This window comes from Bacillus sp. NEAU-Y102 (assembly GCF_054788175.1).
Map to the genome: position 1 here is coordinate 57672 of NZ_JBTWFK010000005.1, position 57671 is coordinate 115342.

At 34.0% G+C, this 57671-nt stretch carries 53 protein-coding genes and 2 pseudogenes (1 of these 55 only partly in view); 10 read left to right on the plus strand and 45 right to left on the minus strand.

Annotated features, from left to right (window positions below; all coding sequences use genetic code 11):
* The first annotated feature begins 555 nt into the window (after positions 1-555).
* A complete protein-coding gene (locus ACYFX0_RS14320) occupies positions 556-1314 on the plus strand; it encodes a phytanoyl-CoA dioxygenase family protein (RefSeq protein ID WP_000543792.1) in 759 nt (252 codons plus the stop codon).
* A 517-nt stretch (positions 1315-1831) separates the two neighbouring features.
* On the opposite strand, the gene ACYFX0_RS14325 is transcribed toward ACYFX0_RS14320, so the two are convergent.
* The gene (locus ACYFX0_RS14325) at positions 1832-2380 is read right to left on the minus strand and encodes a DUF4865 family protein (RefSeq protein ID WP_000579909.1); all 549 of its coding nucleotides are present in this window, start codon (positions 2378-2380) and stop codon (positions 1832-1834) included.
* Positions 2381-2500: 120 nt separating this feature from the next.
* Between ACYFX0_RS14325 and ACYFX0_RS14330 the strand changes: the two genes are divergently transcribed.
* Entirely contained in the window at positions 2501-3289 is a 789-nt protein-coding gene (locus ACYFX0_RS14330; protein ID WP_000404993.1) for a LysR family transcriptional regulator, read from the plus strand.
* A gap of 93 nt (positions 3290-3382) precedes the next feature.
* Here the strand turns inward: ACYFX0_RS14330 and ACYFX0_RS14335 are convergent, their stop codons facing one another.
* The 7 genes from ACYFX0_RS14335 to ACYFX0_RS14365 form a co-directional block, all read right to left on the minus strand.
* On the minus strand, positions 3383-4336 hold the full coding sequence (locus ACYFX0_RS14335) for a branched-chain amino acid ABC transporter permease (RefSeq protein ID WP_074789686.1): 954 nt from the start codon (positions 4334-4336) through the stop codon (positions 3383-3385).
* A gap of 49 nt (positions 4337-4385) precedes the next feature.
* Complete coding sequence (locus ACYFX0_RS14340) at positions 4386-5246, minus strand: branched-chain amino acid ABC transporter permease (RefSeq protein WP_086389927.1); 861 nt, start codon at positions 5244-5246, stop codon at positions 4386-4388.
* 21 nt (positions 5247-5267) lie between these two features.
* Positions 5268-5969 carry an ABC transporter ATP-binding protein gene (locus tag ACYFX0_RS14345; RefSeq protein WP_001196715.1) on the minus strand — a complete coding sequence of 234 codons (702 nt, stop codon included), beginning with the start codon at positions 5967-5969 and terminating at the stop codon, positions 5268-5270.
* A complete protein-coding gene (locus ACYFX0_RS14350; protein WP_000149309.1) occupies positions 5947-6720 on the minus strand; it encodes an ABC transporter ATP-binding protein in 774 nt (257 codons plus the stop codon). The genes ACYFX0_RS14345 and ACYFX0_RS14350 overlap by 23 nt, the downstream gene beginning before the upstream one ends.
* Positions 6721-6810: 90 nt before the next feature.
* The gene (locus ACYFX0_RS14355) at positions 6811-8028 is read right to left on the minus strand and encodes a substrate-binding domain-containing protein (protein WP_000061996.1); all 1218 of its coding nucleotides are present in this window, start codon (positions 8026-8028) and stop codon (positions 6811-6813) included.
* Positions 8029-8291: 263 nt separating this feature from the next.
* A complete protein-coding gene (locus tag ACYFX0_RS14360) occupies positions 8292-9215 on the minus strand; it encodes a CobW family GTP-binding protein (protein ID WP_001044926.1) in 924 nt (307 codons plus the stop codon).
* A gap of 106 nt (positions 9216-9321) precedes the next feature.
* Positions 9322-10758: a flavin monoamine oxidase family protein gene (locus ACYFX0_RS14365; protein ID WP_460270816.1), complete on the minus strand. Its 1437-nt coding sequence runs from the start codon at positions 10756-10758 to the stop codon at positions 9322-9324.
* 200 nt (positions 10759-10958) lie between these two features.
* Between ACYFX0_RS14365 and ACYFX0_RS14370 the strand changes: the two genes are divergently transcribed.
* Positions 10959-11903 (plus strand): L-lactate dehydrogenase, encoded by a 945-nt coding sequence (locus ACYFX0_RS14370; protein ID WP_000715322.1) that lies wholly within the window; start codon positions 10959-10961, stop codon positions 11901-11903.
* Between the two features lie 88 nt (positions 11904-11991).
* On the opposite strand, the gene ACYFX0_RS14375 is transcribed toward ACYFX0_RS14370, so the two are convergent.
* From ACYFX0_RS14375 to ACYFX0_RS14405, 7 genes are all read right to left on the minus strand, one after another.
* Positions 11992-13005 (minus strand): AI-2E family transporter, encoded by a 1014-nt coding sequence (locus ACYFX0_RS14375; protein ID WP_001006602.1) that lies wholly within the window; start codon positions 13003-13005, stop codon positions 11992-11994.
* A gap of 182 nt (positions 13006-13187) precedes the next feature.
* The gene (locus tag ACYFX0_RS14380) at positions 13188-14798 is read right to left on the minus strand and encodes an amidase family protein (RefSeq protein ID WP_460270818.1); all 1611 of its coding nucleotides are present in this window, start codon (positions 14796-14798) and stop codon (positions 13188-13190) included.
* A 107-nt stretch (positions 14799-14905) separates the two neighbouring features.
* Entirely contained in the window at positions 14906-15040 is a 135-nt protein-coding gene (locus tag ACYFX0_RS14385) for a hypothetical protein (RefSeq protein ID WP_000997346.1), read from the minus strand.
* 126 nt (positions 15041-15166) lie between these two features.
* A complete protein-coding gene (locus ACYFX0_RS14390) occupies positions 15167-15769 on the minus strand; it encodes a nitroreductase family protein (RefSeq protein ID WP_001277013.1) in 603 nt (200 codons plus the stop codon).
* Between the two features lie 57 nt (positions 15770-15826).
* Positions 15827-16477: a DsbA family oxidoreductase gene (locus ACYFX0_RS14395; RefSeq protein ID WP_000216666.1), complete on the minus strand. Its 651-nt coding sequence runs from the start codon at positions 16475-16477 to the stop codon at positions 15827-15829.
* A 71-nt stretch (positions 16478-16548) separates the two neighbouring features.
* The gene (locus tag ACYFX0_RS14400) at positions 16549-16980 is read right to left on the minus strand and encodes an Rrf2 family transcriptional regulator (protein ID WP_000704085.1); all 432 of its coding nucleotides are present in this window, start codon (positions 16978-16980) and stop codon (positions 16549-16551) included.
* Positions 16981-17100: 120 nt separating this feature from the next.
* A complete protein-coding gene (locus ACYFX0_RS14405) occupies positions 17101-17970 on the minus strand; it encodes a LysR family transcriptional regulator (RefSeq protein WP_000156761.1) in 870 nt (289 codons plus the stop codon).
* Positions 17971-18067: 97 nt separating this feature from the next.
* On the opposite strand from ACYFX0_RS14405, the gene ACYFX0_RS14410 reads away from it, so the two are divergent.
* Positions 18068-18973, plus strand: coding sequence for a DMT family transporter (locus tag ACYFX0_RS14410; RefSeq protein WP_000192819.1), 906 nt, complete (start codon positions 18068-18070; stop codon positions 18971-18973).
* 42 nt (positions 18974-19015) lie between these two features.
* Here the strand turns inward: ACYFX0_RS14410 and ACYFX0_RS14415 are convergent, their stop codons facing one another.
* The 5 genes from ACYFX0_RS14415 to ACYFX0_RS14435 form a co-directional block, all read right to left on the minus strand.
* Positions 19016-19636, minus strand: coding sequence for a YcnI family copper-binding membrane protein (locus ACYFX0_RS14415; RefSeq protein ID WP_000821388.1), 621 nt, complete (start codon positions 19634-19636; stop codon positions 19016-19018).
* Positions 19637-19670: 34 nt separating this feature from the next.
* Positions 19671-21320 (minus strand): copper resistance CopC/CopD family protein, encoded by a 1650-nt coding sequence (locus tag ACYFX0_RS14420; RefSeq protein ID WP_002083252.1) that lies wholly within the window; start codon positions 21318-21320, stop codon positions 19671-19673.
* Between the two features lie 329 nt (positions 21321-21649).
* A complete protein-coding gene (locus ACYFX0_RS14425) occupies positions 21650-22069 on the minus strand; it encodes a VOC family protein (RefSeq protein ID WP_000750851.1) in 420 nt (139 codons plus the stop codon).
* Between the two features lie 83 nt (positions 22070-22152).
* On the minus strand, positions 22153-23511 hold the full coding sequence (gene brnQ, locus ACYFX0_RS14430) for a branched-chain amino acid transport system II carrier protein (protein WP_001284783.1): 1359 nt from the start codon (positions 23509-23511) through the stop codon (positions 22153-22155).
* Between the two features lie 238 nt (positions 23512-23749).
* Positions 23750-24442 carry an FMN-dependent NADH-azoreductase gene (locus ACYFX0_RS14435; protein WP_000522502.1) on the minus strand — a complete coding sequence of 231 codons (693 nt, stop codon included), beginning with the start codon at positions 24440-24442 and terminating at the stop codon, positions 23750-23752.
* A 293-nt stretch (positions 24443-24735) separates the two neighbouring features.
* On the opposite strand from ACYFX0_RS14435, the gene ACYFX0_RS14440 reads away from it, so the two are divergent.
* Positions 24736-25701 (plus strand): arsenic resistance protein, encoded by a 966-nt coding sequence (locus tag ACYFX0_RS14440; RefSeq protein ID WP_000103812.1) that lies wholly within the window; start codon positions 24736-24738, stop codon positions 25699-25701.
* Positions 25702-25905: 204 nt separating this feature from the next.
* Here ACYFX0_RS14440 and ACYFX0_RS14445 read toward each other — a convergent pair whose 3' ends face one another.
* Entirely contained in the window at positions 25906-27153 is a 1248-nt protein-coding gene (locus tag ACYFX0_RS14445) for a DUF4153 domain-containing protein (RefSeq protein ID WP_001024710.1), read from the minus strand.
* Between the two features lie 205 nt (positions 27154-27358).
* Positions 27359-29503, minus strand: coding sequence for a DNA topoisomerase III (gene topB, locus ACYFX0_RS14450; RefSeq protein WP_000766771.1), 2145 nt, complete (start codon positions 29501-29503; stop codon positions 27359-27361).
* Positions 29504-29825: 322 nt separating this feature from the next.
* Here topB and ACYFX0_RS14455 point away from each other — a divergent pair, with 322 nt between their 5' ends.
* The gene (locus ACYFX0_RS14455) at positions 29826-30377 is read left to right on the plus strand and encodes a hypothetical protein (RefSeq protein ID WP_016077856.1); all 552 of its coding nucleotides are present in this window, start codon (positions 29826-29828) and stop codon (positions 30375-30377) included.
* Positions 30378-30428: 51 nt separating this feature from the next.
* Here ACYFX0_RS14455 and ACYFX0_RS14460 read toward each other — a convergent pair whose 3' ends face one another.
* Positions 30429-32069, minus strand: a complete 1641-nt coding sequence (locus tag ACYFX0_RS14460; protein ID WP_000820011.1) for a multicopper oxidase family protein — start codon at positions 32067-32069, stop codon at positions 30429-30431.
* 356 nt (positions 32070-32425) lie between these two features.
* On the opposite strand from ACYFX0_RS14460, the gene ACYFX0_RS14465 reads away from it, so the two are divergent.
* A complete protein-coding gene (locus ACYFX0_RS14465; RefSeq protein ID WP_000687269.1) occupies positions 32426-33061 on the plus strand; it encodes a pentapeptide repeat-containing protein in 636 nt (211 codons plus the stop codon).
* Positions 33062-33156: 95 nt separating this feature from the next.
* Here ACYFX0_RS14465 and ACYFX0_RS14470 read toward each other — a convergent pair whose 3' ends face one another.
* Entirely contained in the window at positions 33157-34440 is a 1284-nt protein-coding gene (locus tag ACYFX0_RS14470) for an aminopeptidase P family protein (protein WP_000842964.1), read from the minus strand.
* Positions 34441-34629: 189 nt separating this feature from the next.
* Between ACYFX0_RS14470 and ACYFX0_RS14475 the strand changes: the two genes are divergently transcribed.
* Positions 34630-34860, plus strand: a complete 231-nt coding sequence (locus tag ACYFX0_RS14475; RefSeq protein ID WP_001179616.1) for a DUF896 domain-containing protein — start codon at positions 34630-34632, stop codon at positions 34858-34860.
* A 47-nt stretch (positions 34861-34907) separates the two neighbouring features.
* On the opposite strand, the gene ACYFX0_RS14480 is transcribed toward ACYFX0_RS14475, so the two are convergent.
* The 13 genes and pseudogenes from ACYFX0_RS14480 to ACYFX0_RS14540 form a co-directional block, all read right to left on the minus strand.
* The gene (locus ACYFX0_RS14480) at positions 34908-35387 is read right to left on the minus strand and encodes a CcdC family protein (protein WP_016077858.1); all 480 of its coding nucleotides are present in this window, start codon (positions 35385-35387) and stop codon (positions 34908-34910) included.
* A 17-nt stretch (positions 35388-35404) separates the two neighbouring features.
* On the minus strand, positions 35405-35800 hold the full coding sequence (locus ACYFX0_RS14485; RefSeq protein ID WP_016077859.1) for a DUF2871 domain-containing protein: 396 nt from the start codon (positions 35798-35800) through the stop codon (positions 35405-35407).
* A 104-nt stretch (positions 35801-35904) separates the two neighbouring features.
* Positions 35905-36048, minus strand: a pseudogene (locus ACYFX0_RS14490) (transposase); the annotation flags it as partial.
* Between the two features lie 263 nt (positions 36049-36311).
* Positions 36312-36926, minus strand: coding sequence for an immunity protein Imm33 domain-containing protein (locus ACYFX0_RS14495; RefSeq protein WP_000849724.1), 615 nt, complete (start codon positions 36924-36926; stop codon positions 36312-36314).
* Positions 36927-37689: 763 nt separating this feature from the next.
* Positions 37690-38431: pseudogene (locus ACYFX0_RS14500) on the minus strand (T7SS effector LXG polymorphic toxin); the annotation flags it as partial.
* Positions 38428-38790 carry a DUF3958 family protein gene (locus ACYFX0_RS14505; RefSeq protein ID WP_460270826.1) on the minus strand — a complete coding sequence of 121 codons (363 nt, stop codon included), beginning with the start codon at positions 38788-38790 and terminating at the stop codon, positions 38428-38430. The gene ACYFX0_RS14505 and the pseudogene ACYFX0_RS14500, both read right to left, overlap by 4 nt.
* 41 nt (positions 38791-38831) lie before the next feature.
* Positions 38832-39107: a TIGR04197 family type VII secretion effector gene (locus tag ACYFX0_RS14510; RefSeq protein ID WP_016077862.1), complete on the minus strand. Its 276-nt coding sequence runs from the start codon at positions 39105-39107 to the stop codon at positions 38832-38834.
* Positions 39108-39462: 355 nt separating this feature from the next.
* Positions 39463-39858, minus strand: a complete 396-nt coding sequence (locus ACYFX0_RS14515; protein ID WP_000358532.1) for a cytidine deaminase — start codon at positions 39856-39858, stop codon at positions 39463-39465.
* Between the two features lie 33 nt (positions 39859-39891).
* Positions 39892-41193, minus strand: a complete 1302-nt coding sequence (locus tag ACYFX0_RS14520; protein WP_001983022.1) for a pyrimidine-nucleoside phosphorylase — start codon at positions 41191-41193, stop codon at positions 39892-39894.
* 36 nt (positions 41194-41229) lie between these two features.
* Complete coding sequence (locus ACYFX0_RS14525) at positions 41230-42411, minus strand: NupC/NupG family nucleoside CNT transporter (RefSeq protein ID WP_000876177.1); 1182 nt, start codon at positions 42409-42411, stop codon at positions 41230-41232.
* 98 nt (positions 42412-42509) lie between these two features.
* The gene (deoC, locus tag ACYFX0_RS14530; RefSeq protein WP_001017441.1) at positions 42510-43181 is read right to left on the minus strand and encodes a deoxyribose-phosphate aldolase; all 672 of its coding nucleotides are present in this window, start codon (positions 43179-43181) and stop codon (positions 42510-42512) included.
* Between the two features lie 306 nt (positions 43182-43487).
* A complete protein-coding gene (locus ACYFX0_RS14535) occupies positions 43488-44435 on the minus strand; it encodes a sugar-binding transcriptional regulator (RefSeq protein WP_000409784.1) in 948 nt (315 codons plus the stop codon).
* Between the two features lie 263 nt (positions 44436-44698).
* Positions 44699-45289, minus strand: a complete 591-nt coding sequence (locus ACYFX0_RS14540) for a TetR/AcrR family transcriptional regulator (RefSeq protein WP_000169651.1) — start codon at positions 45287-45289, stop codon at positions 44699-44701.
* A 639-nt stretch (positions 45290-45928) separates the two neighbouring features.
* Here ACYFX0_RS14540 and ACYFX0_RS14545 point away from each other — a divergent pair.
* Both ACYFX0_RS14545 and ACYFX0_RS14550 read left to right on the plus strand, forming a co-directional pair.
* On the plus strand, positions 45929-46582 hold the full coding sequence (locus tag ACYFX0_RS14545) for a CPBP family intramembrane glutamic endopeptidase (RefSeq protein ID WP_001009305.1): 654 nt from the start codon (positions 45929-45931) through the stop codon (positions 46580-46582).
* A gap of 91 nt (positions 46583-46673) precedes the next feature.
* On the plus strand, positions 46674-46985 hold the full coding sequence (locus tag ACYFX0_RS14550; protein ID WP_000637518.1) for a heavy metal-binding domain-containing protein: 312 nt from the start codon (positions 46674-46676) through the stop codon (positions 46983-46985).
* Positions 46986-47291: 306 nt separating this feature from the next.
* Here ACYFX0_RS14550 and ACYFX0_RS14555 read toward each other — a convergent pair whose 3' ends face one another.
* The 8 genes from ACYFX0_RS14555 to ACYFX0_RS14590 form a co-directional block, all read right to left on the minus strand.
* Positions 47292-47915 carry a GNAT family N-acetyltransferase gene (locus tag ACYFX0_RS14555; RefSeq protein WP_001071938.1) on the minus strand — a complete coding sequence of 208 codons (624 nt, stop codon included), beginning with the start codon at positions 47913-47915 and terminating at the stop codon, positions 47292-47294.
* A gap of 62 nt (positions 47916-47977) precedes the next feature.
* Positions 47978-48562 carry a TetR/AcrR family transcriptional regulator gene (locus ACYFX0_RS14560; RefSeq protein WP_000710979.1) on the minus strand — a complete coding sequence of 195 codons (585 nt, stop codon included), beginning with the start codon at positions 48560-48562 and terminating at the stop codon, positions 47978-47980.
* Between the two features lie 405 nt (positions 48563-48967).
* Positions 48968-50338, minus strand: a complete 1371-nt coding sequence (locus tag ACYFX0_RS14565) for an alpha/beta hydrolase family protein (protein WP_001012299.1) — start codon at positions 50336-50338, stop codon at positions 48968-48970.
* Positions 50339-50484: 146 nt separating this feature from the next.
* Positions 50485-51714, minus strand: a complete 1230-nt coding sequence (locus tag ACYFX0_RS14570) for an aminopeptidase (protein WP_000141970.1) — start codon at positions 51712-51714, stop codon at positions 50485-50487.
* A gap of 623 nt (positions 51715-52337) precedes the next feature.
* Positions 52338-53417: a non-hemolytic enterotoxin NHE subunit C gene (nheC, locus tag ACYFX0_RS14575; RefSeq protein ID WP_001171999.1), complete on the minus strand. Its 1080-nt coding sequence runs from the start codon at positions 53415-53417 to the stop codon at positions 52338-52340.
* 107 nt (positions 53418-53524) lie between these two features.
* Positions 53525-54733 carry a non-hemolytic enterotoxin NHE subunit B gene (gene nheB, locus ACYFX0_RS14580; RefSeq protein ID WP_000162968.1) on the minus strand — a complete coding sequence of 403 codons (1209 nt, stop codon included), beginning with the start codon at positions 54731-54733 and terminating at the stop codon, positions 53525-53527.
* A 37-nt stretch (positions 54734-54770) separates the two neighbouring features.
* Complete coding sequence (gene nheA / locus ACYFX0_RS14585) at positions 54771-55931, minus strand: non-hemolytic enterotoxin NHE subunit A (RefSeq protein WP_000751828.1); 1161 nt, start codon at positions 55929-55931, stop codon at positions 54771-54773.
* 598 nt (positions 55932-56529) lie between these two features.
* Positions 56530-57671, minus strand: partial view of an APC family permease gene (locus ACYFX0_RS14590; RefSeq protein ID WP_000254886.1) — the 3' portion only. Its footprint extends 685 nt past the window's final position; 1142 of the gene's 1827 nt are visible here — the last part of the coding sequence; its start codon lies off the right edge, out of view; its stop codon occupies positions 56530-56532.

The window sequence follows — 57671 nt, forward strand, 5'->3', positions numbered from 1 at the left end:
ACGTTTGCACAGTTATGGATTATAAACCTATTACTATAAATTGTAAATACATTTTTTTACTATTTTTATCTAATTATGAATTATCCAACAAAACAAAACGCAACCTGATAAATAAATTAAATATTCTAATAATAATTCAATATCTACTTCTACATTAACTTCTTTACTATTATTTTTTTGTGAAAAATATACAAAAAGCTTATAAATCAAGATATTTTCATAATATTTACTGCCTGTTACTTCATCAAACATACTTTTCAAAAAAATCAAACTCGAAAAATAAACAATTGAAGTTACTACTCTTGTTTATTTTTACCAAAAATAATGTTAGACTAATTACCGAAGGTGGAATGAAAACACTTTCATCCAAGAGGCGGAGATGATAGAATATGTTTTTTCTAAATAAACCTTCCTCCCCTCCAAAATGCAATCGGTTGCATTTTTTTGTACTGTTATATTAGTTTTTATTGAACAGTAAAGTGAATTTTTTATCTAATAATTATCTTCAGCAATAGGAAATTATAAAAAACTCTAGGATTCAGGGGGAAATATTTTATGCATGATCTAAGTGATAAAGTGAAACAATTTCATAGTGATGGCTTTGTTTTTATGAGTAATGTTCTAAATGAAGACCAAATCAATTTATTGAATACCGGGGTTGAAGAAGCTTTTCGAGGTCCAAGGAATGGGTACGCTCCTATTTTTCGTGGTATGATGTTCGAACGTGGTGAAGTCTTTGAAAATTTAATCGATTTGCCTCCAGTTATTAATTTAGTCGAAGCAATTTTAGGGGATAATTGTCATTTGCGTAGTATGAATGCAATTAAGACCCCTAGAAGAACAGGAATAGATCAATGGCATATCGATTTAATTGATGATGAAATGTTTTTCCCACTTCCAAAAAATGTTGATTGGGATAATAATATTCAAATGCCAGTATTTATTGTCAACTGTCTATACTATCTCGCGGATGTTGAGGAAGATATGGGACCTACACAATTAGTTCCTGGTAGCCATAGAAGCGGTAAATTTCCAGACACTAAACAAGAACTCCCTGTTTATAATGGAAAAAAACCCGTGACTTTTAAAGCAAAAGCTGGTGATTGTCTAATTTTTAACAATCAGGTTTGGCACCGTGGCGGTTTAAACCTTAATCAAAAACCAAGAATCGTACAGCAAGTTGTTTATAGTAAATCTTATATTTCTCAGTCATTTTATCCCCTCTTAAATTATAGGGTTCCTGAGCATGTATTGGCTAGAGCAGACAATAGACGTAAACGATTAATAGGCTTCCATAAAGTGGGGTTGGTGTAAACCTTACAAAACGCCCGGAATTTTGATGTACAAATTTATAATTTTTTTAGCTTACTGGGCATGGGGATTATCACTTGTTCAGTAAGCTAAAATGTAATTTACTATTTAGAATTTACTAACAATAATAGAACTATAGTCTTCATTTTTATAAAACTAACCTTATAATATTCCATTTTCAACTCCGATTTTTGTCCATATGTTTACTCCACTTTTAGTTTTTAATTTACTATACATTATTTTATAAGATATTGAACCAATTAACACTGGTGAAAGACGTCTTATTCAAAAGAATAATTCTGTAAGTTATGATTAAAAAAATAGAAAAACCATCTCCACTGTAGATATCGCTTACTTTACGTCACATCTTCAGAGGTTTTAGCTGTAGTTACATTTATATAGGCTACATTCACTTATCTTTTTCAGCTCTTCTTTGTTTTAATTTATTTTCAGGATAATAAACCTTCACAAAAGGCATAGACTTTCATTCCTTTTCTTATTTTTAATATACAACAAAATTTCATCGTGAAATGTGCAAAATCTCATATACTGTAACACCTTTATTTGTTACCATTTCAGGCTTCTCTTCATAAAACTCAAACCTACTGTATCCCCATTTATCCGGATTATAAACGATTACATTCCCTAAACACTTTTCATTGTTTTGTACATTTTCATTTATCGTGTTTAATTGAGTCCCAATCAACGTTTTACTTTGAGAAATACTTCCTGCATATTCAACAACATATCTACTTTTCTTAAATCCATCACTTAGATTAACAACTAACGGAACACCTATATGTATTTGTTGCCACCCAAACGATTGTAAAATATTATCGTAATACCCTTCAAAGGTAAATTTATTCATCCCTTCATGACCATTCCAAATATATAAAGGTGCATAGCAGTTATAAAAATTCCCGTCTTTCTCCGTTTCCGTAATTAAATAAGCTTTAAAATTTAGTTCTTGGAAACCATCAGTTTTATAGCCATTATCCTTTACCCTTTTCTTAATAATTTCCATGTCATAATCCTTTGGAAGAATGACCTTATATTGCATTCCAATCATGTTTATCACTCGCTTTCAATCTTATATACATTATGATAAATCGATAAGCGGCTAACGTAAAATAGGTATAAATTATGTTTGGTATCATTTATAATGATAGTGCATAAGGGGCTGAGATACATGGAAATAAATGATCTTATTATATTCAAAACTGTGGCCAGTGAGGGTTCTATTAGTAAAGCTGCTAAAGAGTTAGGATATGTTCAACCGAACGTAACTGAGCGAATCAAAAAATTAGAACAAGAATTAGAAACGCCTTTACTACATAGAGATAACAAAGGTGTTTCCTTGTTACCTGCTGGTGACATTTTATTAGATTACACGAATAAAATATTAACTCTATTAGAAGAAGTAAAAGATGAAATTAAAACGAGTGGTTCTTCTTATATAATAGCGACGTCACAATCTATTTTGACAAATTATTTAAGTAAGCGTATTAAAGTAAATTTCAGAAATTATCAAATATATGTAGAAAGTAGTAGTCATTTGCAAAAATTACTGCAGCAACAAAAAGTTGATATGGTCATAACTTATGAGGATTATCCTGACGCATCGTTTAAAAAAGTGTTCACAACCTCAATTTCTGTAGGCTTATTAAAAGCGAAAGAAAAATGTACCATTGATTATTTAAAAGAAATTTTCTTCGTTAGCAATGACAAAAAGTGCCCTTTTAGGAATAAGACAATACAATTTCTAAAAGAAAACAATCTATCTCAGCGACAACTTCAACAGTTGGATTCTTATTCGCTTATGGAAGAGTTTATTGCTGATGGAAAAGGAATAGCTTTTTTACCGATTAAAAATGATACATTAGTAATAATTGAAGATGTTCCCCTTGAGAATTTAGCTGTTCATTTTTTTACGAATCAAACCTTTATAAAGCATATCCCTGATGAACTATTTGATTAATAAAATGACTTTGATTACAAACTTTTTTCAAAATAAAAATCCCTCTTTAACGAATATAAAAGAGGGATTTTTATTTTGTATACAATTGATTTTTCACACGTTTTGCTCCACTTCTGTACTTTTCTCCTTTTTATTCCTTTTAAAACTCTTCAATTTCTTAACCGTCCCAACAAATCCTTTCGGAAAAACGAGTAGCACGATAATATACAATAAACCTAGAATAATCGTCCATCTTTCAAAAATCGGATATTCCGTCGCTAGTTCTGATAAATAATATTTTAGGGATTCAATAATCCCAGATCCAGCAATAGCTCCAATTAATGTTCCGACTCCTCCAATCATTGTCATCAAGAGTGCATTTAGTGTCATTTCAATTGAAAATACAGTCGTATTGACAAAGCGTAATGTAATAACAAATAAACCACCACTAATCGAAGCTACTACTCCTGCCACAATACTAGCAATAATTTTATACTGAAGAACTTTATATCCTAGCGCTTCAACACGTTGCTCATTTTGTGAAATTGCCTTTAATACTTTTCCAATAGAAGATTTAGTGAAAAGACGTAACAGAATAAAAATGACAATTAAACATATAAGTGTTACATAATAAAAGGTAAAACGATCACGGAATATTTCTGGTACCCCAAATGTAAAACCATCTCCTCCGTGAGTAAGCCCACGCCATTTTTCAGCAAGTACGAAAAACAACTGTGAAATAGCAAGTGTTAACATTGCATAAAAATGACTTTTCAATCGTAAAGAAAGCAAACCAATTATATAACTAACGATTGCTGAAACGATAATTGCAGCTACTATTCCAATTAAAAAGTTCGTTATTGATACGCCTTGTCGATCAAATAAAAGCGCTACCCCATATGCTCCTATCCCAAAGAACATACAATGACCGAACGATACAATTCCTGTATACCCAAGCAATACATCAAAACTCATTGCAAAAATAGCAAAGATGAAGATTTGAGTGAACAAAATTAACAGGCTCCGTGAATCATTTACGAACGGAAATACACTTAAACAAATGAGCATACATACTCCGGAGTATACTTTAATTCGGTCCGATGTGTTGTTCACCATTTCACCCCTTTTCACCAACAAGTCCAGTTGGCTTCATTATTAAGAAAAATAGTAACATTAACATATTAATTGCAAGTGATAAATCTGGTATAAAATACGCTGTAAAAGCACCAGCTAATCCGACAATTAAAGAAGCCATAGCTGAACCTTGTACGCTTCCTAATCCACCGATAATTACTACTATAAATGCTAAAATTGCATACTGCATGCCCATCTCGGCGAAAATAACGCCCGAATACGGTGCTAATAAGAATCCTCCCAAAGCTGCCATCCCTGCCCCTAATAAAAAGACGAAAGAAAATATCGCTTTTACATTAATACCAAGCGCTTGAACCATTTCTTTATCCATTACACCTGCACGGATCATAAGACCTATCTTCGTCTTTTTGAGTAATAGTAGTAGTGCAATGTAAATAATTATCCCAATCAAAATAACAAATAGACGATATTTAATTAATATAATACCTCCGAATGTAAAACTTCCTTGTAACCATAACGGTAATTTTGCACTAATAGGGTTTGGCCCCCAAAATATTTTAATACACTCACTAAGAACGAGCATTCCTCCAAGCGTAACGAGCAGCTGTCGAACATGATTTCCATATACCGGTCTAATAAGAAACCTTTCTAAAATAAATCCTAGGAACATTCCCATGGCTACTGCTCCAACTAAAGCTAATATATAACTTCCTGTCATATTAAATAACCAAACACCTGTAAATGCTCCCCATGCAAATAAACCACCGTGTGCAAAGTTTAAAACGCTCATTAGACCGAAAATAAGTGAAAGACCTGATGCTAACAAAAAAATGAGCATCCCTGTTGAAATCCCATTTACAAATAAATTTATTAACACATCCATCCTTTTCACCTCGGATTCATGTTAAGAGATTCCTAAATATTTATGACACATTTCCTTATCCTTTTTTAATTCATTCATAAAACCGTTATGAACAATTCGTCCGTTATCCATAATGTAAAAATAATCGCCAATTTGACTAGCCATCATAAAATTTTGCTCAACAAGTAAAACTGTTGTTTTCTCTTTCATCTTCAAAATAGCTACCATTAATTTCTCCACCATTATCGGGGATAGCCCTTTGCTCGGTTCATCAATAAGTAATAATCCATCACTATTAATAAACGCTCTTGAAATAGCCAACATTTGCTTTTGCCCTCCGCTCAAGAGCCCACTTTTCTTATTCCAAAACTGCTTTAAATCCGGAAATAGTTCCAGCATCCACTCTATTTTCCCTTCTACTTCTTCACCTTTTCCCCTAGCAAGAGCGAATGTTTCTTCTACTGTCAAATCATGAAAAATACCTTGATTTTCTGGTACATACCCTATTCCTTTCCTTGAAATTAAATGTGTAGGTAATCCACTTACTTTTGCACTATCATAATAAATTTGACCATCTGTAATCCGGTGAAACCCCATAACTGAACGTAATGTCGTTGTTTTCCCTGCCCCGTTTCTACCAAACAGTACAGTAATCGTCCCTTTCTCAACAGTAAGAGATACTCCTTGCAAAATATGAAACTGATCTAAATACGTTTCTATATTATTCACTTGTAATAGTGCCACTATATAATCCCCCTAAATAAGCACTTTGTACACGCTCATCTTTCATAATTTCTTCTGGCAATCCTTCAGCCAATAACTCTCCATGAAATAAAACGATAAGATGATCTGACAAACCTAGTATCATATCCATTTTGTGTTCGATAAGTACAATTGTGCTCTCTGGATGTTTCTTAATATTTTCAATCACTTGTAATATAGCAGGGACTTCCTCAACCGAAATACCTGCCGTCGGCTCATCAAGTAATAACACATCCGTTTTTAAAGCTAATAACATCGCAAGTTCTAGCTTTCTTTTCTCTCCATGTGCCAAATCTTTCGCTAATACGTTCTCTTTCTCGTGAAGTAATACTGTTTTTAAGAAACGTCTCGCCTCTCCAACTTGTTGCTTTAATTTTGCTGGATTCGGGAAAAAGCTATAGTAATCTTGTACGAATGATTGAACACTTAAACGGACATTTTCAAGTACCGTTAATTCTGGGAATATGTTTGTAAGCTGAAAAGAGCGACCGATTCCTAAGCGTGTTCGATCTGAAATCGATAGTTTTGTAATATCTTGCCCTTTAAAATACACTTCACCTGTTGTGGGTGAAATCTGTCCACTTAGTAAATTAAATAATGTTGTCTTCCCCGCACCATTTGGCCCGATAATAGAAATGAGTTTTCCTTTTTGGACAGTTAAATTTACATCTTTAATAACATGATCTTCACCAAAAGATACGCTAAGATTTTTCGTCTCTAACAAATGTGTCACGAAATCCCCTCCCTTTAAAGCCGTGAGTATGAAAGAAATATGTATAAAGAGGGTCCCCCCTCTTTATACAAAAACAACAGAAAATTCAGTCTATTTATTTTGAACTGGTGGTTCTGTTTCTTTCATCGTTAATTCTCGCTCTAACACTGGCACCGGATAATCAACACCGTCTTGCTTTTTCAATGTGATAGAATACAGTGTCTGCATCGCTTGGTGATCCTTCTCTCTAAACTTCATCTTTCCTTTTGGTGTATCAAATTCCATTCCTTCCATTTTCTTAATCAAGGTATCTACATCTGTATCACCTTTTGTTTTCTTTAAGGCTTCTACAATAGAAATTGCTGCTGACATTCCTCCCGCTGTAAACAAATCTGGCACTGCACCATTAAAACGTTTTTTATGCTCTTCAACTAGCCAATCATTCACTTTATTTTTTGGAAGTGTGTGATAATATACAGAAAAACCTTGCATACCTACTAATGCATCCATTGTTTTTAATGCTGGTATATCTGGCGCACCTGTAGAAATTTTAATACCTTGCGCTTCCACATTCATATCTTTCAACTGTTTCCAAGGTGAATTTGCCCCTGCCCAAACGATAAATAAATAATCTGGTTTTGAACTAATGATATTTTGAATATTCGCTGTAAAATCTGTTGAATTTGTATCCGCGTATTGCTCATTCACAATGTTCGCACCTAATTTTTTCGCACCCGCTTTAAATGCAGCAATCCCTTCACGACCAAAAGCGTTATCTGGGGCAAATGTCGCAATCTTTACATCTTTTTTCGCAATTGCTGCTGCTCCTGCAATCGCATCTTGTGAGGAACTTCTTCCAGTTCTAAAAATATATTTATTCCAGTTCTTCCCGGTAATACTATCCGCAACTGCCGGTTCTACAACCATAATCTTTTCATATTCTTCTGCCAGTGGTAAAACCGCTAACGTATCACTTGAACTAGACGATCCAACTAAAAAATCAACTTTCTCTTCTTCTAATAACTTCGTAGCTTTCTTCACTGCTACATCCGCTTTCGTTTCTGTATCTTCTACAACAAACTTAATCTTTTTCCCATCTACTTTCCCAGTCCCACCAGTTGCATAGTCTAACCCTAATTCAAATCCGTTCACTGTTTGTTTTCCATACGATTCTAGCGGTCCTGTTAAAGAAGCAAGGACTCCTACCTTAATCGTTTTTTCATCTTCTGTACTTGTTTTCTTTCCTGAACAAGCTGCCGTTATTAATAACGAACCTAAAACACAACCAGTAAACATTGTCTTTAGCCACTTACGTTTTTTCATCGACATTGTGATCCTCCCCATACTTTACTTTCTGATAGAATCAAACACGCCAAAATCCCCTGTCCGTAATCATGACTAACTAATACGATAGATAATGGAAAACTCTTGTAGTACCCTCTACATTCGGCACAAATATATAATCACCTTCCTATGTAATGGAAACGGACATACAATCAATATATATTCTGCAATCCAATTGAAAATACTGTTTCATTTTAGTAATGGCCATACAAAAAGACTAACTTATTTTTTAAGTTAGTCTTTTCACCTTAATTAGAGTTAAGTTCTACTTTCTCTAACCCTTCAGCCAATCGTTTCTTATCTATTCCTTCTCCAATTACTACTAAGTTTGTTGGGAAACCGAAATCTTGTTCCAGTAAAGTCGGTACTCCGAACGAATATTGGAATAGGTGAGGGTATTTATCTCCATGGAATTTCACAAAGCCTTTCACTCGATAAATACTATCTGGTAAATTCGAAAGCCATTCATATAATTTGTCTTGATCAATCGGTTTCGTAAATTGATACGTCATCGTTTGTATATGTAAATGCTGTTTAACGTGTAGTGTCTCATGTTCCTCATCATTTGGAAATTCTGCTTCTTCTATATCTTTTAAAGATATATTACAATACTTTGTCTCATACATTTTCGCATGATCATTTATTGTCTTTACTTCTTCAAGTACTATGTTCTTATCTTCATCTGTTAGTAAATCTGCTTTATTAACAAGAATGTGACTACCAAATTTCAGTTGCTCATGCAATAGCTGTTGTACATTTGCACTTAATATACTTTTGTTTAACCACCTTACTGCATCTAAAACGACTACAATTGATTTCACTTCCAGGAAAGGAGCTAAAATTGGCGAGACACACGCGTCTAACACTTCAATTGGATGCGCAACACCTGTCGTTTCTATATAAATGACATCTGGTCTTTCTTGTTGGTATAACGAATGTAATTGTATTTCAAGCTCTTCTTTTAACGTACAACAAATACAGCCTTTAAGAAGTTCTCTTAAAACATTCTCTTTTCCAATAATATCTGTATCTACCGAGTATTCACCAATTTCATTCATTAATACTGCAACTTTTCTATTCTTCTTTTTCTCTGCTAACAATAAATTTTGTAATAATGTTGATTTTCCACTACCTAAAAAACCACCTAATATATGAATCTCCACTTTATTCATTCAACCGACCATCCATTTCTTTATTTCAAATGTATTCAAAGCGTAATAATTACGATTTATATTTATCATTTTATTAAAAGAATGACCATTTGTAAATATAAGAGATTCACTGCTCATTTACTTCATATGCAACTCTAACTCCAGACTCAATTGCTCCTTGCATCCATCCATGTGTTAATGTCGTATGCTCTCCTGCAAAGTGTACTTTTCCAGATGGTGGTGTAATATACGGAAATAACTCGAGCTCTTGGCCTGGTTCAAAAGCTGTAAATGCACCGCAAGAATACGGATTTTTACTCCAGCTAAAAGATGTTCCAGTGACAAACTCACTATAGACGATGTCACCGTATATTTCCGCTAAATTTTTTAATGCGTAACGAATACGCTCTCTCTGGGGGAGACTATCCCATGTTAACGCCTCATCTGCCCACGTATAACTAGCCAACACAACAGCTGGTCCTGGAGTATGAATGCCATAACTCGGATAGTATGTAAACCGTATCGGTAAATCAGTAATAGATTTCCCACCACACTGTCCCGCTTTCTCCCAAAATCTACTTTTAAACTCTATTGCAATTTTAGTTGCAGCAATATAATTTAATTCACGAATTGCTCTTCTTTTAAAATAAGAGAATAAATAGTATGGCTGAACTTCTACAAATCTTAACGCTGAAAACGGAATTGTAATAATAGCAAAATCACTTGTTATTGTAAATTGCTCTAACGTTTGCTCATGGTTTCCTTGTAACATTACTTTATTATCTTCTTGTATGATTTTATCAACCTTATACGGCATTAAAATATGCTCTCTTAATTGTGGTAAGAATGCATTCGATAACTTATCCATTCCACCAGTTATTTCATAATATTTCGTTGTTGAAGTAAAGAAGATCATTTCACGTAATACTTCAATTAAGGACATTCCCATATAAGCTTCCATATCAAGAAGTACCCCGATTATATCTATTGCAACATCTGAATAATACTCCATTAAAAATGAACCAAGCGAATACGTTTTATACTTTTTTTCAACAATAAGCCAGTTTTTATCAGGTTCCTTCTTAATATAATTTAGTATTGGTTCTAATACCTCAATCATTAACTCTTCTGCCGTTTTTCCTCTTTCTTTATCCAAAACCGGATATTCAAGTACACTTGGATCATTTTCAAACACATTCAATCTCGTTTGAATGTTATTCGTGTAAATGATATCTGCAAAAGTTTTATTTATAAAAAGGTTTAAAGGTAGTTTAAATTTATAAATATACGCTAAGGTTAACTTATGGGTATCAGGGATTCTCATCGGTCCCGCATTAAAATATAAACCCACACTAAATGGTTCCCGAATCGTATACACCCTGCCACCTATTCTGTTATTTGCTTCTATAATCGTTACTTCGTGCCCAGCCTCTTTTAATAAAGAACCTGCAACTAATCCAGAAATCCCTGCACCGGCAATCGTAATCCGTTTTGGGTTATTCTTTTTAACAAGCCCTGCATGAATAATATGAAGCATTTCTTCCATTGTTAATGGGTTCCCCATGCCATTTCCCCTTTTACAAAGGATTTTACTGAATTATATTCAGTTACCTTCATTCCTATGTTTTGGGCAAGGAATTACACGGATACATTTTCAAATACTTGAATATCTTTTATAAAATGTAATAAACTAGATATGATTCTATAGAAGTAAGACGTATTATCTTACATAACAAAACCAATGAAATTGCGAGGAATTTTGAAATGAAAAAAGGTATTAACCGTGTTGTATTAGTAGGAACAGGAGCAGTTGGATGTAGTTATGCTTACTGCATGATTAACCAAGCCGTAGCTGAAGAATTTGTTTTAGTCGATGTAAATGAGGCAAAAGCTGAAGGAGAAGCAATGGATTTAAGTCATGCTGTTCCATTCGCACCAGCTCCAACTAGAGTATGGAAAGGCAGCTACGAAGATTGTAAAGATGCTGACCTTGTAGTTATTACAGCTGGATTACCACAAAAACCAGGCGAAACACGTTTAGATTTAGTTGAGAAAAACGCTAAAATCTTTAAACAAATCGTTCGCAGTATTATGGATAGCGGATTTGATGGCATCTTCTTAATCGCAACAAACCCTGTAGATATTTTAACTTACGTAACTTGGAAAGAATCTGGTTTACCGAAAGAACGTGTAATCGGTTCTGGTACAACGCTTGATTCTGCTCGTTTCCGCTATATGTTAGGTGAGTACTTCGATATTGGTCCACACAACATTCACGCTTATATTATCGGAGAACACGGCGATACTGAACTTCCTGTTTGGAGTCATGTTTCCGTTGGTATCCAAAAACTACAAACACTGCTTGAAAAAGACAACACGTATAATCAAGAAGATTTAGACAAAATTTTCATAAACGTCCGTGATGCAGCTTACCATATTATTGAGCGTAAAGGCGCAACTTATTATGGTATCGGTATGTCACTTCTACGTGTTACAAAAGCAATTTTAAACGACGAAAATAGTGTATTAACTGTATCAGCTTACTTAGAAGGTCAATATGGTCAAAAAGATGTTTATATCGGGGTGCCTGCTGTTTTAAATCGCGGCGGTGTTCGTGAAATTTTAGAGGTTGAATTAAGTGAAGAAGAAGAATTAAAATTCGATCACTCTGTTCAAGTATTAAAAGAAACAATGGCTCCGGTTCTTTAATTAAGATAAAAAAGCAATCCAATTTATTTTGGATTGCTTTTTTATCTTAATTATCCCCTATGACCTTTTAATGATTTTCTATCATTTCTTATTTTTTAGTCGCATCCTCATTATTTATATCAAGTACATCTAATAAAAAGATAAAGATTGGTATCCCGATAATAAGCCCCCATATTCCGAGGAAATGCTCTGAGAAGATGAGAATCATAAATGTATAAAAGATTGGTAAATTTGTTTTTGCAGACATAAACTTCGGATTTAAAAAATAACTTTCAAGAGCGTGGATTACTGTTATGAACACGAGTATGTATACTACGTACATAACTCCGCCTACGTTGTAAGCAATGATACAAAGTGGAAACAAAGAAATAATCACACCTGCAACAGGAATCAACCCTAGTAAGAAAACCATAACAGCTAATACAAGTAGCTGTGGAAATCCTAAAACAATTAATGCAATGACAGTAAGAATACAATTTACAACGGCAATTAAAAACTGAGCTTCAATTACTTTTCCGAACGATCTTGCAAATCTTTCACCAAAATATGCAATTTCCTCATAAAAGATTTTTAACTTACTATCTTTAAACTTAGATGTAAATGTAATAATACGCTCTTTTTCTAATAAGAAAAATAAGCTTAAAATTAGAGATAATAATATTTGTAAACTTACCTTCCCTATATTTGCTATTGATTGATATATAACATCTACACCTTGTTCTATATATTTTGATACTTCCATCCCATTAATTGTCGAAAGTACATATTTAACGATTTCATTATCAGGTGGATTTTGAAAAAATAGTTTAAATTGATAAATTAATTGTGAAATTTGTATCGTCAGCACAGGTAAATATTTATATAACGTTGTGCCTATAAAGGAAACTAGTATTATATACAAACATGCAATAACAATTTTCCGGTTTACTTTCAATTTCCTTGAAATAAAACGTTGAAATCGATCCATTAAAAACGTCAGTATAAACGTAATTAATATTAAATTGATCATACTTTTTAATGCATATAATACAAGCGCTACTATTATTAAAACGAGAAACCGTTGAAACCCTCTACTTCGAAAAAAACTCTTTACTTCATTCATTAAGAATTAACCTCCCCCTCCAATGGATGGAAATTGAATCTATTACATTTTATGAACTCCTATAGACAATCTTTCTTACTAATTGAGAAGAATCCTTTTTTTCTTTTCATATTGTTAGATTCGTTTAACTGGAATCCACCAACATATTTCGGTGGACTTCAGTTATTTTTCATATAATCTTTTTATAAACTAGGTGATTTTCTATTTTTAGACTGCTGTTCATACGCATATCCCATATTGAAAAGCTCTCTTTCACCAAACTGTTTCCCTACAAACACTACACCGATTGGTTCTCCATTTTTATCATATCCAGCAGGAACCGCTAATTCCGGATAACCAGCTACAGCTGATAGAAGAACTTCATCGTTATTAATCATAACTAGAGCATCCAAACCTTTTTCTACTAAATACCTATCTAGCTCTTTTTTTGCATTTGCTTGACTCGTTTGTACTACGTTTTCGAACTCTTCTTTCGTTATAGCAGATTTTTCAGACCCCTCAATTAATGTTTGTCCGTATTTTATTCGTCTTTTACTATCCTTTTTATTAAACGCTATAATCTCTTCTAACGATTTTACCGGTATATTTTTTTGCTGTGAAAAATAGTCGTTTACATTATGCTTGAACTCATATTCTAATGTTTGCAAATTATCTACACCCTCAGCACTTAACTGGATATTATCAGCTAATATTGCACCTGCATCTTGAAGGTCTTTTCTAATTTTTTCTGCTACTGTTTTTCTATTTTCATCTTGTTGGTCTACAGAAAAAAGAAGCCCTATCTTTTTCCCTTTTAATCCATCTATTGATAAATCCTTTGTATAATCAATTCTTTCTTTATCTTTCATTTTTTCTGTCATAACATCTTTTTCGTCATAACCTATCATTGCATTAAATAACGTTGCTGCATCTTTTACTGTTCTTGCCATAGGTCCTGCTGTATCAAGAGTTTCAGCTAATGGAATAATTCCTGTTCTACTTACCATACCTAAAGATGGACGTAACCCAACTACTGATTGCTGCGCCGCTGGTGCAACAATCGATCCCGTCGTTTCTGTTCCAATTGCAAGCGGCGCAAAATCTGCCGCAACTACTGTAGCAGATCCTGAACTTGATCCTGAAGTATCGAATGTAATCGGACCGTACGGGTTTAAATTTTGTCCTTTCTTCCCGCTATACCCACTTGGCATTGTAAAAGATAAATAGTTCGCCCACTCAGACATATTCGCTTTTCCTAAAACAAATGCTCCTTCTTCTTTCAACTGCTTCACAATTGTTGCGTCTTGATCTGCAATCCAATCTTTTAATACATAAGTTCCTGCACTAGTCGGCATCACTTTTTCCGTCTGTACATTATCTTTTACAACGACAGGAATACCATATAAATTCGAATTTTTGTTTCTACCCCGCTCTTGATCTAACTTTCTTGCTTCTTCCATCGCATTAGGATTTATCTCTGTAACAGAATTTAATGTTATTCCATTTTGATCATGTTTTTGTATTCTAAAGAGATAAATGCTCGTTAATTCTTCATATGACAACTTTCCATCATCAATCATTTTTTGAAGCTCATCTACAGTCGCATTTACGACTTCTTTTTCTTTTATTTTTACATTTTCTATATTGATTCCTTTAAGCTGATTATGTATCGGTTGTAGCACTCTTTCTTTATCATATACAATACGCTCAGGTTCCTTTGGAAAATAATTTTTATACACGTAATATCCGCCGACACACGCTAATAAGACAATGCCTCCAGCGATAGACAGCGTTACCTTTACCCATTTCTTCATGTTGCTTCCTCCACTCTATAAGGTGCTTCGTTACACGAAAAAGAGAGTTACCTTTTACTTAACTCTCTCCAATCAAAATGCTAAATGAAAAAATGAAAGATTTCAATCTAATTACTTCTTTTTTGCATTTGCTTTGCTAACATTTCTTTCACTTGATTATACGTTAACCCTGAATTTTTATTTAAACGCTTTACTTCCTCAACATCAGTACCTACCACTGTATATTTTTTCTCATCATTCATTTTTCTAATTCCCTTCTCACCGGATTATTTCTTATATTTCTTCCCTAAATGCACATAAATTAACACCACTACAAAAAAGGAAGCTGTTTTTAAGCACAGCTTCCTTCTCGTTACATATTGTATTTCTTAATAAAATTTCACTACATCTTCAGTAGGCAAGAACGTTCTTTCTGCTGGTTGTTCGTTTGGTTCACCAAATGGCATTTGACCTACTAAGCTCCACTCTGCTGGAATGTTCCAAGTTTCTTTCACTTCAGCATCTACGATTGGGTTGTAATGTTGTAATGACGCTCCAATTCCTTCAGCAGATAATAGCATCCACACAGTATGTTGTAACATCGCATTTCCTTGATGAGACCAGAATGGGAACTGATCTTTATATAATGGCGCATTTTCTTGCATTTTTTGTACAGTTGCTTGATCTTCAAAGAATAGAACTGTTCCTACACCTGCATGGAAGCCTTTTAGTCTTTCTACAGTCGCTTCAAAGTTTTCTGCTGGTACGCGAGCTCTTAGTGTTTCTTTAACAATATCCCAAAACTTTTCATGCTCTCCATCCATTAATACAACCATACGACCACTTTGCATATTGAAAGATGTTGGTGCGTGTAAAGCTGTTTTTAACACTTCTTCAATTCTTTCTTTCGTAATTGCATCGTTTTTTGCTACTTTACGAATTGAACGGCGATTCACAATTGCTTCTTTTAAGTTTGTTGTAGTTGCTGACATTTTAATTCCTCCAAATGTTTGTTTTATAATTTATTTTGTTATTTCATAACAAGCGAATTAGCAATATCCATCGGTATTACATTGCATACCTTCAAATGAATTTGTTTTATCCTTTTCAATTTCTTTATCAATGACCCTTTCTAGTGTTTCTTTACTAGCAAGCCCTTGAATGACTTCATCTCCAATCATGACAGTTGGAACAGCCATAATATTCGCTTCATCATATGCGTGTTGAATTGCTTCTTGATGCTTTTCTTTATATTTACGAATTACTAAAGCATCTTTAAATTCCGCCTCAGGAAGTCCTACTTCTACCGCTAATTTTGTTAACACATCAATATCTTCAATGTTTTGCTCTTCTTGGAAAAATGCTGTGAATACGCGGTGATGATACTCATTACCTAGTCCACGTTCTTTCGCAAATTGACATCCTTCGAAAGCTAAATGTGTATATGGATGTGGTGAAACACGTGGCAAGCGCATATCAATTCCTAACTTCTTCGCTGTCGGAAGAATGAAAGCATCCCATGAACCTAATTTTTCTGGTTCATTCCATGGATCTATTTTTGAATATGGACTTGGACGTAATTCAAATGGCATCCATTCAATCTCTACATCTTTCTCTTTCGCTACCTCATCTAATGGACCTTTTGCTAAAAAACAAAACGGACATATAAAATCTGAGTATACTTTCATTTTTACAGTCATAACTTTTACACCTTACCTTTATTGTTGTAATCAAATCAGTTACATTAATGACAAAAAAATATAAATAGGATTTAAGCATTCATTTTTTCTTGCAAAGTTTCAAACAACTGCCCCATTGTAATATTTCTCAAAACTTCTTCCATCGCGGATTGTGCTTGAATTAAAATAATTTCTAACACCGCTTGAATATTCGCCCCAATTGGACAATCTGGATTCGGTTGCTCGTGAATATGAAATAGCTTGTCTTCTTCGACTACGTTCACTGCATGATACACATCTAACAATGTGATTTCATATAAATCCTTTAGTAATCCCGCGCCACCCGGTCCACGATTTACGTAAACAAAGCCAGCTTGTTTCAAGTACGACATGATTTTACGAATGACTACTGGATTTGTATTGACACTCTCAGCCATATAGTCTGAAGTACAAAGTGAAGATGGATTGTTTTTCAAAATAGATAAAATATGAACAGCTATGGAAAAGCGGCTACTAATTTTCATCGTAATCACCACCTCGATGTAATCATTATAGTTACAACTAAAAAATAAGTCAATCCTTTTCATAGATTTTTTATAAGTAAATTAAAAAGTGTCCCATTATGATATATGAGACACCTCTTTTTATTCTGCAAATAGCGATTGAAATTCTTCAATAAATAGCTGCACAGCGATTGAAGAATCCTTTAATGAAGGAACAGCTAAAGCAATTTCTCTCCATACTTGTGGTTCCAATTCTCTCGTTTGCACATTTTTTGGTAAATTCGTTAAAGATAATTCAGCTAATATTGCAATGCCCAATCCTTCTTGAATCATATTTAAAGCTGTAGTAACTGTCGAAATTACATATTCAGCCCGAAGTGGTACGTTTGCTTGTTTAAACATATCAATAATGGGTGGTTCGTATCCACCCTTACATAATATGATCGGTTCATTCTCTAAATCACAAATTGTAAGAGCGTCCTTCTTACAGAGAGGATGATCCTCTCTTAAGATAGCAACCATTTTCCCCTTCGTTAATGGAACAATCTCCATATCTTTATTAGGCAAAATAACAATTCCTATATCAATAACCCTCGATACTAACCAATCTTCAACTTCTTTAATCGTTCCTTCACAAAGAACGACTTCTAAGTTCGGATACTTCTCCTTAAAAAGGTTTATCATTTTGGGTAAGAAATGTGCAGAAGCGCTCGGAAAACTCCCAATTCGAATCGTCCCAACTTCGTGCCCTTTCTCCATCGCAACTTCTTGTTCAATCTTCTCTACACCGTTCAAAATCTCTCTAATATGTACAAGAATTCTGTTTCCTACATCCGTAACAATTAATCCTTTTCGTTTATCACGTATAAGAATCGTAACTCCTATCTCTGACTCAATACTTGAAATCGCATGACTAACAGCTGGCTGCGTCATATTTAACACCCGAGCTGCCTTCGTAAAACTACCTAACTCAACGGTTTTTATTAATACTTGCAGTTGTGTAATGGTCATAACTAATCACTTATACTCCCCATAAAAAAGATTCATTTTATTTATTACAGTCGATATCATATCATAGTGAAATGAATAACAACAAGGAGGTCTTACCGTGACACAGCTTTCTCGAACTAAGACGGCCATAATCCTTACCTTTCTCGTTTTCATGTGGGGAATCAATTGGCCTTTATCTAAGTTTGCCCTGCATTATACACCACCCGTTTTATTTGCAGGCGTTCGAACTTTAATTGGAGGATTCATTTTACTCCTTTTCGCATTACCGAAATACAAAGAGTTACACTTAAAAGAAACTTGGCATTTATACGTTATTTCTTCTTTACTTAACATCATTATATTTTACGGATTACAAACTGTAGGCCTTCAATATATGCCAGCTGGGTTATTTTCCGCCATTGTATTTCTACAACCTGTTTTACTCGGCGTTTTCTCATGGATTTGGCTTGAAGAATCTATGTACGGCTTAAAAATTTTTGGGCTTGTTCTTGGATTTATTGGCGTGGGTGTCATTAGCTCTAGTAGTTTAACTGGACATATCTCTATTATCGGAATCCTTCTCGCGATAGGATGCGCTATTGGCTGGGCACTTGGAACAGTATTTATTAAGAAGACTGGGCACCGCGTTAATTCCATTTGGATGGTAACACTTCAGCTCATTATTGGCGGGCTTTGCTTAATTGGATTTGGTTCAGAGTTTGAAAGCTGGTCTAGTATCGCTTGGAGTATACCATTTGTTAGCGTACTTCTCTTTATTTCGTTCTTCGTTATTGCAATGGGGTGGCTTGCATACTTCACACTTGTTGGAGCTGGTGAAGCAAGTAAAGTTGGGGCTTATACATTCCTCATTCCACTAATCGCTATTATTGTAAGTTCAATTTTCTTACATGAGGCCATTACAATGAGCTTATTTATTGGGCTATTATTTATTGTTGTGAGCATTTGTTTTGTAAATATAAAACCAAAAGCACTTGCTATAAGGCAGCAAGTTGAATTGAAATAAACGTAAGAAAGAGCCTACTGTTTGTAGGCTCTTTCTTACGTCTTACTTTTTACGACGTACTACAAAAACACACGCACCAACCGACGATACAATCGCCAAAATAGATAAGACAATCGCTATTACTTGCATATTACTAGTGCCTTCATTCTTTTCTACACTAGACACTTCACCATGTTCTCCTGTTAATGACGTACCTTTTGCAATTGTAGTAAGTGAATGTGGTTTTTCAGCTTTTTCATCGCCTGTCCATTCAACAATTTCTCCATCTTTATATTGTTGATATGCGTCCCAAGCTATTTTTTGCTCTTTATCCGGATTTTTAGCGACGAAAGTAAATCGTTGGAATTGACCGGTTAAAATCCCTTCTCCTGTCGCTTCCCATACTACAGTTTTCACTTTTCCAGCACTATCTTTTTGCGCTTCCACTTTCCACCCTGGCACTGGCTCATACTGTTGAAACTCAACGCCAGACGGTATTTTTAGTGTGACTTTTGTTGTTGCTATATTTTTTTCAACTGGTACCTTTATTGTGTAAGTCTCCCATGAATTAACATCAGAAGTTTCTGGCTTTACCGTCACATGAGCACTAACAGGTAACGAAAAGATTCCCATTGCAATTATTGTTGCGATCATTGTTGTTCCTAATTTTTTTATACGTTTCATTTTCTATTAACTCCCTTTCATCTATAACGCCTCTTTATCTGCCACCTACAATAAATTTATAATCTGTATCGAAGCTATCCAGAGATTTTGTTAATCCATGAACATGTATATTCCAGTTTCCTGTCATGTTAATATACATACCTTCTGCTTCATATTCTCCCGGTGAAACTGCTGAAACTTTAAATGAACCTTTTCCCATATTCATATCTAATGATTGAGTAGTTAAAATAATTTGCTCCATATCAGTAACAGGTTGTCCGTTTTCATCCTTTAAAGTAATATGAAATGTATTTTGTCCTACTTTATTAGGACTTACATGTAAAGTAAGTTCATACCCATTATCCAGTTGCTTACTTTCTGTAAAAGGTCCCGTAGGAGGCATCGGTGGTGTTTGTACGTTTGTCATAAAAGCTACGATGACAAAAATGATAATTCCGATGATAAACTCTACTTTCACCGTAGCGCCTAATCCCTTCTGCGCTCTCATTTTCCCTTTCACATAATGTACAATTCCCAATATCCCCATGAAAATGAATAAAAGTATTTTTGCTAATAAAGCTAATCCATACTTCGTATCAAATAAAGAGTGGATTGTTGGAATAAAAAATGTACTGTTAAAAAGACCTGTTATTAAAATCACGATGACAGCACCTGTTGCCCACGGTGAAAAACGCTTAATCATATCCCAATACATACTCCACTTGTCATCCTCTTTACGTAAAAGAAGAATAATGGATGATAGACCGCCAATCCATAATGAAGCTGCAAATAAATGCAGAAAATCCATAACGACAGCAATCTCTTTAAACTTCAAACCATATGCATGACTATTAAAGGCTTTCATAACAAGTATCCCGATAAACAATACTATTGGAATACTCCATACTTTAAACGACGATAGCTTCCCACACTTCATCGCAAAATACGTAACAATTATAAGTGAACTAATAAGAACCATTTGAGTAATCCATACATATCCAAAAACAGAAAGCTGTAACGTTTCTTTTAAGAGTAAAGGATTGAATGCTTCTAGCCATGAAACATCTGCATTTATTTTTGCTTGTAGTGGTAGATTGAATAACAAGCTAATAAATATCCCAAATAAGGAAATCCATATTATGTTCTTACTCCTTGATCGAACCGAGGTTGCATTCCCTTTATACATAATAAGATTAAAGAATAGCACTCCTATAAATAGTGAGAAACTTGTATATAGAACCCCACGTTCCATAATCATATCTATTTGCGGGACATACCCCATCTCTTCTACTTGTACATCATCTGCTCCCGCTTCCGCTGACCCAATTCGGAACGGAATAACTCCTTGAATTGGATGTCCATCAGCTGAAATCACTTTCCACTGAATAGAGTAGAGTCCGTTTTTCAGATTTTCTTTTAACCCTGCTTCTAATAGTTTTTTGTTTTTTTTATCAATATGAGCATCTTTCAAATCGACCCTTTTACCTGATGTATCCCTCACGTACAATGTATTAAAACTTGAAACTTGTATGTCCTCATCGAATTCGATTTTCACAACAGATGGTGCCTTCTTCAAAGTTTCATTTTCAACAGGGTTTGATTTCACAACGTACGCATGAGCAGATGTACTTTTCGGTATCGATATGATAAGCACACATGCAATTAATAACCATGTCCCTAACTTTCTCATTACTTTCACAATCACTTCACTTCTTTCTTACTCATCGCTATACTTCCATTCCTTTAACTTTCCAAGTTTGATTATCGGGCGAAATATTAACCTTATTAAATATAATCTTCTATACAGTATAACTATTTATTTCTCTCTCACCTCTAAACTTCCAATATAATAGTAACTACCTTCATAGATACTACTTACATTTTTAAAGTTGATTGTTATTATATCATAAAATATATTTACGTAAGTTCCTGAAGAAGAAAAGTTATCGTGAATCATTTGTGAAGAAAGTGTGAAATACATAAATAAAAAGGTATTACGTTATTACGTAACACCTTTAAAAAAATATCCCTCTTCTATTTCTCTTCCGGATAATCACAATACTCTATGATTGTTCCCTCTGTATCCGCTGGGTTAAGATAGATTAATCTTCTGCCGTGTTTATTAATTCGAAGTGTATGCTTTAACGTTCGAATACCTTGTTCTTTCAATTCCTCTAAAGCCACATCTAAATCATCTACTCGATACGCAACGTGATGAACACCTTTACCTTTTTGTTTAATAAAACGGGCAATTGGAGATGTCGTATTATTCGTCGGTGCAAGTAATTCAATTCTATCTCCATCCACTTCAAGAATGGCTACTTCGCTTTCCACACCAGGAGCTTCACTTACGTAACGATCTATTAAAGTTCCTAGTAACACATTTTCATAAAAACGTATCGTACTATCTATATCACGAACTGCGATTCCGATATGATCAATTGTTTTTTTCATTTTATTTCCCCTACTACTTTATTTTTTCTCATTATTAATAGTAACAAAAAAAGCTATAGAAACAAGTCTATAACTTTTTTTATTTAACCTATTTTCTTATCTGCTCTAGTTGCTGGTTGAACTTGGTTTTTCACTTTTAAAATGCTAATGCCATATCCGATAAATCCACCGATAATCGCTGGGAAGATCCAGCCTAGTCCTACTTCCTGCATCGGAAGGAATTTAGTGAACACTTGGCTTACTACTTCAATGTTAACTCCAGCTGCACTTAATCCATCGAATAAGCTGATGATAAATGTTACGATCAAGCTTACTTGATAAACTTCCGCTCTTCCTTTAAATAATGAATGGAAGAATGTTAAGAAAATCAATACGATTGCTAGTGGATAAATTGCTGTTAATACTGGAACAGAAACTGCGATTAATTGTGTTAATCCTACGTTTGCAACAATGGCACTAAATACACAGAGCGTGATTGCAATTGCTTTGTAAGGAACATTTGGGAATAACTTATGGAAGAATGAAGAACATGCTGATACAAGTCCCACACTAGTTGTTAAACACGCTACTGTAATCATTAATCCTAATAATACTCCGCCGTATGATCCAAAATAGTAGTTAGAAACTTTCGCTAATACTTCTCCACCGTTCTCTAAATGTCCAAGCTTTGCAACACTTGAAGCACCCATATAAGAAAGAGCTGTATAGATAATTGCTAAAATAGATGCTGCAATTATGGTCGCTTTTGCACAAACGACCATAATTTGTGTTTTCGTTTTTGCACCTTTTTCTTTAATTGCATTAATGATAATAATCCCGAATACGAATGATGCGAGCGTATCCATCGTTAAGTATCCTTCTTGGAATCCTTTAAAGAATGCATGTGATGTATAAGCTTCCACTGGTGCTTGCATATCTCCAATCGGATGTATAAAAGCAACGATTACTAAAATACCGATGAAAGTCAACTTAATTGGCGTTAAAATTTTTCCAACAATATCGACAATTTTCGCGGGATTTAGCGAAAAAAAACAAGTGATGCTAAAGAATATAATTGTGAAAAGAATTAAAGGTGTAGAACCTACTCCCTCTGGCATAAACGGCTTAAGACCAATTTCATAAGATACATTTCCTGTTCTCGGTATTGCAAATAACGGACCGATCGCTAAGTATAAAACTGTTGTAAACACAATCCCGAACACTGGGTGAGCGCGACTTGCTAATGACTGCAAATCATCTTTACCTGAAAAACCAAATGCTAGTACACCTAGTAATGGTAGTCCAACACCAGTTACTAAAAATCCAGCGTTAGCAATCCATACATTCTCTCCTGCTGATTGACCAAGCATCGCTGGGAAAATTAAATTTCCCGCTCCAAAAAATAGTGCAAATAACATTAATCCAATAACTACTATGAACGAAAACGGTACTTTATTCGCCATAATATAACCCCCATTCAAATTTCCTTATCTCATTTTCCAATTTTAACTAATTGAATTTTCTGAATATTTAATTTAAGTATCAACTATTCTTGAACTCATTATAGTTTGCTATATAATATTTTGCAATACTATTTTCGAACTTTTCTTTTATTTTATAAATATACATTTTTTAACATGAAAAATAGACTAAAAAACCAACATGGTCATCCATGTTGGTTTTTCCATTTACTATCATGAATTAAAATTTCGCTGCTACTTTTTTAACGTTTTCTAGACCTTCTTCAACAATTTGTTGTGAACGATCTGGATATTGATTGTGCCCTTCAATTACAACTGTCTCTGGATTTGTAATTCCCCAGAATCCAAGTACAGTTGTTACGTAATTAACTGCCATTTCCATAGGAGCCATTTGTTCTGAAGAGTAATCTGAACCACGAGCACCTAACACAACTACTTTTTTACCACCAACTAAACCTTCTGGGCCATTTGCTGTATATTTAAACGTTTTTCCAGCTTGAGATAAGTATGAAATATATGTGATTAATGGTGCTGGTACTGTAAAGTTCCATAATGGGAATGCAAATACAACCTTATCAGCTTCTAAAAACTGATTTAAATATTGATCTACTGTAGCAACTGCCTTCTCTTCTTCAGCTGTTAACTCCATGCCTTGGCTACGTTTATATCCACCTGAAATCGCGATATTTCCGTAATAAGGAAGATCTAATGCAAATAAATCTAATTCCGTAATTTCTGTATTTGGATTTGCTTCTTTATAAGTACTTACAAATGTTTCATACATTTTTGAACTAACTGCTTGCTCCGCTGGACGATCGTTTGCTTTTACAAATAATACTTTTGACATTTTTTTATTCCCCTCTACATTCTTATTTTCTTCTTTTTTACCAAATAACGAGCTAAATAATCCCATTTTCTTCACCTAAACTTTCTTATCATATTCATTATTCATCATCATAAAAATTCTTATTCTAATAAAAAGTTCCAATTGATACCTTAAGTAAAGCCAATCAAAACTTTTTGTTATTTAATTACCTTATGTAAGTGATTGTAATATATCAACTTACTTTAGTCAAGTAACTTTTAATAAAAAACAAAATCTCAATTTAAAAATATTAACTAAAATACAATTGAACACCAAATACATCTTTATTACTTGTATAATAAACTTAGAGAGGAAAATTCATATATAGAAAGGATTTATTCATGAGCACTATAGAAAAGATTCAAACTTTTATTATTCTTTTTGCTGTTACATGCGGCATCGTACTCGGACAATTTAATATGATACATACGTATTCAGACAAGTTTATTGTTCCCTTCTTATTTTTTATGCTATATGGATTATTCCTCAGCATCCCATTAAAAGAAATAAAAAACGGATTTCGCAATTTAAAATTTGCTGGAACAAGTCTTACTATTAACTTCTTATGGACACCTTTACTCGCTTGGGGGTTAGGGGCACTATTTCTTTCAGATCATCCAGCACTTTGGGTTGGATTTATAATGTTAATGGTTACTCCATGCACAGATTGGTACTTAATCTTTACTGAAATAGCGAAAGGAAATGTAGCACTTTCTACTGCAATTTTACCTGTAAATTTAATTTTGCAAGTTCTACTCCTTCCAATTTATTTATTTTTATTTGCTGGTGTCATGAAAACTGTAGCGGTTTTTGTTTTAGTAGAAAGTATTGTTATCGTAATCGTCTTACCATTTATACTTGCACACGCTACAAAATTCATTATGAATAAAATGAAAAAAGCTGAAACTCTCGAGAATAAACTCATTCCGTTTTTCAGCTCTGCTCAAATTGTATTTTTAAGTTTAGCAATAGTAGCGATGTTTGCATCACAAGGTAAATATTTACTGCAAAATATGAATGTCGTTTTATTATTACTCGTTCCTGTTCTATTGTTCTTCATCATTAATTTTTTACTAGGACAATTTATCGGGCGCATGATGCATTTATCTTACAAAGATACAGTAAGTCTAAGCTTAACAACGTTAGCAAGAAACTCACCTGTTGCACTCGCTATCGCTGTGACCGCTTTTCCAGATGAGCCTCTTATCGCACTTGCACTCGTTATTGGACCATTGATTGAGTTACCAGTACTAGCTTGTGTGTCACAAGTTTTGTTGCTTATTAAGAAAAAACGGCAATACGCATAATAAAAAACGTCCCATTTTGGGACGTTTTTTATTATGGAAAGATTACATACAACACTTATTTCTTATTTATCATTACAAATGAAATTACCGAAACTACAAACGTAATAATACCAATTATAATAAAGTGAAACTTTAATCATTGGGGGTTTTGTTCATCCCCCAATGATTATTAGCCCTCACCACTCCCGCATTAACAGATCCTTTCTAATTAAAAATGATAGGAAACGTAAATATGACGAAAGCTGCCCAAAGTCCGTATATTGGCAAATACTTCGTAACGGCATCTTGGATAGCTTTTGGTCCTGATTTATTTTGCAAGAAACGCATATAGGAAAACATAATCCAAATTAGATTTGCCCAGATCAGTATGTTTACACCTAAAACAGCTAGTCTATTAGGTGTAATCCCGTAAGAAGAAAGTCTAAATACGATGGCTGACAATGCAACAGTATCAATAATAAGTGCCAGAACAATTAAGGCAAAATTTATATAATCTGAAATACTCTTTTTCTCGTCTGAGTCACTCTCAACGATAGAAAATATAGTAACAGCCAATACACCAAGCAGTATTCCGTTGAAGGCCATTAGGAAATTGCGATCCAAGAATGGATTTTTCCCGACCAAAATTACCGTTATAAGATAGATAAGCAAGGTAATCAGGACGAGAGGACTAAAAATTTTAGATATGTATGGTGTAATATTTTTAGCAAGCTTAAGATTCATTGATACTAAGTATGCAGTCACAATAGCGAGAGCCGCTGCTCCAAATAAAACAACATTACTAAAATAGAATTCTCCTATATCTAAGTCAACAAAGCTAAATAAACGCATGGTGAATATTGCTAGTATCATTCCGCTCACTGCCATGCTCCCGTAGAGAAGACAATATTCTAAATTAAATTTAATATAGGCTAATCTTGTACTGCCTTTTGAATATTCATTTCCTGTAAATGCAAGCCCTACTAAGACCCATAAAAATATAGGAAGATGTAAATACGCAAGTATGGTACTGTCTTTATAATTTATTGGCAACGTATTAAGATACACCCCGGAAACTAGGAATAACGCTATAAGGGAATAAATAATACTTTTTTTCGGCTTATTATTGTAAACAAAATAAGCAGCAATAAAGGGAATTACACCAAAAGCCAAATTAATTGGAGCAATTGCTTCCTGCTCAACAAAGTGGAAAATGATTCTAGTGCTTATGCCGGCCAGAATAGCTAAAAGGCCCATGAATAAGAAACCTTTTTGAAACAAAGATGTTTTTTCTTTATTTACTTTCTCCTTAAAATGCAACCTTTCATACCAAGCACCTAGAATTTGAGAATCAGGGTTTTGGTCCCATGCTTGTGAGAATGCTTTTTTAAAAGCTTTCGGATCTTTTCTATACATCTTCTCCAACTCATGGGGGTTATCCATATGTTTAACAATCAAATTGTTAATGTTCATAGTTATACCTCCTCTAATTTTAAAAATAAGGTTGTTACCTTTTAACAAAAGCACCTCACTCATTTATTATGATTTTGATTTTAATACAAAATTTATCGTTTTACAATAAAAAATTATTATTTAAAGGATTTTTTTTATCGTTAAATTTTATATAAAAGAAAAAACAAAAGAGCATGACAGTTTTATGTCATGCTCTTTTAACAAATTAATTCTCAAATACAAAATTAATCTTATTATCTTTCCACTCTAATTTCGCATCAAACGTTTTCTCGCCCTTTTTAAAGCCTTTAATTAAATCAGTCTTTTCACCTTTTAAGAGCTTTGTCATATTCTTTTGCGAAATTGTTTTACTTAATATCTTCTTTGAAATGGTGAAATCACATTGCGTTGTATTATAGTTAGAACAACCGTAAAACGTTGACTTATCAATTACATCGCCATCACATTTTTTACAGCTACCAACCTTTTTACCCGTTGTAAATTTCGATCCTTTTCGTTCAATCGATTCAACATGTAGTCCCGTGAAATCCCACTTCTCAGACATTTCCACTGCGTCTTCAATAATTTTAGCTGATAGCTTTTTCGTCTGTTCCATAAATGTAGCTGGTGAAGCTGTACCTTCACCAATTTCCGCAAGACGTTGTTCCCATTTCGCAGTCATTTCCGGTGAAGCTAGTATTTTGTCACCGATTGCGGTAATTAATACTTTTCCTTTATCAGTCGCATACACTTGGTTTTTCTTTACATCTATATATTTACGGTCTTTCAGCATCGTAATAATACCCGCGCGGGTCGCTTCCGTACCTAAACCTTCTGTTTTCTTCAATACCTTCTCTAGCTCTTCATTCTCTAAATACTTACCGGCTGTTTTCATTAACGTAATAAGTTGTCCTTCTGTATAACGCTTCGGTGGCTGTGTTTTTCCTTCTTTCACTTTCACCTTTACAACTTTTCCTTCTTCACCTTCAGCTACAATTGGAAGAATGGTTTCGTCATCTTTATCGTCTTGGAAAATAACTTTACGCCAACCTTCTTGAATTTGCTGTTTTCCTTTTGAAATGAATTCAGCACGTTCATCTACAAGCGTTACAATCGTTGTATAGTCAAAGATTGCAACTTCATAATGAGCTGCAATAAGCCTTCTTACGATCATATCGTATATTTTCTTTTCATCACCTGATAGTCTGCTTGGGTTTGTAACTTGCTCTGTCGGAATAATCGCGTAGTGATCTGTTACTTTCTTTTCATTTACATAACGCTTATTGTTCATAATGGATTCAACCGGAGCCGGTAATAAACCTTTATATTCATCAAACTGACTTAACTTCTGTAAAATATCAGGGAAAGTCGCTGCTTCTCCTTGAGTAACATAGTTAGAATCTGAACGTGGATAAGAAACAATCCCTTTTTGATAGAGTGCTTGCGTTATATCAAGCGTCTTTTTCGGTGAAAACTTAAAGGCTTTATTTGCCGTTGCTTGCAGTGATGATAAGTTGAATAAAAGCGGCGGCTGAAACTCTTTACGCTCCGTTTTCATTTCCTTCACAACAGCCGGTTTCCCTTGGCAAAATGCCGCAATTTTATTCGCCATATCAGGGTCTTTTAAGCGGGATTCATTATCCTTCTCCCATTTCCCGTCATATTTCTTTCCTTCTATATTAAAGGTTGCAAACACTTCCCAGAAAGGCTCTGACTTAAAGTTTTCAATTTCTTTCTCACGCTTTACAATCAATGCTAACGTTGGTGTTTGGACACGACCAGCAGAAAATACATCATTCATTCCTTTTTTCTTTAACAAAATACTAAACACACGTGATGCATTCATGCCAACAACCCAGTCAGCACAAGATCTTGTGTATGCTTCGTAATACGTATTAATTGTATCTGATTCATCAAGTAAATTTTTAAACCCTTGATAAATAGCTTGCTTCGTTAAAGACGAAATCCATAGACGCTTCATAGGCTTTTGCACGTTACAAAGATTAATAATATTTCGTACGATTAGTTCCCCTTCACGCCCAGCATCGCCTGCGTGAATAATTTCTGTTACCTGTGGATTATGTAACAGCTGTTTCACAACGTTAAATTGCTTATACTTTGACTTTGTTACTTCAAATTGAAAACGCTCTGGAATCATCGGTAATGTATTAAGTGACCATTTTTTCCACTCTGCGTGATAATGCTCTGGATTACATAACTGCGTCAAATGACCAATTGCCCATGTACAGTACGCTCCATTTGGAAATAACTCATTTGCTTCTACTTCTAAATATCCATCTTTCCGGCGATATTTAAACTGTGAAACAAGAGCCAACCCTTGATCTGGTTTCTCGGCAATAATTAATTTCATTTTATAACTCCCTATCTGTATTCCAGTGTTACTTTCATTGTCTATATGTTTAGAAGCGATGATAAAACAACAATCTTATTTATCATTCGCGGTTTGTCTCGCAAATGTGAGACCTATAATATTATACGCTTATTCTTTATGGCTTCACAATAGAAACTCATAATATAACAATTTCTTTCACATGCTTACAATTAAAAAAGACGCCCTAAAAAATCAAGCGTTCCTTTGCTTACATCTATGAAATTGTGCAGATAATATGCAGATATAAATTATCATAAGTACACATATGATGAAATGAACGATAGGACAAGGAGGTATCATAATGTTTGCTTATACGTTAACTACCTTAACACTTTGCTGTACCTCAATTCTTATTGCATCCAATATTTCCAAACGTAAGGGTACCCTAATGGAGTATATGGTATTTATTATGTCTTTTAGTATGAGTATCGGTTTAAGTATTGGTTTTTATTTAGGCATTCTCTTTAAGGGGGAATTACTATATTCTACTTTACTTGCTATTTTAATTAGTGGTTTTATCGGTTTTTTAGTGGGTCTACGTTTTCACCTATATACTGCTTTAGAAGGAATGTTCTCTGGATTAATGGCAAGTATGATGGGAGCAATGATTACAGAAATGTTAAATGCTCAACAAGCTCATAGTATATTGTTCATTAGCCTTTTACTTACTATAACGATTACTATGTCCTGTATAATTCAATTGTTATCGGAGAACTTTTCTACTTTTATCCAACAGCGTTTTTTGTTATTACTTTCAATTAGTGTAGTAATTATCGTTGCCGTATTCGCGACATTCCCAGATCATACTCCTGCACCTGCACCTTCACCTGGGCATAATCAACATATACATTAGTACTTGCAACAAAAATGAATAAGCAGCTATCCATAGGATAACTGCTTCCTATTATTCTGGCTTATTAGGAATGTTTTGGTTTGGAACATAGTCAGATTTATAATCTGTATAGTTCACTTCCGTTACCATCCCTGCTGAAGCATGATGTAGGTCGTGACAGTGGAACATCCACTCACCGGGATTGTCTGCTACAAAGGCTACTTCATATTCTTCTCCTGGTTTTAAGTTCAATGTATCTTTTACAATTGGAGAACCTTTTATCGGTTTTCCATCTTTACTCAACACCTGAAAGAAGTGCCCGTGTAAATGCATTGGGTGATCATCCATTTTAGAACGATTTACCAACTTCACTTTTACTAAATCACCCTTTTTTACTTGAATTGGGTCAATATCCGGAAATACCTTTCCGTTAATTGTATATACCATTTCATTTCCATTCATTTGCGTATTTAAGTCCATATTATATGTGGCAGTATACTCTTGATTTAACGTGAAACTACCTAATTTTTTAGTACCATATTTCATTATATCTACTTTCGGTAATTTTTCTTTTTCGTCTGCTTTATCTTTCATCTCTTTGCTGCCATCATATTCAATAACAGCTTTCATTCCTTTTGCACCTTTATTTTTCGAATGGTCTTCAACATACCATTTCCCAGTTTTATTAGCAGTAAATTCAATATCATAACGTTCGCCCGGTGCGATTGAAATTACTTTATCCTTTATAACTTTTGGATCGTTTATTGGTTGACCATCTGTCGCAATTACTTTTATATCATGACCGTGAACATGTATATCATGTGATAGATAACCAGCATTAACGAGTCGAAAACGAACTTTATCTCCCTTATTCACTTTCAATGGCACTACTAAATCACCGCTTTTTCCATTGATTGTGAATAAATCATACATACTCATATCATGACCTTCCATCTTCATATTTCCATGGTCCATTCCTTCCATATTACTAGAGTCTTTTTGATCACTGCCCACGTCCATACCAGAATGATCCATGCCGTTCTTATCATCATTCTTTTCCTCATTTTCATTACCTTTAGATTTATTACCTATTTGCCCTTTTGTCATTTCTTTTAACTGCTTATTCATTTCTTCTTTATCTGTAACCCATTCATCCAACATTAATGTGTAATCTTTATCATATTTTTCCTTTGTATCTTCTACAATGAGCGCTCCATACAAACCTCTATCTAATTGATTTACAGAATCTTGATGCGAGTGATACCAGTACGTTCCTGGTACGTTCGCTTCAAATTCGTAAGTGAAACTTTTTCCTGGTTCAACTGCATCTTGTGTCACGCCTGGAATTCCATCCATGTTATTTGGGACAGGATATCCATGCCAATGAATAGATACTGGTGCAGATAATTCATTTTTTAATGTCACTTTCACCTTTTCACCTTTTTTCACCCGAATTTCTGGACCAGGAGATGATCCATTAAATGTCCAGACTGGAACAATAACACCGTTACTTAACTTTTGCTTTTCTTCTTTCGCTATTAAAGTAACTTCTGGTCCTTTTTCAACCTTCAATGGTTTTGTAGCTGTTTCAGTCTGTATTGTTTTTTTATCTTTCATATTTTTATGATCATTTGTTGTATTTGTGGCCAAAGAACATGCAGCAATTAAAAATATTACAGAGACCGTAACAGCTTTTAATACAAATCGCTTCATGGAAAATCCCTCCTTTTTCAAAATCATTATAGAAGTTGATTTTCAAGAAAATAAGGAGATGTAACTAGATTTTACGTAAGCTAATTGGAAGATTACTAAAAGTGGAGACATTACAAGAGGCGAATATTTTAGAAATACAAAATGCTTTCCTTGTAGCGACTATATTAGCCGTTCTCGTATTTGTTTTGACGTTATTTCTTAAGAAACAATAACACTTCTATTATTAAATAAGAAAAATGTAGCTAAAATGCTCTTCACAAAAGAACTTAGATTTTTGTATAATAAGAACTAATGTTCTTCACAGACAATAGACTCAAATTACACAAATATATCAAATAGAAGAGGATTGATATACGATGAAAATTGATAGACCAAAAATTTCACCAGAGTTATCTTCAAAGAATTTTCAAGATATTTTTTATGAAGAAGATCCAACATTGGAAGTGTGTGAAATTATAGACTCCACTTTCGAAAATGAATCTGTAGATAGAGTACGATTATATGATGCGGTGATAAAAAACTGTAAGTTTACTAATACAGACTTTAGCAATATTGATATTACAGATGTTTGTTTTGAAAACTGTGATTTATCAAATGTTAATTTAAGCAATTCTTCTGTTCACAGAGTCGAATTTAAAAACAGTAAATTAATCGGAGTAAATTTCACAGAATCTAGCTTAGGAAATGTTAAATTTGAGAATTCAATTTTGAATTTAGCGGCATTTGGAAATTCCAAACTAGAAAAAATCATCTTCAATGAAACTTCATTAAATATTGCAGATTTTTTTGACTGTAAACTTAAAAAAGTTGAATTCCAATTATGTAGTCTTGATGAAGCTAATTTTGATCAGACATCACTGAAGGGGATAGATATTAGTTCTTCTAGCTTTGATACGCTTACAGTTTCAGTGAACGATTTAAGAGGATGTAAAGTATCAACATATCAAGCTGTTCAGTTTGCAACTTTATTAGGATTAATAATTAAAGATTAGTATTTCGAAGATAAAAGAACCCTATCCCGAATCATGGATTTTTTAATTGTCCGCGATTCGAGATAAAGTTCAAATAAATTAGTGATGACTTTTTATTATTTAACTACAGCTTGGTTTCCTTTTACATGTTCATTATTTATACTCATAAATTCTTCAATTTCTTCAACTTCTCTAATGATATCTTTTGACAAGTTTTCATACCCGTCTTTCGTTACAAGAATATCATCTTCTATTCGAATACCAATTGACTCTTCCTCAATATAAAGACCTGGTTCTATCGTAATAACCATACCTTCTTCTAACACTCTATCTTTATATGTTCCTACATCATGTGTATCTAAACCAAGGAAATGGCTGACACCATGATAATAGTATTTTGATAACTCTTCATCTTCTTGAATTAAACCAATTGCTTTACACTCTTCTGCCAGTACCTTTTTTGTATGCTCATTTAATGCAGCGAACTTTAATCCTGGCTTAATAATCTCTGTTGTTTCTTTTAATGCTTTTAATACAATATTATAAATTTGTTTTTGGCGACTAGAGAATGTTCCATTTGCCGGGAATGTATAACTAATATCAGCGTTATAGTAGTCTTTTTGAGCGCCTAAATCTAGCAATACTAAATCACCATTTTGAATTTGTGCATCATTATCTTCATAATGAAGAACTGTAGCATTTTTCCCACTCGCCAAAATTGTATTGAATGCATGGTGCTTAATGCCAGATGATTTCAGTGTAAAATCAAATTGTGCTTCTAATTCATACTCCATCATGCCTGCTTTTGCATGCTTAAGTACATTGTAAATACCGTCTTTCGTTATAGCAATCGCTTCTTTAATAATTTCAATTTCTTCTTCTGTTTTAAATACTCGTAATTCACAAATGTTCGGATATACATTACCAATTGTTACGTGTGGGTATTTTTCTCTTACATGTTTAGCAAATGCTAATGTTTTTGTCTCCATACCATTCCACTCACGACTTTCTATATCTAAATATAGATGCTTCGCATTTTCTGTAAAAAGTATATTTGACATTGTCTTTTCAAAGCTATCTAAATATACAACTTTCTTTATACCTGAAATTCCCTCTGCTTCTTCGCTAGAAACTGTTTTCCCAACCCATTTTTCCATTACTGGATCTGATTTTTCAATGAAAAGTGTCTCTTCTACACTATTCCCAAACTTTTTCAGCATAAAAATAACATTTGGTTCACCGATTCCCGTTAAGTAGTAAAAATTACGATTCGGTACAAATTTATAATGTGCATCGGCTGACATATGAGGTGCTTGTCCAGCAAATAAAATCGTAATGGATTCCTCTGGTAATGTGTTTGCTAATCGTTCTCTATTTTGAGCAAAAAATGTTGATTTCATAATAATCCCCCTAGCGTTTTATGTATAATTGTGAAACTAATTATTCAATACACTTCATTCTATTATTGTTATAATTTTTCGTCAATTTTTAACTAAATTTTAGATAGTATTGACACAGACAACTAAACAAGTTACAATAACTATAAATTAGTAAGTTACTAATTTAAATTTAAATAAGAGGTGAACAAAATGCAAAACATTTTATTCCGTATTAATGAATTATCAAAAAAAGAAAGAACATCTGGATTAACAGTTGATGAAAAACAAGAACAACAAATGTTGCGTCAAAACTATACAGAAACATTTCGTGGAAGCCTAGATTCCATTTTATTAAATACAAAAATTGTTGATCCTAATGGTCTTAACGTTACACCAGTTGCATTACAAGATGCTCAAATACGTTTAAAATTAAGCAAATGAGTTCCGCGCTAAAGAATTTCAATAAAACATAAACAGAGCTGGATTTCCTATATAGAAATTCCAGCTCTGTTTATTGTCTTTTCTAATTTAGTAAACGAGCGATACATCGCAATTCTCCACGACACAATCATCGCAAATGCAAGTAAGAAAAACATTCCGCTTAACTCTGCCAAATCAATTGATTGGCTTAAATATGACTTTAATGCCACGCGTACAGCTAATAAGCCTACTAAAATAAATATGAATGCTTTTGACGGTTTCATAAATATATGTTCGCCTTTTATTTCGAACTTAGTTGTTTTAATAAGAAAAATAGAGAAAATAAGCCCTATACTAATTGCCTCGACTATTTCTAACGATGTTAATCGAAACTCTAGTAAAAAGTACATCATCGCGCCTGTACTCATAAAAATTGGTGGTAATATAATTTTCTTTTTCGTTACCGGCTTTTTCGCTGCTTTAAAACGTAGAAACATTACTCCAACAGTCATACAAAACGCTATGACACTTGATAAAAGTGCTATCATACTCTTCTCACTCCTATCTATTTAAAAGACTTTTTGAGCAAAATCATAAACCAAACGAGCCCGATACTTATAATAACATGACCTAATCCAGCCATATGGCTTAAACCGTAAAAGTCAGTTCCATTTACTTGTAAAAGACCTCTCCATAGCATTGTAGCAATAGTAAAGATTACTCCTACATTATAAACAACAAACCATGCACAAAAGCTCTTTGTTTCTTGTACATGAAACACTTTACATAAAGCGAAAGCAATTAAAAAGAATACAAAACCGAGCACTAATACATGTGTATGCACTAATTGCAACATTGTGGATCCTTTAATTCCTTGTGCTTTCGTATACTCTCTTGCAAATACACCTGATAATAAACCAATAATTAAGTAAATAAATGCCGCATTATATAATTTCTTCATTCTATTCCTCCTGTTGCAAACTTTCTATATTCGCTACAATCATTTTACGGAAATTTTATGAACGGAATATGAATAAAATATTACATCCTATTTTCAAATAAAAAGCCATTTTGTTTATATTGGTTTACCCATTTCAAAATTGCGGTGTCTCTTATACCAATAGCTTTACTAATTTCTCGGTAACTTTCATTTCCGTTCAAATAACGTTGAACGATGTATATTTTTTCATCAGTTGTGAATTTAACCATAGAAAAACTGCACCCCAATTGTTAGACTGTGTCTAACAATTGGGGTGCAGTTCAGTTTTTAATGGTGGGATGCTCTTTTATAATTTATTCATTATTGATTATTTTCCATCCTGTAAGTTTCTAGCTTAATTTAAACCATTGCTTCAGTTTCTATAATTACTAAAATTACCCTTTTCTCATAACCGTCTAATATTCCTAGAATTTCTGGGATTTTTGAGTTCATGCGGTTAAGCCCTCTCAATTATTTTAGAACTTAACTAATCTTAGTTTGTAACTCCATTCCAAACATCGACATCATTATCATCTAAAATGGCTTTGATTTTATCTTTCTCAAAAACTACCAGATATTCATAAGGTAAGGCTAAAACTTGAATAATTGAAGGTCTAATTTTTAGTAGCTGATATGCGTAATATGCTTCTAATTCACCGTCAGTTTCTTCTGTTTCATCGACAGGACCGATATACCAACCAGAATCACCTTTGTCACAATCCCTAGCTCTTTGTAAATAAACCTCATCTAGTTGTAACACATTTTTTGAAGTCACTATTTTATCGCTAAACTTTATTGTTTCACCGTCAATATTTAACTGACGTAAACAATGCACTTGTTCTAATTGCACCCATAAAGCAATTGTTAGATCATCTGTAGTATCCTTAAATGGATTTTTTGTATAATCTGGGGCAATAATATGATACCCATCTTCACGTTTGGATAGAACAAAAATAGACCAACCAACTTGCATAGAAAATCTATCAACTAATTTGTTATCTTCTACTTTAGTTAGCAAATACAATAACTTTTCTATCTGGGGGCCTAAATGTTCTTCTGCTGTAGCTATTATCTTTTTACCACCTATATTTTTAACTATTGTTTTCAATGGATTGTAACCTCTCTTTTATTGATTTTTTCAAAGCTTCTCTAGCCACTGCTTCACGTTCTAACATTTCTAGTCTTATAATTTCCGCCGTATTTAGGGTGCCCCGGCCATGTACTCCAATCTTTTGCATTCTTAGAAGCATTTGTTGGTTTTCCAAGTCCAACAAAGTTTACATCCATATTAAGCACTTCTATTTGTTGTTCTCTCGGTAATAGGTCAAAACCTTCCATGTCCGTTATTTCTTTCATTGAAACAATGTGGTCAGCTTCAAGTTTTTCCACTTCATAACCATATACAGGATCAATTTTGGGTACGTCTGTATTTACGCTTTTTCTTATCCTATTATTGGGTGTTCTCTTCCTTAAATCTTTATATTCCTCTTTTGAAACCGCAAATTGATTTAATAAGTCTTTCGCTTCTTGGTATGCCCCACCAAGTTCATATTTTATAGAACTTCCTCCAACATCAGCATAAGCCAAACGGTTTCCAGTGTTCAACTTAAAATCAGTTAATACATTTCTATATGCAGCAGAATTAGTCATAAACGACTTTCCTTTTGCTAGGTTGCCAGCGATTGCTAACTTCCCTGCTTGTCCTGCTTTACTAAGACCTTTATCACCAATAAAACCTGTTAATAATGATGCTACACCATAGGCAGCATAGTGCTCTCTACTTTCCATATCTCCGTTCCAGAAATCATTAATGAATGAATCTGATAAAGTATTCCATGCATCTACAGCACCATCTACAAAACCTGTAGAAATACCAGTCCATGCATCACTTAGATCCTTTTTCTCTCTTTCCCAAGCCTTCTCGAAGTCAGATTTAGGCGAAATTTTACCGCACATTGCACCTTCTTCAATTGAATTATCAGCCTGACGATTCCTATCTTCTGTAATCGCCTGGATAGAAGTCGTCCACTCCATATTCAATACTTGTGTACTAAATGTACCACTTGCAGGACTAAAACCTTTTCCACTTTGTACTTCTGCAAGACCTGTAGCAATACTATTAGCTAATTGAATTGCTGTAGCATAGTTATTGCTAGACGTTTGATTAAATTCATGTAGATGGTCTAACTTTTCTTGAAGTTTTTTCCTCATGACAGTAAAAAGATTTGCCATAGCGTCTATACCTGGTATTGGCATAGTTTGAGTGATGGCTTCCATACTTGCTTTCATTCGGTCAATCTCTCGAATTTGTTCTAATATTTCTTGTTCAATTACATCTGCCTGAGCTACTTGTGATTGAAATTGACTTGGAAATGCATCGTTCTGACGGATTAATTCTTCACATAAGTATATGATTCCTTGTGCTAAAGGGCGAAAGGTTTCTGCGAAAAATGCTTTTGCACTATCGTAAGTTTGCCCTTATAGAACGGTATCACTTGTAAAAGCATCAATCGATTGAATGGCTTGTTCCATACCTTGAATGGTAGCTGTACATACAGCATTCATGCTTTGAGTTTGGCTTTGTACTTCTCCCAAATACATATTTAAACTCATGCATTGACCTCCCTTGCTAATTGTTGTTGCTGGTAGGATAGGTCGTTTTCTGAATCACTAAGGTCTCGTCTTTCTTTAAGTAATGTTTCTTTTTGATTTTCTAATTCAAATGTAAGTTTTCGCTCAATGTGTTGTGCTTCTTGACGGATATTTATAAAGAAATGAGATAACTCTTTATCGTTGTGCCAAGTTTCTAAAATACGGTTAAATAAGCGGTTGCTTCGATTTTTAAATTCGTGAAAATCAGCTTCCGCTTGTTCCTGAGTTCGAAGCGCGGATTGATTTCGGTCCTGTTCTTCAAATACACTTCGTAATTTTTGATTTAACTGTTTAATTTGTTTTTTGATATCTCGATCCATTTTTTTCCTCCTAAAGTTTTATCTTTACGAAGGTGGTCATATTAGCGGAAAGCATTGTGAAGCTCGTGATCCATTCTCTCAAACTCTTTGGCTACCGAATGAATATTATCGACCGCTTGTTGAAAGGCGGTGGAAAATTGTTTCGTCAAATCTAAAACTTGTTGGTTCGCTTCTTGTGCTTTTGAATTAACTGAAAGCGTAGTACGTGTCGCCTTTTTTATAGAACGATTTGTTGCGCTTTGGATTGTATCTGAAGCTGCCCTCATTTGCGTTGCGATTTGTGTAGCGCTTTGAAAATTACTTTGAAATTGTCCCATCGTATAAACCCCTTCTATACTTAATAGAGCATGAAAATTATACCATATTAGTATAGATTTTTATATTGATAGAGAACCTTTGTTGGTAGGGCGTTTTTTAGAGTACGAAAGGTAATTCAATTATAAAAATAGCCTATCATCTTTTAATATTAATTGGGAATTTATATTGTACTTACACTACATTAATATTTAATATTTAATATTTATTTTTTAAAATTTCACATGTGGTAAAATAATAAATTGATGAAAAAGAGGACGAAATATCAGTAAATAATTCACCGCAATATAAAGTAAAAAACTGCACCTCCAATTGTTATTCGTGTCTAACAACTGGAGGTGCAGTTCACTTTTCAACTTATTTTAAATCTTCTATTGAGAAAGCACCTGGAAGTAATTGCTCAACAGTCACTTCTTTTTCATCACCTTTTACATTCGTTAATAATACAGGCATTTTCGGATCACAGAATTCAGCAATTACTTGTCTACACGCACCACATGGTGAAATCGGTCCATCAGTTTCTCCTGTAATAACTAAGTAACTAAAATCGCGCTCCCCTTCTGATACCGCTTTAAATATTGCTGTTCTTTCTGCACAGTTACATAAACCATAAGAAGCATTTTCTATATTACAACCAGTATAGATTTTCCCTTCTTTCGTAACTAACGCTGCGCCAACAGGAAATTTAGAATACGGAATATACGCTTTCGATAACATCTTGTTTGCTTCTTCAATATATTTTTTCTTATCCATATTATTTCCCCCTCAAAGTAAATGAAATGATGATTAGTCAGTAATAACTGTATGAACTAATTTAGGAGCCACTGCTGTTTCAGCGATAGAGATGTTCTCATAAATTTTTGCTTTTACATCTTCTACATTTTCACGATTTGCGTAGATTGTTACGAATGGCTCGCCTTCTTTTACTGCATCGCCAACTTTTTTACGTAACATTAATCCTACTGCTAAATCGATTTCATCTTCCTTCGTTGCACGACCTGCACCAAGTAACATAGCTGCAATACCAATCTCATCTGCAACAATGTTAGAAATAACACCTGAAGTTTTTGCAGGTACATCAATTACATACTTCGCTTGTGGCATTTTTTCTGGATTGTCTACAATTGAGCTATCTCCGCCTTGATTGCTTAAGAACTCTTTAAATTTCTCAGTTGCTTTTCCGTTTTTCATCACTTCAATTAGCATTTCACGAGCTTCTTCTAACGTATTTGCTTTTTTCGCAAGTACGACCATTTGGCTACCTAATACAAGTACTAATTCTGTTAAATCTTCTGGACCTTCACCTTTTAACGTGTCAATCGCTTCTTTTACTTCTAGAGCGTTACCAATCGCAAAACCAAGCGGTTGTGACATGTCCGAAATAACAGCCATAGTTTGACGTCCTACATTATTTCCGATACGTACCATTGCATGTGCTAATTCTTTTGCATCTTCTTCTGTTTTCATAAATGCACCAGCACCTGTTTTTACATCAAGTACAATTGCGTCAGCACCAGCTGCAATTTTTTTACTCATAATTGAACTTGCGATTAAAGGAATTGAGTTAACAGTTCCTGTTACGTCGCGTAATGCATAAATCTTTTTATCTGCAGGTGTTAAGTTTCCTGTTTGTCCAATAACAGCTACTTTGTCACGGTTTACAATATCAATGAATTGTTCTTTCGTAATTTCAACGTGGAATCCTTCTACCGCTTCTAATTTATCAATTGTTCCGCCTGTATGTCCTAAACCACGACCAGACATTTTTGCTACTGGTACATCTAAAGCAGCAACTAATGGTCCTAATACTAAAGTTGTTGTATCACCAACACCGCCAGTTGAATGTTTGTCTACTTTAATTCCTTCAATTGCTGATAAGTCGATCGTTTCTCCAGACTCAACCATCGCCATCGTTAAATCTGCACGTTCGCGATCTGTCATATCTTTAAAGAAGATTGCCATTGCAAGCGCACTCACTTGATAATCAGGAATACTTCCGTCTGTATATCCATTAATAAAGAATTTGATTTCTTCAGTCGTTAGTTCTTTGCCGTCACGTTTTTTTGCGATAATATCTACCATTCTCATTACAATCACCATTCCTTTTTATATTATATGAATCTATTAAAATAATAAGCCAACGATTGTTGCTGATAAGAAACTTACTAACGTTGCACCGAATAGTAATTTCAAACCAAATCTTGCGACTACATTCCCTTGCTTTTCATTTAAGCTCTTAACTGCACCTGCAATAATTCCAATTGAAGAGAAGTTTGCAAATGAAACTAAGAATACAGATATAATTGCTGTCGTTCTATCTGAGAAATTAAAGTTTCCTTGTGCTAAATCTGTCATTGCGACAAATTCATTTGATACTAATTTTGTTGCCATAATATTTCCGGCATTAACTGCTTCATGCCAAGGTACACCCATAATAAATGCAAATGGTGCAAATGCATAACCAAGAATTTCTTGGAATGAAATACCGATTACACCTTTAAATACTGCATTAATGAATGCGATAAGAGCAACGAAACCGACTAACATAGCTGCTACTGTAATCGCAACTTTAAATCCATCAATAATGTATTCCCCTAATACTTCAAAGAAGGTCTTTTTCTCTTCTTCTTGTACTTCTAACATATCTTCTTCCTCAGTAACTTCATACGGGTTAATGATAGAAGCGATGATGAAGCCACCGAATAAGTTAAGCACTAAAGCGGTTACAACATATTGTGGTTTTAATAACACCATATATGATCCAACGATAGACATAGAAACTGTAGACATTGCCGATGCACATAATGTATACATTCTTTTCTCTGGCAATAACCCTAGTTGTTTCTTAACTGATATAAATACTTCAGATTGTCCTAAAATCGCAGAAGCAACAGCATTATATGATTCTAGTTTCCCCATTCCATTTACTTTACTTAATGCTAGACCGATAGATTTCACAATAATAGGTAATACTTTAATATGTTGCAAAATACCGATTAAGGCTGATATAAATACGATTGGCATTAATACACTTAAAAAGAACGAAAACTCTTTTTGATTTACTAATCCACCAAATACGAAATTCACACCGTCAGCGGCATATTTTAATAACTCTCCAAAACCATCTGCTATTCCGCTAATTAATATATTCCCTATACTTGTATTTAATAATAGAAACCCCAAAATGAATTGTAATATAACCATCGTTATGATTGGACGATATTTGACTTTCTTTCTATCATTACTAGCAAGCCAAGCGATACCTAAAATCAATACGAGGCCAAAAACACCGATTAAGTATTTCATAAGCCGTTTCCTCCCATTCGTATCCGCTTACATTTTTTTAATTGTTAAAGCAATAGATATACTTTAAACGTATATCTATTGCTTTAACCTTTTATCGATTAGTAGTTATCTGTAGCACCTTTTGCATCATTTAATACGATTGCAACACTAGCACTTGCTCCAACGCGAGAAGCTCCAGCAGCTACCATTTTATCTGCATCTTCACGTGTACGAACACCGCCAGATGCTTTTACACCAACGTTTGGTCCTACTGTTTTACGCATTAATGCGATATCTTCAGCAGTTGCTCCGCCAGTTGAGAATCCAGTTGAAGTTTTTACGAAGTCAGCACCAGCTTTTACTGATAATTCACAAGCGCGTACTTTTTCTTCATCTGTTAATAGACAAGTTTCAATGATTACTTTTACAAGAGCTTTTCCTTTTGCTGCTTGTACTACTTCATAAATATCTTTTTCAACAAGTTCGTTGTCGCCATCTTTTAAAGCGCCTACGTTGATTACCATATCAACTTCAGTTGCACCTTTTGCGATAGCATCTTTTGTTTCAAATGCTTTTGTTTCAGTAGTGCTTGCTCCTAATGGGAAACCGATTACAGTACAAACGTCTACATCATGTCCAGCTAGTTCATCAGCCGCTAATTTTACCCATGTTGGGTTAATACAAACAGAAGCGAATTTATATTCCTTTGCTTCTTCGATTACTTTCATAACATCTTCTTTAGTAGTATTAGCTTTTAAAATTGTATGGTCAATTAACTTTGCAATGTTCATTATCTTCACTCCTCATATCTTTTAACAACTTCATTCTAACTCTTAGTTGAACAAATGTAAATACACTTTTGAAATTTTGTTCATTCTTTTTTAAAAGGAATTTTCTTGTAGTAAATAAAGCGCATTCTAACTAAGAAACAATTCCTATTTAAAATCAAAACTTTTATATTAACAATGGTAGTATGTATCTCCATATCCATAATTATTTTTAAAAAGGCAATTTGTGTTCAAAAAAACACCTATCATTCATACATAACAAAATAAAAGGCGTTCTCAAAATTAACATTTTGAGAACGCCTTTTATTTCTAATCTTTTTGATAATGTAACAATTCTTTTGCTGTATGCTGATCGATAATTAATACATTTGCATACCCGCCACGTAACGCACCATCAATTGCTTTTATTTTTCTATTACCACCTGCAACTAAAATAGAGCGTTTCTTTAATTTCAGTTCCTCTAACTCAATTCCAATGGTCCGCTTATTAATTTCTTCACTACTAATATTTCCGTCTCCATCAAAGAAACGTGAACAAATGTCACCGACCGATTGTTTTTTGAGTAAACTTGTTTCCTCCTTATCGAAATAACCTAATCGGAATAATAGCGCTTCATCTCGCACTGTTCCTACAGTAAAAATTGCAATATTCGCTTGCTTCCCCATTTCGATAATGTGATGAATATGTCGATCCTGCTCTACTAATTCTTTTGTCACTGCATTATCAAATATAACTGGAAGAGGTAGATTTCTTGGCGTCGTTTGAAAAGCATCTGCAAATAAAGCTATCGTTTCATTCGCATATGTATTTACACTTGAATGACTAATACCACCTTTTAGCTGGACAACCTCTACCCCTTTTACATGTTGCGGTACGATTTTTCTAGCGATTTCATACATAGTCATTCCCCAGCTTACACCAACAATATCACCATTTTTAACTGTCTTTTCCATATACTCAGCAGCATATTTACTTATATACTCTGTAATCGTTGCATATTCCGGTACTGGAGAAAATACAACATGTGCCTCTAACAAGTTGTATTTTTCTTTCAGTAAATTCCCAACGTTATCTAAATCCGCAAATGGATCGGCGATGCTAATTTGAACAAACCCTTTTTCTTTCGCGTACTTTAACAATCTAGAAATCGTCGGTCTTGAAATATTTAATTTGTTAGCAATTTCTTGCTGACTATAATCTGATTGATAATATAATCTTGCAACTTCAACGCTTAATTGTTGTTTATCTTTTTCCATAGTAACTCATTACAAATCCCTTCCTGTATTTCCCTTTCGTTACAAGCATTATACAGCTTTATGCAAAAAAATTCGACTACCGAATTTTATCTAACTGAACTTATATTCCACTTATTATATACAATGAAACCGTTCAATAAGAAACATAAACCATCGTCTAAAAACTATTCAAATACCCCTTATAAACAGAAGATACTGGTTATAAGGGGTATGTATTCAATTTAATTTTATAAAAATTGGATGAAAACAATGCAAGTTCCCACTTATTTAGAATAAGTGAAAAGATGATGTTTTATTTGTTCAATAAAATAATGATGGTGTATATTATCGTTAGATACTCGACTTGCCATAATAGCCCCCTCCATTGAAGATGCAAGAAAGGAAGCAAGTGATATAACCTCTATATCTTCTTTAAGTTCTTGTTTCTCTATTCCTTCTTTTATGAGAGAAGCCATTAACATTACTGTATCATCATAACCTTTTGCTGCTGCTTTTTGTAATTCTGGAAATACTCCAGTACTTTCAATTGCGCTATTAAGTAATGGACAGCCTCCAGCAATAGGAGGATTATTAGCTGCATCTTGATATACAAGGAAAATTGCAAGGATTTTATCGATTGCTGTCTTTTTATTTTCCATTGCTTTATGAAAATGACTCCACATAATCTCACCACTTTTGTCGTAGGCAGCAAGGACAATTTCTTCTTTACTTTTGAATCTACGATAAATAGATCCTTTAGGTAGTTCAGTAGCTGTCATTATATCCTGGATGGATGTGCGAGTTATCCCATTAGTATTAAATAAATATAAAGATGTTTCAATAATTTTTTCTTTAACCTTATCAACTTTAGTCATGCTTTGTAATCCTCCTAATAAAAACGAGCTTAATATTCCAGGTGATATTTACCATCTATTTTCTTGAATTTTTTTGTAAGTATAAAGAAGTTTGGAGCGAAAATATCTTATCAACCCCTATATTATGTGAACCTCAAACAATACAGTTTGAAAAGAGATTAATCAAATTGTATTATCTATATCATTCAAATGAATTTTCTGTCAAAATTAACATGACCAATTATTTAATTCAGTCATGTTATACAACTAATTTCACCTAACTTCGTAGTAGGTGTAAAAATATATAGTTAAATTTAACGTATAGACATATGATTATTATATATAATTTTGATTAATATGTTTAGCTAAAGTGTTTGAACTATCCCCACTTTCACTTCATTCTATAAAAGGGTAATCATTAATGATTACTGGAATTAAATTGTACCAAAGAAACTGAGATATAAATATATTTGCTTTTTTTCCATTTGGATTTTGTTAATACTTTATAAAAAGGGTTTAAAAAACTAGAAACTTATAGTATCATTAGGTTCCGGACCGAACCGTCCGGTTTATAATCTTATATAAATATATTTAGAAGGAGAACGTTATGCAGAGAGAAAAATCAAAAATTATAGGTAATTTAATTATGGGGGCAATACAGTGAACTTTATAAAAATGAATAAAAAAGAAATCATTATGCTCATAATCTTTACAATGTTTGTACCATTTCAAATTGGCTTGTACATATTATTTGGCATATCACTTTTAGCTAATGTCAATTTAGTTGAATCAGAATTTGTTCTTAGTGCCATCGGTTTTACTGTACCTGCTATTGTAGGAATCATTTTCTTTAGGAAAGAAATTATTGAAAGTTTTACTTATTTTAAAGAGAAGACAATTTTGAAAATAGTAAGTATTCCTATGGTAGTTTTATTTACGGTAATTGTGGAACAGTGTGTTATGCGTTTTCTAGCAACTGGTCAACCAGAGAACCAAGAGCAGCTCCTTGAAACGGGTGCGGAGGTACCTCTTGTATTTACATTGCTTGTATTTGGTATTCTGGGTCCAATACTTGAAGAAATTGTGTTTCGTCACATATTAATAAATCGTTTTTCTTACCATATTGGTACTGCTATTGCATCTATCATTTCGATTATGATTTTTACACTTCTTCATACGAACCAACTTTCGGATATTGCTATTTATTTACCTGGATCGTTGATACTTACTGCGGCTTATCTTATTTCTAAAAGATCCATTGCATATGTTATAGCGATACACATGTTAAACAATTGCCTTGGTTTCATTCTGTAAGAAACTAGACTTGTTTCTGGTGCCAAAAATACTTTTTCTATGGCATAAGAAAGCTAATCAAAAATTATAAGATATTAGGAGAGTGTCAGTCATGATTGTAACAACAACTTCTGGAATTCAAGGTAAAGAGATTATTGAGTATATTGATATTGTAAATGGTGAAGCTATTATGGGTGCAAATATTGTCCGCGATGTATTCGCTTCCGTTCGTGATGTTGTCGGTGGCCGTGTTGGTGCTTATGAAAGTAAGCTAAAAGACGCTCGTGATATTGCAATGGGCGAAATGAAAGAACTTGCAAAAGAAAAAGGTGCGAACGCTATCGTTGGTATTGACGTAGATTACGAAGTTGTTCGTGATGGAATGTTAATGGTTGCTGTCAGTGGTACAGCTGTACGTATATAAGTAAATAAAAAAAACGGTTCCCCTTGGAATTTATACTTTGAGGGGAAATCCTGGTTCTGTTGCAGATTTTAAAGAATAATAAGAGATGTTGATAAATCATTGTACGTCGAAAAACACAGTTTGAGTGTAAACTGTGTTTTTTTATATAGAGGCCCCATCCCATCACTATCAAGCTAAAATTTTTTAGTGCCTCCAGAACGAAATTTTGTATTAACTTGTAACAAAAAGTTCATTTTTATTTTGTTGATAATTCAGAATATTTCGGTTGATAGGTATGTGGCAGTACCCTGATACGGTACAAATTTTTTATAAACGGTTGTAAGATTCTACGTTTTTGACCATTCTGTACAACGATAACTTTGGTTTATTAATTTCGCCTGTAATCTGGTAGCCTATCCTCTGATACAATTTAATGGCAAGTTGATTCTCTTTCTTTACCGTCAGAGAGCATTTGGCAAAGCCTTGCAGGGAAGCTTGTTCCTCGGCAAACTTAAGTAGTCTGGTACCTATCCCTAGTCCTCGACTTTCGGGCAATAAGGCAATTGTTCCGATGTGAAACTCGTCATCTTCTCCCTCCTTCAAGGTAAACATGGAATAAAGCATTTTGATATTCAAAATGTTATAAATAACAAAACCCAGCTTTCGGAATGAAAGCAGCTGTTTAAAAGTGGACCAGGCAAGACGGTTTAAAACGGGTATGGGATAGCAAGTAATCATCCCTAAAGTTTTCCCGTCCATTTGAGCTTCATAAGCGTATTGATGACTAAAACGGTTGTTCTCCTGCCGCCAGAGCTTACAAAATGTCCCTTCGACTGTGTTCTTCTCCTCAGATCCTGCAAGTGGAAACGCCATGTATTCCAATGCCATTACATTTAACTGGGCGCCGACCATGGATTGATGAACAGCCTTTACAATAGAGATTTGATTCATTTCCCAGTCCTCCTTTTCGCTTTCTGTATTATTGATATTAATTATCATGGATTTGAATCAGTTCACTTACCTCTCAAATCATCCTTAGCTTTAAAACCATAATAAAATGTATTTAAAACAAGCTCTGCAGCAGATTTTTTAGCCACATTTCCTTCATGTACCTGTTCCCAAGTATGGAAAAGCAGAGCATAAAGCGTATTCAAAATCCATTCGCTGCTAACCGTTTGCTGAAAATAACCTCTTTGTTGTAACAGCTCAATAACGCGTCGTAAGGGTTCCCTCAGCTTCTCTTCTGCTTCACCTAATTCTTTGTTGTTAAATACAGATGCATCATGACCTAGAAAATAGATTTTGTCACCTAAAGGGATTAACGCTTCAATGAGTTCCGGGATATAGTTTTCGCTTCTTTCCTCATCCAGTGGAATCTGGTTTACAGTATCACTTACCAGTTGTATAGCCCGATGGCCTAAGAACAGCATCAATTTCTCCCTGCTTTCGACGTAGCGATGGAGTGTAGCAATTCCAATTCCCGCATATTCCGCAATTTCATTCATCGAAGCAGTAGGATTTTCAACAAGCAATATAGTAGCCGAATCAAGAATTGCATTAAATCTCGCTTCCTTCAACGCTGACAAGTCTTTCTTCATCGTCAATCTCTCCCTTTTTCTGTATAAATTCGTCATTTTTGATAGAAAAATATATCATTTGATATTATAATAAACAATCTCAAATAAAGTGTCCAGATGCTGAATGTAGCTTTTCAAAAAGAATTATATTACTGAAACTGATAGTACTTTGAATGTTTCATTTTTAGCATTTCATTATTTAGATAACGATGAAGAAATTAAATTATTTAATGTAATAAATACAAGAACCAAAGGAAATGGTTCGAATCGCTTTCTTAGTAGAGAAATTGATTACCTTATCTAGGTTTTTTAAACTATTTTTCATGACGCATTAATACTTATAGTAATTTTTCTACTTTTATTAAATCCGGTTGCACTTCATTTAATTACTGAATATTTTATAATGAAGCTTCTTTCTGCATAAAGTTATCGGTTTACTTTCAAATTCACTTCCGGGTATTTGGTCATCAGCCTTTTAAGGGTTGAGCCGTCATCCTTCTGTTTTACATACTGGTCAAAAAATGCCAGGCTGAATTCGTTGATAATACGATGAACTTCCTTTGGGTTTTCACCTGGGCTCTGCAACAGAGGGGAGAACAAATGTAAATCAGTGAGGCTTGTATGATCCGTATGAGGTATGACCATTGACATACCACCACCAGCTAACCCACGTCCATATCGCTCCCTCACTTCATAGGGATCTGCTTCATCAGGCTCTTCTGCACTCATGAGTAGAAATGGTTTTCCAATTCCACTTTCAGGAAAGATTTCTCCATACAATGTACCATCCATATTGATAGCTGCTTTGACACGAGAATCTTTTGCAAGTATTTGTGCTGCGGTAGCTCCACCGTAAGAGTGACCAAACATTCCAATTCGCGAAGTATCCATTCTTCCTGTAAAGAAGCCGATCTCATCGTTTTGATTAAGTTTCTCTATCTGATTAAGGACAAAGCTGACATCTTCCTCCCATAATTTTATGTGGCTATCCCCTTCATCAGTTAAATTGATGGGCTGTACGTAAGCAGTTCGACCATCTGGAAAGACGGTAGCTGCAGCATCAAAGGTATGATCGATACTTAGAACAATATATCCTTGACTAGCCAACTCCTCAACTTGAAACGTGTTTTGATTACGAAAACCATTAAAACCATGAGAGAAAAGTAATATGGGATAATGATTCTCTGAATCTGAGAGTTGTAAATCCATAAACGAATGAGATTTTACCAATTCCATGTGGCTGAATGCAAATGCAGGAATGGACAATGTTTTTTCCAATCCCTTGGAAAGCTCATTTATGTTACGAATATAAGGTTCTGGATCCCCTTTACTTTTTTCAGCTGTAGGATACCAAATTTGCACCATCAGTTCGCGCCGATCGGTTGGATTTTTCGAATATGGTTCATTTCTCTGATGATCAATCCAATGATATACCTTCGTACCGATCCTATGTGGGCCGGTTGGTTCTTCAAATGAAAATACTGGCATAAGTAAGGGTAGCGCCACTGCTACAGACAAATAGATACATAGCAACGAGGTCTTAACTATGAATATACCCCAACTTCTACAGCCCTTTTTCCGCCCAGTTAATAAATAGCATAAAATTAAGATAACTGGGGATACATATGCCGGAATCATCTGCCACCTAAAACCTTCTGCCAATAACTGAACTGTAACCATTACAACGGCAATCAAAGTAGCTAATTTAGACCACTTTTTCGTTTCTCTGCCTATTAACAGTATCCAACTCAATAGACTAAAATTCACTACTATCAAAACAACTTCCCAGAAATTCATTGGCCTATCTCCTTTGAATGTATTTTACTTCTAATTAAAGAGGTAGTTTTCAGCCTAAGCAAAAGCAGATGAACCCCCTATATAGTTGCACCAATTATGCTTAGTAACCGTTTCATCCACTCTACTCCTTTCTTCAAATTAAAAACTTAAAATGCCCAGCTACCTTTACGGAAAATTGGTTCTACAGTTCCATCTGGTAGAATACCGTCGATGTCCATCTCACTGCTGCCAATCATAAAATCCTCATGTGTTACTGAAATATTTGCACCTAACGTTTCAAGCTGATCGTTTTCTAAATCTCTTCCATCCTCTAAGCAAGTTGGATAAGCTTTACCAATCGCTAAATGGTTCGATGCATTTTCATCAAACAATGTATTAAAATATAAAATTCCCGATGCTGAAATTGGTGATTCATTTGGTACAAGTGCTATCTCACCTAAATAGCACGAGCCTTCATCCACATTAATAAGCTCCTGTAATAAATCATGTCCTACCTGTGCTTCAGCTTTAACAATTTTTCCTTCTTCAAATGTCAGTTTAAAGCCGTCGATAATATTCCCTTGATAAACTAATGGTTTTGTATTGCTTACATAGCCATTTACACCTTGTTTCATCGGTAACGTATAAACCTCTTCGGTCGGCATATTAGCCATAAAGATAGTATCATCAGGAGTTTTACCACCTCCAGTAATCCATTTATGCTGTGGTGCTAATGCAATTGTTAAATCAGTACCTGGCGCTGTATAGTGAAGCTTTATATATTTTTTATTGTTCAGTAGGACCGCACGAGATTCTAAATTTTTTACATGTTCACGCCATTTTTCAATAGCACTGCCTTCACCAATACGAACAGCTTTAAAAATAGCCTCCCATAATGCTGGTACTTGATCCTCAGCTGCTAAATCCGGGAACACCTTCGATGCCCACTTTGGTGAAGGAACTGCTACCATAGACCAAGCTACTGAATCCTTCATTACGGCGTTGCGATTGTTGCTCAGAGCAGCTCCTGCTACCTTTTGATAGGTAGCTAGACGATTAGATGAAATACCTGTAAATTTATCAGGATCTGTAGCATCTATCATTAATAATGCTCCTTTACATTCGATCAGCTCATCATTCATTTTGACTATCCACTCTGGGAAGCGATTAAATTCTTCATCTGAGGCATAATCAAAGTAAGCACGTTCCATTTCTTCATCCGAGAAATTAACATGAACACGCCCTGCCCCAGCCTTATAAGCCTCTTTCACAACTATACGGGCGAAATCCAATGCATCCACTGATGTATTGACTAATAAGTATTGCCCTGGTTGAATATTCACACCGATTTTCACCGTAAGTTCTGCATATGCTTGTAATTTTTCTTCAAAAGTCATATTATTTACCTCACTTTTATCAAATTGGTTTTGAATTCCCATCACTAACTTGCTTTCATACCATACTTTCTGAACAGGTTTTCTCAGAATTTTTCTTGCCTATTTTTTATGTTTTTCATCAAGACATGATAACAACTAATGGCTTTTTTCTACTACTCATATATTTAATTTCTAAACTTTGATTCAATTAATATTGGTTTGTTTTTAAAAAAAATCTAATCAAAGGGCATCAAACACTACATAAAGTTATAGAGTTCTTTATTGTGAAAGCTCACTCATTTCTTCCCAATCTTTTCAATGTGGTTGCACCTAAAGGCTTACCATCACTGGGGCGTTTAACATTCTCAATCACTCCTTTATCTTTACAAAAGCATTTTTGATAGATAAATATATCATTTGACATAAGATTAAATCATTTTAAACGAATTATCAAGCCGTAAAATTTAATTTTTAAAAAATTCGGTAAAAAACCTATGTGAAAATGGATTCTATCAAAGGGAGCGATAACAAAAAGATTTTTTATACACACATGGATAAAACACATGAAAACTTATATATAAAATTACAAGTTCAACTCTCACAAAAAAACGGAATAAAAATAAACAGCGGAACTAGCCCACTGTTTACTTTGCCACACCTTCATGTAATTTTTCTGTATAATCCTTTACATCTTTCCAGCTATCTTTCGCTGTATGTAAATCTTCTTTTATAAACGTAAACTCTTCCGGACTAATTCCTTTTACGTTTTGTAGTAAATTATTATATTTCGCACCTACTGTATACCATTGGTTTGATATGTTTTGTAGTGCTGTAATTGCTGCATCAATTGTTTCCGTCATGTTTGTTGTTTTATTTTTTACATCAGTCAAAATTACGATTTCTGCTTGTGCTCCTGAAATTCTATCTTTTAAATTAGCTATCTCTCTTTCTGCATTTGCGATATCTTTTTTTGCAACCGCAATCATCGGCCCGCCAGCAAGACATGTTATTAGCGCTACGCAAAGTACGCCACCAGCAATGACCATATCATTACTCTTTTTAATCGAATCGTTATATGTATTTATTTGTTGCTCTAGAGCTGGAATACCAGCATTCGTACTTGCCAATATCGCTGTTAACTGATTTGTATCCTCTTTGAAACTATTTGTATCTTTCGCCATTCTATCGCGAAAAGCTTTCAAATTTCCTAATAATCCATCTACCTCATTTTGATTCTTTACAATATCCGCATACAACTTTTCTAAATCCGCTTTTAATTTTCCGCTATCCTTTTGGTCAATCGCTATTAACATGTCGTTATAATACGATTGAAAAGTATTATTGTAATTTATAATATTTTGATCCGTTTTCATAATTTGAGGCTTCATATTATTTAACCAATATGCTGCATTAATTTTTGCATCTCTTTGATGCTGAATCATATTCCCTTTAAATTCACTATTAATCGAACTTATTTTACTTAAATCCGTCTCTTGTTGATTTTGAATTAATTTTGCATATGAATCCATTGCAAATATACTCGATGTCGTTTGTGCCATTACATCTTGGAATCCAGCTGGTCCAAGAGAATAGTTTTTCACATTTTCTTGTAGTACCTTTACATTTTGTTCTGCTGCAAAAGGATGTAAAGGAGATACGTTACTCGTTGCCACCCCAGCAATCATTACCGCTAAAAGACATTTTTTATAAAATCTTTTCTGCATACTTTTCACCTATTTTCTTTATAAGAGTATAAAAAGCTCCTGCTCACAACTGAACAGGAGCTTCAAATCATTCATCAACACTTAACGCTCTAACGATTCGTATTCAATTATGCTTTTTTCGTATCTACTACTTTAATATCTTCAGCATAAATCTTTTCTGCATAGTCTTTAATATTTTTCCAGCTATCTTTCGCAATGTTTAAATCTTCTTTAATGAAAACAAGGTCGTTTGGACTAATTGAATCCACATTTTGAAGTAAAGAATTATATTTTGATCCCATTGTGTACCATTGGTTTGAAATATTTTGTAACGCTGTAATTGCAGTATCAATTGTATTTGTTAAATACTCTGTTTGTGTTTTAATGTTCGTTAATCCAGCTACTTCTAATTGCGCAGTTGTAACTTGTCCTGTTATCTTTTGAATTTCTGCTTGTGCATTATCAAGCTCTTTCTTCGCTAATACGATTCCAGCTGTACCACCGCCTACAGCTGCTGCACCACCTGCAATTAATGCTACTCCTAGCGGTGTTCCTGCGCCCGTAGCAATAACTACTGCACCACCGATAATTGCAATTGGTCCTAGAGCTGTCGCAACAGATGAACCGATAATAATTGCATTATATTTACTAATTGCTTCATTGTACGTTGTAATTTGATTTTGTAATAGCGGAATTCCTGCATCTTGACTAGCTAATATAGATGTAATTTGATTTGCATCACCCTTGAAGTTTTGCGTATCCGAAGTCATTTTATTTCGGAATTTCTTCAAGTCTTCTACTAACTGATCCACTTGTGCTTTATTTTCATTAATACTACTTGATAATCTAGTTAAGCCTTTCGTAAGAGTCGCTTTATCCTTTGCATCAACTGCAGCAACTAAAGTATCATAATAGTTTTGGAATTTCGTATTGTAGTTAATGATATTTTGATTCGTTGAAATAAGCTGTGGTTTTAATACATCTAACCATTGCTTCGCATTTCCTCTAGCTGTATCTTGGTGCTGAATTACTTTCCCTTTTAAAGCCGCATCAACAGACGATACATTTCCAAAGTTAACATTACCTTGTTTAATAATTGTTAAAGCGTACAGATCCATTACTAAAGCATTTGAACCTGTTCTTTCCATTGCATCTTTTAGGCCTTCTGGTCCTAATGAATATTCTTCATAGTCATTATAAGCTTTTGCTACCGCATGAACTGGAGCTTGTTTCACTGTACTTTCAGCTGCATACGTATGAGCCGGCATAATATTTCCTGCTGCAAATACTGCCATAAGTGCTGATAGAGCCATTACTTTATAAGGTTTTTTTGTCATTTTTCTTCTCTCCCTATATCGCTAATTATTTTTCTGTTTAATGTACTTCAACGTTTGTAACGTAATCTTCAAATTGATTTGTTTGCTTATTCATTTCATCACTTACTTTTTTAATTTGATTGAAATGTTTTTGAAGTAAACTACTGTCTGTATACGTGCCTTCTTCGACATTTGTTTGAATTTGAATCATATTATTATTTAAAACTTTCCAATCCGTTAATAACGTTTCTAAAGTTGTAATTTGACGATCAATTAATTCTGTAAAGCTATTTACTTGATCTTCAACGAATGTAATTTGAGTCGCCTCTGCTTCAGTTTGTGATAACTTTTGAATAAGTGGCAATAACTCCTTTTGCTTTTGTTGAATGCGAAGAGCTGCTTCCCTCGTTTGACTATCTGCAGCATTTACAATTTCATTACTTAAAGTACCGATAGAAACAAAATCGATTGTTTTCGTTTGTGCAGTTTGATTTGTGATTGTAAATACTTGTTTACCAATATTAATAGAACCTTTAATGATTTCTTGAGGTCTATTCAAAATAGTAGTTAATTCAGCTTGAATTTCACCTTGAATTCTTTTAATATCTTCTCTTAATTTCACAATATCTCCACTTGATCCTTGCAGTGTTTTTATTGCTTCATCGGCTTTAATTGATAAGTTGTTACTATCTTTGTCTAATACTGTTTTAAATCGATTTAACTCTAATAAATCTTGCTCCATACTCTCTTGGATGCTTTGTACTTGCAATTGTAATTTTCCATATGCACTCATAAAATCTGCTTTTGCTTGCTGATCTTCATTTACGTTTCCTGCTAATTCATAGAGCTTACTATAATAGCTATTAAATCTAGTGCTGTATCTCATCATCTCTTGATTTAAGTCAATTAGCTTCGGATTATATTCATCAATCCATTCTCGTACATTCGCCTTTGCAAACTTTTGATGATTCGTTAAGCTACTCATCGCATTTACCTTAATATCTGGCTGTTGTAAAATAATTAATCCGTATGCTTGAATAAGCGGTGATTGTGATCCTAACATTCTAATTGAATTGGATAATGTATTTGGAGCAATTACATTTTGTGCATATACTGTTTTCACTTCCGTTTGCCCCTCCTTAGCGTAAGCGCTTACAGGAATGAAGCAACTCGTAGATACTGCTGTAACCAATAACCCTGTAATTAAAGTCTTTTTCACTTTAACTCCTCCTATGTATTAGCAACTATTACTATCGCATTTTATTATTCTATTTTCTTACCTATAATTTGAGATGGTTAAAATAGAGAACGTTCTCACCGCGATCCATGTACGAACCACCTCTCTCGTATTGCTACAGTACTTACTTATCATCACAAAACATTTTATTATTTTTCATATGTGTTTAGTATGAATAATATTGTATAAATTTTCTATTTCATCGAAATCCCCACATTCACACAGTGAATATATTACATAAAAATATTATTCATTTTAAACTAAACAACATACGTAAATATGAAATTTCGTTTTGTTTTCATATATGTTTTGTACTGTAAGGTCATTTAAACACAGCTGTTTATATAACGTAAAGAAGTATTTTCATTCCCTTTATTTTCAAGCTTTCGTGTCCTTATTTCAAAATATAATCCGATTCACTTTATAGATTGAAATATCTACATATCACAACAGAAAACACTACTTGAAAATAACTGATAAAATTATATAAATATAATTTTCGAGCCCATATGCAATTATGCATAGCATATACACAAAAAGGATAGCTTCATTTTCACGAAGCTATCCTTAAAAAATCTTCTTATTTTTTCAAATGATATGGAACTGTCGTAATAACAACATTTCTTTTATAAAGTAAATACGCACGTATGAGTAAACTGGATTGATTATGAAGAATGTTATGCCAACCTTTTTTCGGAATGAACTGTGGTATAACGACCGTAACGCGGTAATTCGATTCACTTGCCTTATATTGCACTGTATCGATGAACTTCGTTAGCGGCTGGATAATACTTCTATAATGAGAATGTAATGTAACAAGCCTAACTTCAGGTTGCCACTTTTTCCATTTCTCTTCAAATTTCTTTTCCTCTTCCCTGTCAAAAGCAACATATACAGCAATAACTTGATCTGCCGAAAGAGCCTTAGCATAGTTCAATGAATTTTCTACTACGTGAGTCATACCAGCTACCGGAACGACGATTACATTTCCCTTAATCGGAACAAGTGGTTCACAAGTTTTTAAACTTAACTGATCACCTACCGCATCATAGTGCTTCTTAATTCTGTGGAATAAGAATATGATTGCAGGTAAGAAAATAAGTATCGACCAAACTTGTGCAAATTTAGTTAAAAAGAACATGCTCATTACGATAAAACTAATAACTGCACCAATTAAATTAACCGTTAATCTTAAAGCCCATCCTTCAGGTTTTTCCCGAAGCCATTTTAATACCATCCCTGTTTGAGAAAGTGTAAATGGAATAAATACACCTACTGCATATAGTGGAATTAAATGTTCTGTTTGTCCTTGGAAAGCTACAATTAAAATAATCGAAGCAACTCCAAGTATAATAATACCGTTTGAGTAACCTAAACGGTCTCCTCTAATCGTAAACATTCTCGGTATGAATTTATCTTTTGCAAGGTTAACCGCTAATAAAGGAAATGCAGAATAGCCTGTATTAGCAGCGAGAATTAATATTAAAGCTGTTGTACCTTGTATGAAATAGTACATGAAATTACGTCCAAATGTTTGTTCAGCAATTTGAGAAACAACTGTTACTTCTTTACTCGGAGTCACTCCGTAATAATAAGCTAAAAATACAATTCCTGAAAATAACACAGCAAGTAATGCACCCATTGCAAGCAATGTTTTTGCAGCATTGTTTGGCGCAGGATCTTTAAAGTTCGGAATTGCATTTGAAATTGCTTCAACACCTG

Bases quoted from the DNA above. Each gene is read 5' to 3' on its own strand.
- ACYFX0_RS14320 (WP_000543792.1), top strand. From the start codon at position 556: ATGCATGATCTAAGTGATAAAGTGAAACAATTTCATAGTGATGGCTTT.
- ACYFX0_RS14325 (WP_000579909.1), bottom strand. From the start codon at position 2,380: ATGATTGGAATGCAATATAAGGTCATTCTTCCAAAGGATTATGACATG.
- ACYFX0_RS14330 (WP_000404993.1), top strand. From the start codon at position 2,501: ATGGAAATAAATGATCTTATTATATTCAAAACTGTGGCCAGTGAGGGT.
- ACYFX0_RS14335 (WP_074789686.1), bottom strand. From the start codon at position 4,336: ATGCTCATTTGTTTAAGTGTATTTCCGTTCGTAAATGATTCACGGAGC.
- ACYFX0_RS14340 (WP_086389927.1), bottom strand. From the start codon at position 5,246: ATGGATGTGTTAATAAATTTATTTGTAAATGGGATTTCAACAGGGATG.
- ACYFX0_RS14355 (WP_000061996.1), bottom strand. From the start codon at position 8,028: ATGTCGATGAAAAAACGTAAGTGGCTAAAGACAATGTTTACTGGTTGT.
- ACYFX0_RS14360 (WP_001044926.1), bottom strand. From the start codon at position 9,215: ATGAATAAAGTGGAGATTCATATATTAGGTGGTTTTTTAGGTAGTGGA.
- ACYFX0_RS14365 (WP_460270816.1), bottom strand. From the start codon at position 10,758: ATGGGGAACCCATTAACAATGGAAGAAATGCTTCATATTATTCATGCA.
- ACYFX0_RS14370 (WP_000715322.1), top strand. From the start codon at position 10,959: ATGAAAAAAGGTATTAACCGTGTTGTATTAGTAGGAACAGGAGCAGTT.
- ACYFX0_RS14375 (WP_001006602.1), bottom strand. From the start codon at position 13,005: ATGAATGAAGTAAAGAGTTTTTTTCGAAGTAGAGGGTTTCAACGGTTT.
- ACYFX0_RS14380 (WP_460270818.1), bottom strand. From the start codon at position 14,798: ATGAAGAAATGGGTAAAGGTAACGCTGTCTATCGCTGGAGGCATTGTC.
- ACYFX0_RS14385 (WP_000997346.1), bottom strand. From the start codon at position 15,040: ATGAATGATGAGAAAAAATATACAGTGGTAGGTACTGATGTTGAGGAA.
- ACYFX0_RS14390 (WP_001277013.1), bottom strand. From the start codon at position 15,769: ATGTCAGCAACTACAACAAACTTAAAAGAAGCAATTGTGAATCGCCGT.
- ACYFX0_RS14395 (WP_000216666.1), bottom strand. From the start codon at position 16,477: ATGACTGTAAAAATGAAAGTATACTCAGATTTTATATGTCCGTTTTGT.
- ACYFX0_RS14400 (WP_000704085.1), bottom strand. From the start codon at position 16,980: ATGAAAATTAGTAGCCGCTTTTCCATAGCTGTTCATATTTTATCTATT.
- ACYFX0_RS14405 (WP_000156761.1), bottom strand. From the start codon at position 17,970: ATGACCATTACACAACTGCAAGTATTAATAAAAACCGTTGAGTTAGGT.
- ACYFX0_RS14415 (WP_000821388.1), bottom strand. From the start codon at position 19,636: ATGAAACGTATAAAAAAATTAGGAACAACAATGATCGCAACAATAATT.
- ACYFX0_RS14425 (WP_000750851.1), bottom strand. From the start codon at position 22,069: ATGAAAAAAACAATTGATCATATCGGAATCGCAGTTCGTGATATAGAT.
- brnQ (WP_001284783.1), bottom strand. From the start codon at position 23,511: ATGGCGAATAAAGTACCGTTTTCGTTCATAGTAGTTATTGGATTAATG.
- ACYFX0_RS14435 (WP_000522502.1), bottom strand. From the start codon at position 24,442: ATGGGATTATTTAGCTCGTTATTTGGTAAAAAAGAAGAAAATAAGAAT.
- ACYFX0_RS14440 (WP_000103812.1), top strand. From the start codon at position 24,736: ATGAGCACTATAGAAAAGATTCAAACTTTTATTATTCTTTTTGCTGTT.
- ACYFX0_RS14445 (WP_001024710.1), bottom strand. From the start codon at position 27,153: ATGAACATTAACAATTTGATTGTTAAACATATGGATAACCCCCATGAG.
- topB (WP_000766771.1), bottom strand. From the start codon at position 29,503: ATGAAATTAATTATTGCCGAGAAACCAGATCAAGGGTTGGCTCTTGTT.
- ACYFX0_RS14455 (WP_016077856.1), top strand. From the start codon at position 29,826: ATGTTTGCTTATACGTTAACTACCTTAACACTTTGCTGTACCTCAATT.
- ACYFX0_RS14460 (WP_000820011.1), bottom strand. From the start codon at position 32,069: ATGAAGCGATTTGTATTAAAAGCTGTTACGGTCTCTGTAATATTTTTA.
- ACYFX0_RS14465 (WP_000687269.1), top strand. From the start codon at position 32,426: ATGAAAATTGATAGACCAAAAATTTCACCAGAGTTATCTTCAAAGAAT.
- ACYFX0_RS14470 (WP_000842964.1), bottom strand. From the start codon at position 34,440: ATGAAATCAACATTTTTTGCTCAAAATAGAGAACGATTAGCAAACACA.
- ACYFX0_RS14475 (WP_001179616.1), top strand. From the start codon at position 34,630: ATGCAAAACATTTTATTCCGTATTAATGAATTATCAAAAAAAGAAAGA.
- ACYFX0_RS14480 (WP_016077858.1), bottom strand. From the start codon at position 35,387: ATGATAGCACTTTTATCAAGTGTCATAGCGTTTTGTATGACTGTTGGA.
- ACYFX0_RS14485 (WP_016077859.1), bottom strand. From the start codon at position 35,800: ATGAAGAAATTATATAATGCGGCATTTATTTACTTAATTATTGGTTTA.
- ACYFX0_RS14505 (WP_460270826.1), bottom strand. From the start codon at position 38,790: ATGGATCGAGATATCAAAAAACAAATTAAACAGTTAAATCAAAAATTA.
- ACYFX0_RS14510 (WP_016077862.1), bottom strand. From the start codon at position 39,107: ATGGGACAATTTCAAAGTAATTTTCAAAGCGCTACACAAATCGCAACG.
- ACYFX0_RS14515 (WP_000358532.1), bottom strand. From the start codon at position 39,858: ATGGATAAGAAAAAATATATTGAAGAAGCAAACAAGATGTTATCGAAA.
- ACYFX0_RS14520 (WP_001983022.1), bottom strand. From the start codon at position 41,193: ATGAGAATGGTAGATATTATCGCAAAAAAACGTGACGGCAAAGAACTA.
- ACYFX0_RS14525 (WP_000876177.1), bottom strand. From the start codon at position 42,411: ATGAAATACTTAATCGGTGTTTTTGGCCTCGTATTGATTTTAGGTATC.
- deoC (WP_001017441.1), bottom strand. From the start codon at position 43,181: ATGAACATTGCAAAGTTAATTGACCATACAATTTTAAAAGCTAATACT.
- ACYFX0_RS14535 (WP_000409784.1), bottom strand. From the start codon at position 44,435: ATGGAAAAAGATAAACAACAATTAAGCGTTGAAGTTGCAAGATTATAT.
- ACYFX0_RS14540 (WP_000169651.1), bottom strand. From the start codon at position 45,289: ATGACTAAAGTTGATAAGGTTAAAGAAAAAATTATTGAAACATCTTTA.
- ACYFX0_RS14550 (WP_000637518.1), top strand. From the start codon at position 46,674: ATGATTGTAACAACAACTTCTGGAATTCAAGGTAAAGAGATTATTGAG.
- ACYFX0_RS14555 (WP_001071938.1), bottom strand. From the start codon at position 47,915: ATGAATCAAATCTCTATTGTAAAGGCTGTTCATCAATCCATGGTCGGC.
- ACYFX0_RS14560 (WP_000710979.1), bottom strand. From the start codon at position 48,562: ATGAAGAAAGACTTGTCAGCGTTGAAGGAAGCGAGATTTAATGCAATT.
- ACYFX0_RS14565 (WP_001012299.1), bottom strand. From the start codon at position 50,338: ATGAATTTCTGGGAAGTTGTTTTGATAGTAGTGAATTTTAGTCTATTG.
- ACYFX0_RS14570 (WP_000141970.1), bottom strand. From the start codon at position 51,714: ATGACTTTTGAAGAAAAATTACAAGCATATGCAGAACTTACGGTGAAA.
- nheC (WP_001171999.1), bottom strand. From the start codon at position 53,417: ATGCAGAAAAGATTTTATAAAAAATGTCTTTTAGCGGTAATGATTGCT.
- nheB (WP_000162968.1), bottom strand. From the start codon at position 54,733: ATGACAAAAAAACCTTATAAAGTAATGGCTCTATCAGCACTTATGGCA.